51 protein-coding genes, 1 pseudogene and 1 other annotated feature (2 of these 53 running past the window's edge) are annotated in these 56,030 nt (G+C 64.5%); of the genes and pseudogenes, 22 read left to right on the top strand and 30 right to left on the bottom strand.

The window, feature by feature from the left end; genetic code table 11:
- The 3 genes from A3Q7_RS0103970 to A3Q7_RS0103955 all read left to right on the top strand — a co-directional run.
- A protein-coding gene (locus A3Q7_RS0103970; RefSeq protein ID WP_018410559.1) for an ATP-dependent DNA ligase crosses the window boundary here: on the top strand, window positions 1–1,197 show its 3' portion. Its footprint begins 435 nt before the window's first position; only the last 1,197 of its 1,632 coding nucleotides appear in the window; its start codon lies off the left edge, out of view; it ends in the stop codon at window positions 1,195–1,197.
- Window positions 1,198–1,303: 106 nt separating this feature from the next.
- Complete coding sequence (locus tag A3Q7_RS0103965; RefSeq protein WP_018410558.1) at window positions 1,304–1,966, top strand: transposase; 663 nt, start codon at window positions 1,304–1,306, stop codon at window positions 1,964–1,966.
- A protein-coding gene (locus tag A3Q7_RS0103955) for an IS3 family transposase (protein WP_088178479.1) occupies window positions 1,938–3,169 on the top strand; the annotation gives its coding sequence in 2 pieces (ribosomal slippage) (window positions 1,938–2,226 and window positions 2,226–3,169; 1,233 coding nt in all). The genes A3Q7_RS0103965 and A3Q7_RS0103955 overlap by 29 nt, the downstream gene beginning before the upstream one ends.
- Window positions 2,216–2,332 (top strand) — a sequence feature (AL1L pseudoknot). Its footprint overlaps the gene before it by 117 nt.
- Before the next feature lie 1,108 nt (window positions 3,170–4,277).
- Here A3Q7_RS0103955 and A3Q7_RS0103950 read toward each other — a convergent pair.
- The gene (locus A3Q7_RS0103950; RefSeq protein WP_018410554.1) at window positions 4,278–4,913 is read right to left on the bottom strand and encodes a PEP-CTERM sorting domain-containing protein; all 636 of its coding nucleotides are present in this window, start codon (window positions 4,911–4,913) and stop codon (window positions 4,278–4,280) included.
- Window positions 4,914–5,542: 629 nt separating this feature from the next.
- Here A3Q7_RS0103950 and A3Q7_RS0103940 point away from each other — a divergent pair.
- Complete coding sequence (locus A3Q7_RS0103940) at window positions 5,543–6,124, top strand: PEP-CTERM sorting domain-containing protein (RefSeq protein WP_018410553.1); 582 nt, start codon at window positions 5,543–5,545, stop codon at window positions 6,122–6,124.
- Between the two features lie 33 nt (window positions 6,125–6,157).
- Window positions 6,158–7,006, top strand: a complete 849-nt coding sequence (locus A3Q7_RS0103935) for a DUF429 domain-containing protein (protein ID WP_018410552.1) — start codon at window positions 6,158–6,160, stop codon at window positions 7,004–7,006.
- 24 nt (window positions 7,007–7,030) lie between these two features.
- Here A3Q7_RS0103935 and A3Q7_RS0103930 read toward each other — a convergent pair whose 3' ends face one another.
- Window positions 7,031–7,903, bottom strand: coding sequence for a LysR family transcriptional regulator (locus tag A3Q7_RS0103930; RefSeq protein ID WP_018410551.1), 873 nt, complete (start codon window positions 7,901–7,903; stop codon window positions 7,031–7,033).
- A gap of 103 nt (window positions 7,904–8,006) precedes the next feature.
- Between A3Q7_RS0103930 and A3Q7_RS0103925 the strand changes: the two genes are divergently transcribed.
- The 3 genes from A3Q7_RS0103925 to A3Q7_RS0103915 all read left to right on the top strand — a co-directional run bounded on the left by A3Q7_RS0103925 (window position 8,007) and on the right by A3Q7_RS0103915 (window position 10,410).
- Window positions 8,007–8,336 carry a hypothetical protein gene (locus A3Q7_RS0103925; RefSeq protein ID WP_018410550.1) on the top strand — a complete coding sequence of 110 codons (330 nt, stop codon included), beginning with the start codon at window positions 8,007–8,009 and terminating at the stop codon, window positions 8,334–8,336.
- 33 nt (window positions 8,337–8,369) lie between these two features.
- Window positions 8,370–9,074: a Bax inhibitor-1/YccA family protein gene (locus A3Q7_RS0103920; RefSeq protein ID WP_018410549.1), complete on the top strand. Its 705-nt coding sequence runs from the start codon at window positions 8,370–8,372 to the stop codon at window positions 9,072–9,074.
- Window positions 9,075–9,240: 166 nt separating this feature from the next.
- On the top strand, window positions 9,241–10,410 hold the full coding sequence (locus A3Q7_RS0103915; RefSeq protein ID WP_018410548.1) for a methyl-accepting chemotaxis protein: 1,170 nt from the start codon (window positions 9,241–9,243) through the stop codon (window positions 10,408–10,410).
- Between the two features lie 44 nt (window positions 10,411–10,454).
- Here A3Q7_RS0103915 and htpG read toward each other — a convergent pair whose 3' ends face one another.
- A complete protein-coding gene (gene htpG, locus A3Q7_RS0103910) occupies window positions 10,455–12,368 on the bottom strand; it encodes a molecular chaperone HtpG (protein WP_018410547.1) in 1,914 nt (637 codons plus the stop codon).
- A 70-nt stretch (window positions 12,369–12,438) separates the two neighbouring features.
- On the opposite strand from htpG, the gene A3Q7_RS20425 reads away from it, so the two are divergent.
- Window positions 12,439–13,908, top strand: coding sequence for a pseudouridine synthase (locus A3Q7_RS20425; protein WP_018410546.1), 1,470 nt, complete (start codon window positions 12,439–12,441; stop codon window positions 13,906–13,908).
- Window positions 13,909–13,963: 55 nt separating this feature from the next.
- Here A3Q7_RS20425 and A3Q7_RS0103900 read toward each other — a convergent pair whose 3' ends face one another.
- A complete protein-coding gene (locus A3Q7_RS0103900) occupies window positions 13,964–15,787 on the bottom strand; it encodes an EAL domain-containing protein (protein WP_018410545.1) in 1,824 nt (607 codons plus the stop codon).
- 172 nt (window positions 15,788–15,959) lie between these two features.
- Here A3Q7_RS0103900 and A3Q7_RS0103895 point away from each other — a divergent pair, with 172 nt between their 5' ends.
- Window positions 15,960–16,145 (top strand): hypothetical protein, encoded by a 186-nt coding sequence (locus tag A3Q7_RS0103895; protein WP_018410544.1) that lies wholly within the window; start codon window positions 15,960–15,962, stop codon window positions 16,143–16,145.
- 6 nt (window positions 16,146–16,151) lie between these two features.
- On the opposite strand, the gene A3Q7_RS0103890 is transcribed toward A3Q7_RS0103895, so the two are convergent.
- From A3Q7_RS0103890 to A3Q7_RS21075, 3 genes and pseudogenes are all read right to left on the bottom strand, one after another.
- Complete coding sequence (locus tag A3Q7_RS0103890; RefSeq protein WP_018410543.1) at window positions 16,152–17,198, bottom strand: HD-GYP domain-containing protein; 1,047 nt, start codon at window positions 17,196–17,198, stop codon at window positions 16,152–16,154.
- Window positions 17,195–19,309, bottom strand: a complete 2,115-nt coding sequence (locus A3Q7_RS19370) for a PAS domain-containing hybrid sensor histidine kinase/response regulator (RefSeq protein WP_232417817.1) — start codon at window positions 19,307–19,309, stop codon at window positions 17,195–17,197. The genes A3Q7_RS0103890 and A3Q7_RS19370 overlap by 4 nt, the downstream gene beginning before the upstream one ends.
- A 352-nt stretch (window positions 19,310–19,661) precedes the next feature.
- A pseudogene (locus A3Q7_RS21075) lies at window positions 19,662–19,913 on the bottom strand (MHYT domain-containing protein); the annotation flags it as partial.
- A gap of 443 nt (window positions 19,914–20,356) precedes the next feature.
- Here A3Q7_RS21075 and A3Q7_RS0103880 point away from each other — a divergent pair.
- A complete protein-coding gene (locus tag A3Q7_RS0103880; protein WP_232417816.1) occupies window positions 20,357–21,157 on the top strand; it encodes a hypothetical protein in 801 nt (266 codons plus the stop codon).
- A 28-nt stretch (window positions 21,158–21,185) separates the two neighbouring features.
- Here A3Q7_RS0103880 and pqqE read toward each other — a convergent pair whose 3' ends face one another.
- The 17 genes from pqqE to A3Q7_RS0103800 form a co-directional block, all read right to left on the bottom strand.
- On the bottom strand, window positions 21,186–22,343 hold the full coding sequence (gene pqqE, locus A3Q7_RS0103875; protein ID WP_018410541.1) for a pyrroloquinoline quinone biosynthesis protein PqqE: 1,158 nt from the start codon (window positions 22,341–22,343) through the stop codon (window positions 21,186–21,188).
- The gene (gene pqqD / locus A3Q7_RS0103870; protein ID WP_026224463.1) at window positions 22,340–22,612 is read right to left on the bottom strand and encodes a pyrroloquinoline quinone biosynthesis peptide chaperone PqqD; all 273 of its coding nucleotides are present in this window, start codon (window positions 22,610–22,612) and stop codon (window positions 22,340–22,342) included. Before pqqD ends, pqqE begins: the two co-directional genes overlap by 4 nt.
- Before the next feature lie 8 nt (window positions 22,613–22,620).
- Window positions 22,621–23,349 (bottom strand): pyrroloquinoline-quinone synthase PqqC, encoded by a 729-nt coding sequence (pqqC, locus tag A3Q7_RS0103865; RefSeq protein ID WP_018410539.1) that lies wholly within the window; start codon window positions 23,347–23,349, stop codon window positions 22,621–22,623.
- Window positions 23,346–24,263 carry a pyrroloquinoline quinone biosynthesis protein PqqB gene (gene pqqB, locus A3Q7_RS0103860; RefSeq protein ID WP_018410538.1) on the bottom strand — a complete coding sequence of 306 codons (918 nt, stop codon included), beginning with the start codon at window positions 24,261–24,263 and terminating at the stop codon, window positions 23,346–23,348. The genes pqqC and pqqB overlap by 4 nt, the downstream gene beginning before the upstream one ends.
- Before the next feature lie 141 nt (window positions 24,264–24,404).
- A complete protein-coding gene (gene pqqA / locus A3Q7_RS20420) occupies window positions 24,405–24,479 on the bottom strand; it encodes a pyrroloquinoline quinone precursor peptide PqqA (RefSeq protein ID WP_008060153.1) in 75 nt (24 codons plus the stop codon).
- A 157-nt stretch (window positions 24,480–24,636) separates the two neighbouring features.
- Complete coding sequence (locus A3Q7_RS0103855) at window positions 24,637–25,455, bottom strand: hypothetical protein (RefSeq protein WP_018410537.1); 819 nt, start codon at window positions 25,453–25,455, stop codon at window positions 24,637–24,639.
- A gap of 115 nt (window positions 25,456–25,570) precedes the next feature.
- Entirely contained in the window at window positions 25,571–26,719 is a 1,149-nt protein-coding gene (zapE, locus tag A3Q7_RS0103850; RefSeq protein WP_018410536.1) for a cell division protein ZapE, read from the bottom strand.
- Between the two features lie 12 nt (window positions 26,720–26,731).
- The gene (gene lpdA / locus A3Q7_RS0103845; protein WP_026224461.1) at window positions 26,732–28,168 is read right to left on the bottom strand and encodes a dihydrolipoyl dehydrogenase; all 1,437 of its coding nucleotides are present in this window, start codon (window positions 28,166–28,168) and stop codon (window positions 26,732–26,734) included.
- A 95-nt stretch (window positions 28,169–28,263) separates the two neighbouring features.
- A complete protein-coding gene (odhB, locus tag A3Q7_RS0103840; protein ID WP_018410534.1) occupies window positions 28,264–29,508 on the bottom strand; it encodes a 2-oxoglutarate dehydrogenase complex dihydrolipoyllysine-residue succinyltransferase in 1,245 nt (414 codons plus the stop codon).
- Window positions 29,509–29,535: 27 nt separating this feature from the next.
- Window positions 29,536–32,352 carry a 2-oxoglutarate dehydrogenase E1 component gene (locus A3Q7_RS0103835; RefSeq protein WP_026224460.1) on the bottom strand — a complete coding sequence of 939 codons (2,817 nt, stop codon included), beginning with the start codon at window positions 32,350–32,352 and terminating at the stop codon, window positions 29,536–29,538.
- A 197-nt stretch (window positions 32,353–32,549) separates the two neighbouring features.
- Window positions 32,550–33,842, bottom strand: a complete 1,293-nt coding sequence (gene gltA, locus A3Q7_RS0103830) for a citrate synthase (RefSeq protein ID WP_018410532.1) — start codon at window positions 33,840–33,842, stop codon at window positions 32,550–32,552.
- 63 nt (window positions 33,843–33,905) lie between these two features.
- Complete coding sequence (locus A3Q7_RS0103825) at window positions 33,906–34,172, bottom strand: FAD assembly factor SdhE (RefSeq protein WP_018410531.1); 267 nt, start codon at window positions 34,170–34,172, stop codon at window positions 33,906–33,908.
- On the bottom strand, window positions 34,169–34,879 hold the full coding sequence (locus tag A3Q7_RS0103820; RefSeq protein ID WP_018410530.1) for a succinate dehydrogenase iron-sulfur subunit: 711 nt from the start codon (window positions 34,877–34,879) through the stop codon (window positions 34,169–34,171). The genes A3Q7_RS0103825 and A3Q7_RS0103820 overlap by 4 nt, the downstream gene beginning before the upstream one ends.
- 10 nt (window positions 34,880–34,889) lie before the next feature.
- Complete coding sequence (gene sdhA, locus A3Q7_RS0103815) at window positions 34,890–36,677, bottom strand: succinate dehydrogenase flavoprotein subunit (protein WP_018410529.1); 1,788 nt, start codon at window positions 36,675–36,677, stop codon at window positions 34,890–34,892.
- Complete coding sequence (gene sdhD / locus A3Q7_RS0103810; protein WP_018410528.1) at window positions 36,678–37,025, bottom strand: succinate dehydrogenase, hydrophobic membrane anchor protein; 348 nt, start codon at window positions 37,023–37,025, stop codon at window positions 36,678–36,680.
- A complete protein-coding gene (gene sdhC / locus A3Q7_RS0103805) occupies window positions 37,019–37,405 on the bottom strand; it encodes a succinate dehydrogenase, cytochrome b556 subunit (RefSeq protein ID WP_018410527.1) in 387 nt (128 codons plus the stop codon). Before sdhC ends, sdhD begins: the two co-directional genes overlap by 7 nt.
- A 53-nt stretch (window positions 37,406–37,458) precedes the next feature.
- Window positions 37,459–38,187, bottom strand: coding sequence for a GntR family transcriptional regulator (locus A3Q7_RS0103800; RefSeq protein ID WP_018410526.1), 729 nt, complete (start codon window positions 38,185–38,187; stop codon window positions 37,459–37,461).
- Between the two features lie 213 nt (window positions 38,188–38,400).
- Between A3Q7_RS0103800 and A3Q7_RS0103795 the strand changes: the two genes are divergently transcribed.
- The 4 genes from A3Q7_RS0103795 to A3Q7_RS0103780 all read left to right on the top strand — a co-directional run bounded on the left by A3Q7_RS0103795 (window position 38,401) and on the right by A3Q7_RS0103780 (window position 42,145).
- Window positions 38,401–39,393, top strand: a complete 993-nt coding sequence (locus tag A3Q7_RS0103795) for a malate dehydrogenase (protein ID WP_018410525.1) — start codon at window positions 38,401–38,403, stop codon at window positions 39,391–39,393.
- Between the two features lie 125 nt (window positions 39,394–39,518).
- Window positions 39,519–40,511: an HpcH/HpaI aldolase/citrate lyase family protein gene (locus A3Q7_RS0103790; RefSeq protein ID WP_018410524.1), complete on the top strand. Its 993-nt coding sequence runs from the start codon at window positions 39,519–39,521 to the stop codon at window positions 40,509–40,511.
- Between the two features lie 11 nt (window positions 40,512–40,522).
- Complete coding sequence (locus A3Q7_RS0103785) at window positions 40,523–41,416, top strand: adenylate/guanylate cyclase domain-containing protein (protein ID WP_018410523.1); 894 nt, start codon at window positions 40,523–40,525, stop codon at window positions 41,414–41,416.
- A gap of 339 nt (window positions 41,417–41,755) precedes the next feature.
- Complete coding sequence (locus A3Q7_RS0103780) at window positions 41,756–42,145, top strand: hypothetical protein (protein ID WP_018410522.1); 390 nt, start codon at window positions 41,756–41,758, stop codon at window positions 42,143–42,145.
- 176 nt (window positions 42,146–42,321) lie between these two features.
- Here A3Q7_RS0103780 and A3Q7_RS0103770 read toward each other — a convergent pair whose 3' ends face one another.
- The 3 genes from A3Q7_RS0103770 to A3Q7_RS0103760 are packed head-to-tail and all read right to left on the bottom strand — an operon-like array spanning window position 42,322 to window position 45,506.
- Complete coding sequence (locus A3Q7_RS0103770; RefSeq protein ID WP_018410520.1) at window positions 42,322–43,863, bottom strand: FAD-binding domain-containing protein; 1,542 nt, start codon at window positions 43,861–43,863, stop codon at window positions 42,322–42,324.
- A 7-nt stretch (window positions 43,864–43,870) separates the two neighbouring features.
- The gene (locus A3Q7_RS0103765) at window positions 43,871–44,317 is read right to left on the bottom strand and encodes a DUF3429 domain-containing protein (RefSeq protein ID WP_018410519.1); all 447 of its coding nucleotides are present in this window, start codon (window positions 44,315–44,317) and stop codon (window positions 43,871–43,873) included.
- Between the two features lie 13 nt (window positions 44,318–44,330).
- Window positions 44,331–45,506: an FAD-binding domain-containing protein gene (locus A3Q7_RS0103760; RefSeq protein WP_232417813.1), complete on the bottom strand. Its 1,176-nt coding sequence runs from the start codon at window positions 45,504–45,506 to the stop codon at window positions 44,331–44,333.
- 190 nt (window positions 45,507–45,696) lie between these two features.
- On the opposite strand from A3Q7_RS0103760, the gene A3Q7_RS0103755 reads away from it, so the two are divergent.
- Together A3Q7_RS0103755 and A3Q7_RS0103750 are read left to right on the top strand one after the other, a co-directional pair.
- A complete protein-coding gene (locus A3Q7_RS0103755) occupies window positions 45,697–46,704 on the top strand; it encodes a sulfate ABC transporter substrate-binding protein (protein WP_018410517.1) in 1,008 nt (335 codons plus the stop codon).
- Window positions 46,705–46,871: 167 nt separating this feature from the next.
- Window positions 46,872–47,507: a peroxiredoxin gene (locus A3Q7_RS0103750; protein ID WP_026224456.1), complete on the top strand. Its 636-nt coding sequence runs from the start codon at window positions 46,872–46,874 to the stop codon at window positions 47,505–47,507.
- A 59-nt stretch (window positions 47,508–47,566) separates the two neighbouring features.
- On the opposite strand, the gene A3Q7_RS0103745 is transcribed toward A3Q7_RS0103750, so the two are convergent.
- Together A3Q7_RS0103745 and A3Q7_RS19365 are read right to left on the bottom strand one after the other, a co-directional pair.
- Window positions 47,567–49,354 (bottom strand): ABC transporter ATP-binding protein, encoded by a 1,788-nt coding sequence (locus A3Q7_RS0103745; protein WP_018410515.1) that lies wholly within the window; start codon window positions 49,352–49,354, stop codon window positions 47,567–47,569.
- A gap of 18 nt (window positions 49,355–49,372) precedes the next feature.
- Entirely contained in the window at window positions 49,373–49,711 is a 339-nt protein-coding gene (locus A3Q7_RS19365) for a YbbN family protein (RefSeq protein ID WP_018410514.1), read from the bottom strand.
- Window positions 49,712–49,967: 256 nt separating this feature from the next.
- Here A3Q7_RS19365 and A3Q7_RS0103735 point away from each other — a divergent pair, with 256 nt between their 5' ends.
- Both A3Q7_RS0103735 and A3Q7_RS0103730 read left to right on the top strand, forming a co-directional pair.
- On the top strand, window positions 49,968–52,106 hold the full coding sequence (locus tag A3Q7_RS0103735; RefSeq protein ID WP_018410513.1) for a carboxy terminal-processing peptidase: 2,139 nt from the start codon (window positions 49,968–49,970) through the stop codon (window positions 52,104–52,106).
- 9 nt (window positions 52,107–52,115) lie between these two features.
- Window positions 52,116–52,658: an RBBP9/YdeN family alpha/beta hydrolase gene (locus A3Q7_RS0103730; RefSeq protein WP_018410512.1), complete on the top strand. Its 543-nt coding sequence runs from the start codon at window positions 52,116–52,118 to the stop codon at window positions 52,656–52,658.
- A 12-nt stretch (window positions 52,659–52,670) separates the two neighbouring features.
- On the opposite strand, the gene A3Q7_RS21260 is transcribed toward A3Q7_RS0103730, so the two are convergent.
- Window positions 52,671–53,675, bottom strand: coding sequence for a methyl-accepting chemotaxis protein (locus A3Q7_RS21260; protein WP_018410511.1), 1,005 nt, complete (start codon window positions 53,673–53,675; stop codon window positions 52,671–52,673).
- A gap of 296 nt (window positions 53,676–53,971) precedes the next feature.
- On the opposite strand from A3Q7_RS21260, the gene cysT reads away from it, so the two are divergent.
- The 3 genes in view from cysT to A3Q7_RS0103710 are tightly spaced (each overlapping or abutting the next) and all read left to right on the top strand, a layout consistent with a single transcriptional unit that may run on beyond the window.
- Window positions 53,972–54,805 (top strand): sulfate ABC transporter permease subunit CysT, encoded by an 834-nt coding sequence (gene cysT / locus A3Q7_RS0103720; RefSeq protein WP_018410510.1) that lies wholly within the window; start codon window positions 53,972–53,974, stop codon window positions 54,803–54,805.
- A complete protein-coding gene (gene cysW / locus A3Q7_RS0103715; protein ID WP_026224455.1) occupies window positions 54,805–55,692 on the top strand; it encodes a sulfate ABC transporter permease subunit CysW in 888 nt (295 codons plus the stop codon). The genes cysT and cysW overlap by 1 nt, the downstream gene beginning before the upstream one ends.
- Window positions 55,689–56,030, top strand: the 5' end (the start) of a protein-coding gene (locus tag A3Q7_RS0103710; protein WP_018410508.1) for a sulfate/molybdate ABC transporter ATP-binding protein. The gene runs 723 nt beyond the window's last position; 342 of the gene's 1,065 nt are visible here — the first part of the coding sequence; the start codon lies at window positions 55,689–55,691; its stop codon lies beyond the right edge, outside the window. Before cysW ends, A3Q7_RS0103710 begins: the two co-directional genes overlap by 4 nt.

Below are 56,030 nucleotides of genomic sequence, written 5' to 3'. Positions count from 1 at the left end.
CTGCGCGTGGGCGTGTCGCGCCTGCTGGTGACCCGGGCACTTGCCGAGGTGTCCGGCCTGCCCGCCGAAACCATCGCGCAGAGACTGGTCGGCTATCTGGCGGCGGATCCGGTGGCCGCCGGTCTGGATGCCGCACGTTTCCATGCGCTGGTGGCGCCGGGCGGCTGCGGCGAAACCGGTCTGCAGCCCTATCCCTTCTTTCTCGCCCAGCCCTTGCAGGGCGATCCGACCGCACAACTGGGGGACGCCACCGACTGGCTCGCCGAATGGAAGTGGGACGGCATACGCGGGCAACTGGTGCGCCGGGGCGAGCAGGCCGCACTGTGGTCGCGCGGCGAGGAACTGGTGAGCGAGCGCTTTCCCGAACTGATGGATGCCGCATCCTGGCTGCCCGCCGGTTGCGTGCTCGACGGCGAAATCCTCGCCTGGCAGGACGGTGCCGCCCTGCCCTTCGCGCGACTGCAGACCCGCATCACGCGCAAGCAGTTGAGCCGCCGGCTGCTGGAATCGGTACCGGTGGCCTTCATGGCCTACGACCTGCTGGAACAGGACGGCGCGGACATCCGGACCCTGCCGCAGGCGGAACGACGGCGCCGGCTGCAGGCACTGCTCGCGCCGCTCGCCCATCCCCGGCTGCCGCTGTCGCCGGTGCTGCGCGGCGACTGGTCCGCGCTGGCGACCCTGCGCGCCAGCGCACGCGAGCGCGGCGTCGAGGGCCTCATGCTCAAGCGCAACGATGCCCCCTATGGCACCGGTCGCGTCAAGCTCGATGCACGCGGGCAATGGTGGAAATGGAAGGTCGACCCCTACTCGGTCGATGCCGTGCTCATCTATGCGCAACGCGGACACGGGCGGCGCGCCGGCCTGTTCAGCGACTACACCTTTGCCGTCTGGTCGGGCGAAGCCGGCGAACGCAGCCTGGTGCCCTTCGCCAAGGCCTACTCAGGACTTACCGACGCAGAAATGCGCCAGGTTGACGCCTTCATCCGCGCCAACACGCTCGAGCGCTTCGGCCCGGTCTGTGCAGTGCGCCCGGAGCTGGTGTTCGAACTCGGATTCGAAGGCATACAACCCTCACCCCGACACAAATCCGGCATCGCCGTGCGCTTCCCCCGCATGCTGCGCTGGCGGCAGGACAAGCCCGCCGCCGAGGCGGATACGCTGCATGCGCTGCGGCAACTGATCAAGAGGGATTGAACGCAGGGCGTGGGTGCACGACCGCTGTCGCCCGCAGACCGCAGAACCCGGCGCGAGGGGGGGGCGATGATATGCATAATGGGTGATCCGCCGCAACGGAGATCTCATGCCAAGACGTGCCCGCATCAGCCTGGCCGGCGTTCCGCTGCACCTGATCCAGCGCGGCAACAACCGGCAGGCCTGCTTCTACTGCGACGACGACTGCATCCACTATCTCGACTGGCTGGGCGACCACGCGCGCAACACCGGCTGCCGCATCCACGCCTGCGTGCTGATGACGAATCACGTGCATCTGCTCGTGTCGTCAGACGACGCCGAAGCGCCCGGCGTCATGATGAAACGCCTGGGCCAGCGCTATGTGCAGTACATCAACCGGACCTACCGGCGCAGCGGCTCTCTCTGGGAAGGGCGCTACCGCTCCTGCCTCATCCAGCAGGACGCCTGGCTGCTCACCTGCCAGCGCTACATCGAACTCAACCCGGTCCGCGCCGGCATGGTGGAACACCCCGCCGACTACCGCTGGTCCAGTTATCGCACCCACGCGCAGGGCGAGTGGAATCCCCTGCTCACGCCTCACCCCCTCTATCTCGCGCTGGCCGACACCGCAGAAGCCCGCCAGCACGCCTACCGCGAACTGTTCCGCACCTACGTCGAACCCGGCCTGATCGATCAGATACGCCAGGCCACGAATGAACCGCCCCGTGTTTTGCGGAGGCTCCAAGTCTTGAGAAGATGGAGCCATGAAGAAATCATCGAAGTTCTCACCTGAGGTTCGCGAGCGTGCTGTCCGGCTGGTGCAGGAGCACCGCGGGGAGTACCCGTCGTTGTGGGCGGCGGTCGAATCGATCGCACCGAAGATTGGTTGCGTGCCGCAGACGCTGCTGGATTGGGTCAAGCAGGCGGAAGTCGACGCGGGCGCGCGTCCGGGCGTGACGACGGCGGATGCGCAGCGCATCAAGGATCTGGAACGCGAGGTCAAGGAGCTTCGCCGCGCCAACGAGATCCTGAAACTTGCCAGCGCGTTTTTCGCCCAGGCGGAGCTCGACCGCCGTTTGAAGTGATGTACGGGCTGGTCGATGAGCACCGCGACCGCCACGGGGTCGAGCCGATGTGCAAGGTTCTGCAGATCGCCCCGTCAGCCTATCGGCGCCACGCGGCGCGCTGCAGAGATGCTTCTCTGCTCAGTGCCAGAGCGAAAAGGGATGTTGCGTTGCAGCCTGCGATCAAACAGGTGTGGGATGCGAATCTGCAGGCGTACGGCGCGGACAAGGTCTGGAAGCAGATGAACCGCGAGGGCGTAGAGGTTGCTCGCTGCACGGTCGAACGTCTGATGCGCAGGCTCGGCCTGCGAGGTGTCGTGCGTGGCAGGAAGGTGCGTACCACGGTCGCAGACCCCAAAGTGGCGTGCCCGCTGGACAAGGTCAATCGGCAGTTCAGTGCCGAGCGGCCGAATCAGCTCTGGGTCTCGGATTTCACCTACGTCTCAACCTGGCAGGGCTGGTTGTATGTGGCTTTCGTGGTGGATGTGTTTGCCCGACGCATCGTGGGCTGGCGCGTAAGCACTTCGATGAGTACCGACTTCGTGCTCGATGCGCTGGAACAGGCGCTTTACGAGCGGCAACCGGAGCGCGACAGCAGCCTGATTCATCACTCGGACCGTGGGTCGCAATACGTGTCGATCCGCTACAGCGAACGACTGGCCGAAGCCGGCGTTGAGCCCTCCGTCGGCAGCAAGGGCGACAGCTACGACAACGCGCTGGCCGAGACCATCAACGGGTTGTACAAGACTGAGCTGATCCATCGCCGTGCGCCGTGGAAGACACGGGAGGCGGTGGAACTGGCAACCCTCGAATGGGTGTCCTGGTTCAACCACCATCGCCTGCTCAGTTCCATCGGCTACATTCCGCCTGCCGAGGCAGAGGCGAACTACTATCAGCAACTCACCCGTCAGGCCGACCTCGTGCCGGCCTGACTTAACCCAACGGGCCTCCGCGAAACCCGGGGCGGTTCAATGCCGTTAAGTTAAGCCTAAACCGACGCGAGTACGGGCCAAAAATCGGTGGAATTTCAGATGCCCTTGGATGGGATTGACGGACTCCGGCCACTAACTTAACGGCATTGGGGCACATCCCCAATTTCAATTCGTCCCCACTTGCATACGCCCCGTCCTTCCGAGAAATGACAATGCGCTTCCCGACAGAAGCCTCTGCACATACGGATCGCATGTCGCCATTAAGGGCGCACGGACTTCCTTTTTGCATCATCCGTAAGGATGAGCAGAAGCGGATTGACAGCGCCCACCATCCACCACTTCCCTTTCGTGACGGGGGTTTCGGGCGACCTTGTTCAACACGCCAATCTGCATGAAAGGAATCATTCCCGACCGCGAGGCAGGACGGAACGCGACGCGGTTGATGCGCGCATACGGGTGCGGCCAGGCGTCAGTGACTGGAAGCGGGTTTCGCAGGAGAGAGGCCGGACGGCCGGTGCTCGCCGGGCTGGAACGGCTTTTTCCACGCAGGTCACAGCCCTGCCCGCGAAACCTTCTGCCGGAGCGCGCACTCTCGCCGCACATCTGCGCGGCAACTGGCGAGGTAAGGGATGGAACGCTCCTTCCATCCCTCGACGATGCCGACCGGGCGGCGGCGCGGGGACAGGAACGGGACCGGCAAGGCGGCCACTACAGTCGTGATGCCACGACTCATCGCCGTGTCAGCAGCGGGCTGTACAACATCCGGCGGCAGTGCGCGCCGGCCATGGACATGGACCGAATGGGTGCCGAGCGACAACGCCGCTTGAACACCGGTGCGGATGGACTGGAGCGAGCGATGAACGCCGAGATCATCCCTCAGGCGAAAAGCGCAGAGCTCCGTTGAGTGTTCTCGCGCACGTCGAGCGCCGCAAGGATGTCAAGGATGCATCTTTCCGGCGTGCGGAATTCGAACTTGAGGGAGCATGAATGGCGACGTCGATCACGGAAAGACTGTCGCCATCCGTCGGCCTGACGGCGTCGGGGGCACACCACGATGCCTGCGTCGGATGCTTGAGAACCGCGGTCTGCCCCCGGTGCGCAGCGAAACTCAGCCGCGGCGAACGCGACGGGCTGCGGCGCCGATCACGCCGAGGCCGGCCAGCATCATCGCGATCGCTTCCGGTTCCGGCACGGTGGTCGCCACCAGATTGTCGACGATCACGCTGCCCTGGGCCGAGCCGGACAGGCTGAAGCCGGCAATGCCGCTGGCCGAGGTGACCGAGAAATTTGTGTAGCCCTGCGGCACCCAGTTGGAGGTCACGACCGGCGAGGTCGGCACGACGAAGGACGCAATCGCGTCGCCCTGCATGTTGAAGAAGGTGAGCGTGGGGGCGAGGCCGAGGTCTTCGCGCAGGGCCGAGGCGATGTCCAGGCTGAACGAGGTCAGCGAGGCGCCGAAGGCTTCGTTGAAGCGGATGTGGATTTCACCGTAGTTGCCGCCATCGCGGTAGCTGTCGCCGTCGGACAGAAACATGCCGGTGACGCTTTCGTGGCCGCGATAGGCCACGTTGTCGGCGCCGTACTCGGACACGTAGTAGTTATAGGCATTGGATTCGGTGCCGAACCAGCGGCTTTCCCAGCCGGCAAAGGGTTCGTCGAAGCCTTCGGTCAGCGTGGCGGCCTGTGCGCCAGTCGTGGAAACAAAGGCAAGGGCGGCAACGGCGCAAAGTTTGAAAAGACGCATAGGTAAGTTTCCGGTAGGACGTTGAGAACATCACCCTCAGGGCGATCTGGAGCGATGCGTACGCCGTAAGATGTATACGCGTACGCCTCCTATAGCGTAGTGCGGCCTCATTACAGCCCGGTGTCCGCAAACGCAGCCGGCAAGCGATCAACTTTTTCTTTCTGTGTCCTGATTTGCGCTCGGCATGATGGACCGCGCATGTATCGATCTTCACCCTGTCATCCGACCGGACAGCGGATCATGTCGCGCCCCTGCAGTTCGATGCAGCGCAGGCGACCCTGCAGCCCCCGCGCCGCCGGCTGCAACCGGGAATTTCCCCCGCTCTGCATGCTCACCCCTCCGGATGATGGCGCGCATCACGCCATGTGCGTAGGGTGTTGTCATCAGGATGCTGCAGCGATTCGACGCATGCGCTGTGCCGGCATCCGGGATACCGACCGCTACGGCAAGGTGCGCGGTCGATACGAGTGGGCGGTGAGTGGCCGGTGATATGGGCGTGCGCCCGGGCACCGATCCTCTCGCGCAGTGGACAACAAGGCGTTGACTTGCCATGAGCACACGCCGATAAATGGAACGAGGCAGAATTGAAATTCCCTTCCCTCGCAGTCGCCCTGGCCGCCGCAGCGCTGATGGCATCGCCGGGCGCATCCGCCACGACGATCAATCTGGGTACGATCGCCTGCAGCGGCACCCTGTCCATATCGGGCAGCGAGTACGCCGATCTGAGTTGTGACGGCAATATGACGCTCAGCGACAGCGTCATCATCGATCCGCTCAAGATCGTGATACAGGCGACCGGCTCGCTCTCCTTGAACAAGGTACTTCTCGCCGCTCCCGAGGTCTGGATCGTAGCGGTGGATGACAAGCAACTGGAAAATGTGGTGGTGATACCCACGGTTGATGGTGGGGTGCCGGTGCGCGAACCCGTCGTCCTGGAGCCACCGATAAACCTGATCGTCGGCGAGGCGATCGCCGTCCAGGGCGGCTGGCTGACTACGGGGGCAACCATGCAGATGATGGCCCCCCGACCCGATCCGGTCCGCCTGCCTGAACAGGGCGGCACCCTCACAATGAACGGAGGCGGCAGCCTTACAGTGAGCGAAGGTGGATCCGGCAATGGCCCGGTGACGCTGATTCCGGAGCCTTCCATCGCACTGCTGTTCGCGTCCGGACTCGGCCTGCTTTTGCTGCGCCGCCGCAACCCGGGCTAGCCTCGGCGTGTCGGGCCGGCGTATGCTGCGCCCATGACTACGCTGTACGGGATCGATTTCACGTCCTCTCCGTCGGCGCGCAAGCCGGTCAATGTCGCCCGCGGCGAGGTCGAGGGCGACACGCTGGTGCTGACCGGATTCGAGCGCTTTCCTTCGTGGGCGGGTTTCGAGGCTTTTCTGGCGCGCCCCGGCCCCTGGCTGGGCGGATTCGACTTTCCTTTCGGCCTGCCGCGCGAATCGGTGCTGGAACATGGCTGGCCGCAGGACTGGGCCGGACTGGTGCGCGCCATTTCGGCGCTCGGGCGACAGGATTTCAAGGCGCTGGCGGATGCCGAACGCGCGCTGCGACCGGTCGGCCGGAAGTATCCGCACCGCGCCACCGACCTGCCCGCCTCGTCCCACAGTCCGCTCAAGTTCGTCAATCCGCCGGTCGGCTGGATGTTTCTGGAAGGCTGTTCCCGGCTGCTGGCGGCCAATGTGCATGTCCCGGGCATGCATGGCGGCGACGCCGACCGCATCGCGCTCGAGGCCTATCCGGGCTGGCTGGCGCGTCAGATCACCGGCGGGTCCTACAAGAGCGAAAGCGCGTCCGGACAGACGCGCGAGCGGCTGGCGCGGCGCATGATACTGAGTGAAGCGCTGCTGCGCGGTGCGCACCCGCTGGGCTTGCCGCTGCGGTGCGAATCACAGGAGTTGCTGGACGCGATGAACACCGATGGCACCGGCGACACGCTGGACAGCGTGCTGTGCTTGGTGCAGGCGGCCTGGGCCTGGCAGCGCCGCGACCAGGGCTACGGCCTGCCGCTGCACATCGACCCGGTCGAGGGCTGGATCATCGGCGTGCCGCTGCAGTCCGCACCGGTGGCCCTGACCGCGCACTGACCGACCGGCCCCCTCAGTGCCCGCTCAGTTCCCGGCCAGCACCTTCTGCACCAGCGGATGCTGCACGCGGCGCTCGGCCGATATCGCGTAGAAATGTTCGATCACCTCATTGCAGCGGCCCAGCAATTGCAGTTGACGGTGCTGAACGAATTCGTCGTGTGACCACTCGGTCGCCGGAAAGGCGCCCAGGCCGCTCTCGCCGAAGGTCGCCAGCAAGGCGCTGTCCTCGAATTCGCCGATCACCCTTGGGTGCAGGCCCTTGCGCTCGAACCAGTCGTCGATGCGGGCACGCACCGCGGAATGGCGGGTCGGCAACAGCAGCGGCACGCGATCAAGACAGGCCGGGAACCCCGCATCCAGCGCGTCGGCCAGCGCGGCCGGCGCATACCAGCACAGGGCGGCGTCGCCCACCGGGTGGCTGTAGACCCGCAGATTCGGGTTCATCGGTGCGGGGCGGTCGGCCAGCACCACATCCAGCCGGTGCAGCGCGAGATCGGCCAGCAGATCGTCGAACTTGCCCTCGACACAGATGAGGTGCATGCCGGGCGTATCGCTGGCCGGGTGCAGCATGTGGCGCGCCGCTGCCTTGGGCAGACCGTCGGAAATGCCTACCGACAGCCGCATGCCGTGTTCGGTCGCCGCCTCGCGCACCGCCAGCGGCAGTTGTTCGCCCAGTTCGAATATCTGTTCCGCCAGCCGCATCGCGGCCGCGCCCGCGGGCGTCAATTCGACGCTGCGCCCGGACGGCTTGAACAGGGCATGGCCCAGGAAGCGCTCCAGGTCGCGGATCTGGGTGCTCACGGTCTGCACGGCCATGTCCAGCCGTTCCGCCGCGCGCGCGATGCCGCCTTCTTTCGCCGCGACCCAGAAATAGTAGAGGTGCCGGTAGTTGAGCATGCTTTGACTTCGTAAAAACAGAAGTAACGATACCAATAAAATCTGTTTTTTTGAATTCTTCCCGCGCGTATTCTGGCTGCTCCATCCACACAGGAGGTGAGCCATGGAAGTCATCGTCGAATCACGCAACCCGGAAGGCAATGCGCTGCGCAGCGTGGCCGAAAGCCGTCTGCGCTTCGCGTTGAGACGGCTGGCCTGGCTGGTGCCGCGCGCACGGCTGCGGCTGTCCGACACCAACGGCCCCCGTGGCGGCGTGGACAAGCAGGTGCAGGTCGAACTGCAACTGATCGGTAACCAGCCCGTCGTGGTGAAAGCCACGGCGCGCGAATGGCGGGTCGCGCTCGATGAAGCGCTCGGACGAGCGGTACGCGTGCTCGTGCGCACCATACGCCGGGCACGCGAGCCCGTCGTGCCGCGATTGCCCGCCATCTGACGGCCCATTGAATCTGAGAAAAGGAGCTTTGAAATGAGTACGGATCGATATCCCCGCAACGACAGCCTTGCGCTGCGCGCCCAGGTTGCGGATGCCACCGCGCTGGTGAGCGACAGCGGCCGCAAGGTGCTGCGCAACACCTACATGCTGCTCGGCCTGAACCTGGCCTTCAGCGCCCTGATCGCCTATGTCGCCATGGCCGCGCGCTGGCCCTCGCCTGGCATCCTGCTGACGCTGGCCGGCTATTTCGGCCTGCTGTTCGCGGTGAACAAGTTCCGCGACAGCGGTGCGGGCGTGCTGCTCACCTTCGCGCTCACCGGCTTCATGGGCTACACGCTGGGCCCGCTGCTCAATGCGGTGATGGCGCTGCCCGGTGGCAGCCAGACCATCACGCTGGCGCTGGGCGCGACCGCAGGCGTATTCCTGGCGATGTCCGGCTGGGCCACGGTGACGCGACGCGACCTCTCGGGCATGGGCAGCTTCCTGTTCATCGGCATGATCGTGGCGATGCTGGCCGGCCTGGGAGCCATCTTTTTCGAGATCCCGGCGCTGTCGCTGACCGTATCCGCGGTGGTGGTGCTGTTGATGGCCGGCATGATCGCGTTCGAAACCCAGCGCATCGTGCGCGGTGGCGAAACCAATTACGTGATGGCCACCACCGGGCTCTTCGTATCCATCTTCAACCTCTTCACGTCTCTGCTCCAGCTCTTCGGATTCGCCGGCAGCAGCAACGACTGATCGCTTCACTTCCCGGAGCTCTCCCCCGGATTGCCGCATGCAGCGCCCGCTGCATGCGGCTTTTTTTCGTGGTGACACTGTGTGTCGCGGCAACCCGTCACCTCAAGTCGGCCCCGTTGCGCCCGTTAGAAGTACACGGTCAACAGGATGTCCCCGGAGGAAACCCATGCTCAAGCAACTGAGCGTCAGCAAGGCATTTGCACTGTTCGGCGTGCTGTCGGCTCTGATCTGCTGTACGGCGGCAGGGTTGCTTTCGGTCTTCGTCTCGCCCGGACCGTGGGCCGCGCTCGGACTGTCTCTGGTGCTGGTGATTGCCAGTTCCCTCGCCGGTGTCGCAATCGGGCGTTTCTATGGACGTCGCGCAGAAACCATCGTGCATGGGCTCAACGCCCTGGCCAAGGGACGCCTGGACCACCGCATCGCGCTCGATGGCCGTGACGATTTCGCATGGCTGGCCTATGAATACAACTCGGCGCGCAAGGCGGTCAAGACGCTGGTCGAAAGATTGCAGGTGCTTGCCGGCACGCTGTCGGGCGCGGCCGGGGAACTGTCCGGCTCGTCGGCCACGGCACGTGAGAACGTGGCGCGGCAGCTCGACTCCATCCGCGCCGTGGCCGGTGCAATCGACCAGATGAGCGGCAACGTGGCCGAGGTCGAATCGATTTCCGTTGAAGCCAACAAACTCGCCGAAGCGGCAGGAGAAGCGTCGCGCGCCGGCAAGACCACGCTGCAGGCGTCCTTGAACAGCGTACACGGCGCTTCGGAAAAGATGTCGGCGTCGCTGAAGGTGATCGAACAACTGGTCGAGGATTCGCGGGCCATCAACCGCATCAACGACCTGATCAAGGAACTGTCGGACCAGACCAATCTGCTGGCGCTCAATGCGGCGATCGAAGCCGCCCGCGCCGGCGAACAGGGACGCGGCTTCGCGGTCGTGGCCGACGAAGTGCGCAAGCTGGCGCAGCGCAGTCAGGCGTCCGCCAACGACATCAGCGAACTGGTGGTGCGCATCCGCGACGATGCCGAGCAGACGATAGCCCTGGTGCGCAGCTCGGATGAGGAAGTGGGCGTGGCGAGCAACAACACGGCCACAGCGGTCGCCGAATTCGAGGACATCATGAAGCAGCTCGACGAGTTGCTGAGCAAATCCGCCACCATCTCATCCAGTCTCGGCGCACAGAGCGCCGCAGTCGGTGAAATCGTGCGCAACACCGATCTGCTGTTCTCGCTGTCGGAACAGACCTCGGCCGGCGCCGACGACACGGCACGCCAGGGTGTCGAGGTAGCGGGTTCGGCCAAGTCGCTGGAAGAGGCAGTCCAGGCCTTCCACATCTGAGCGGGCCGGCGTCATCACCGCCCCGCTCTTCCCCACCCGGCAGGTCAGCCCTGTCCGGACATGGCCAGCATGAGCTGGTTCATGCGGCGCACGAAGCTGGCTGGATCTTCCAGCGCGCCTCCTTCGGCCAGCAGCGCCTGGTCGAACAGCACGCCCGCCCAGTCGTCGAAATGTGCATCCTCATTGCGCAGCCGCTGCACCACCGGATGCTGGGGATTGATTTCCAGGATGGGCTTGGAATCCGGCGCATCCTGTCCGGCAGACTTCAGGATGCGCGCCAGATTGCCGCCGATGTCGAACTCGTCGCTCACCAGGCAGGCCGGCGACTCGGTCAGGCGATGCGTGATGCGGACGTCCTTGACCCGCTCGGTCAGACTGGTCTTGAGCTTGTCGACCAGCGGCTTGAACTCGCCTTCGTCGCGCTCCAGCGCCTTCTTCTCTTCCTCGTCCTCGAGCGCGCCCAGATCCAGTCCGCCCTTGGCCACCGATACGAGCTGCTTGCCCTGGAATTCGGTCAGGTTGCCGACCACCCATTCGTCGACACGGTCGGACAGCAGCAGTACCTCTATGCCCTTCTTGCGGAACACTTCCAGATGCGGGCTGTTCTTCGCCGCCTTGAAGGTTTCGGCGGTGACGTAGTAAATCTTGTCCTGACCTTCCTTCATGCGGCCAATGTAGTCGGCCAGCGACACCGACTGTTCTTCGGTGTCCAGGTGGGTGGAGGCGAAACGCAGCAGTCCGGCCACCTTGTCGCGGTTGGCGTGATCCTCGCCCACGCCTTCCTTGAACACGCGGCCGAATTCCTTCCAGAAGGTCGCGAACTTGTCCGTGTCGTTCCCGGCCATGTCCTCCAGCAGCGACAGCACCTTCTTCGCGCAGCCGGAGCGGATGGTGTCGACATCGCGGCTCTCCTGCAGGATTTCGCGCGACACGTTCAACGGCAGATCGGCCGAATCGACCACGCCGCGCACGAAACGCAGATAGGCCGGCAACAGCTTCTCGGCATCGTCCATGATGAACACGCGGCGCACATAGAGCTTGAGGCCGTGGCGGGCGTTGCGGTCCCACATGTCGAAGGGCGCGCGCGACGGAATGTAGAGCAGTTGCGTGTACTCGTGCCGGCCTTCCACGCGGGCGTGACTCCAGGCCAGCGGCGCGGTGTAGTCGTGGCTCACGTGCTTGTAGAACTCGGTGTACTGCTCGTCCGTGATGTCGGACTTGGCGCGCGTCCACAGTGCGCTCGCCTGGTTCACCGTTTCGTCCTCGTCGGTGATGACCTGCTTGTCCTCCTTCCATTCCTCCTTCTTCATCAGCACCGGCTGCAGGATGTGGTCGGAGTATTCGCGGATGATGGAACGCAGCTTCCAGCCGGACAGCAGTTCGTCCTGATCCGCGCGCAGATGCAGCACGATTTCGGTGCCACGCTCCGCCCGGGTGATGGCGTCCACCGAGTACTCGCCAGCGGTATCGCCAGTCATCGAGCAGGACCAGCGCACGCCCTGCTCCGCCGGCAGCCCGGCGCGCCGGGTATTCACGGTGACGGTGTCGGCCACGATGAAGGCCGAGTAGAAGCCCACACCGAACTGGCCGATCAGATTGGCGTCCTTCTTCTGGTCACCGGTCAGGCTGGAAAAGAACTCCTTGGTGCCGCTGCGCGCGATGGTACCGAGGTGGCTGATCGCTTCGTCGCGCGACATGCCGATGCCGTTGTCGGTGATGGTGATGGTGCGCGCGTCCTTGTCGTAGGCGACGCGTATCTTCAGTTCGCTGTCGGATTCGAACAGCGCCGGGTTGGCGATGGCTTCGAAGCGCAGCTTGTCGCAGGCGTCCGACGCATTGCTGATCAGTTCGCGCAGGAAGATGTCGCGGTTGCTGTACAGCGAATGGATCATCAGATGCAGCAGCTGCTTCACCTCGGCCTGGAAATTCATGGTCTGGGCGGTGGCGGTTTCCGACATGACGACTCCGTGAGGTTCAATGACAACCGCGGGATATGGAGACTTCCCCCCGACATTTCAAGACCCCGCTATGCTGTCGGGTCCACAGAATGTTTTCACGCCGATGACCACCCGCCCCAAACTGGGTTTGCCGCGCAAATCCGACGACGCCACGCCGACCGACCGCAATCCGGCACGCAAGCCGGTACGCAACAGCACGGCCAAGTCGCGCACGCTGAGCCGCAACACGAAGCAGGTCGCGCCGGCCGCCAAGCCCCATGCCCAACCCGCCGCGAAGGATGCTCCGGCACGCAAGCCGCGTGCTGCGCGTCCGGATGGAGATCGCCCGCCGCGCCCGGTCGGCGAAAAGCGCGCATGGACACCACGCCCGGAACGCGACGCCCGTGCACCGCGCGCCGAATCGGCCGAACGCAAGCCGTGGGAAAACCGCGAGCGCCCGGTCCGCAGCGAATCGGGCGGACACTCCGGCGATCGTCCGCCGCGCAAGGAGTTCGGTGACCGCCCGCCGCGCCCGGCTGGCGAAAAGCGCGCATGGACACCCCGGCCGGAACGCGACGCCCGTGCACCGCGCGCCGAATCGGCCGAACGCAAGCCGTGGGAAAGCCGCGAGCGCCCGGCCCGCAGCGAATCGGATGACCGCCCGGCCCGCGCTGGCGGCGATTTCACGCCGCGATCGCCCAAGGCCGCGCCGCTACGGCCGGCCAAGGCCTGGGACGAGCGCGATACCGACAGGCTCGGCCGCGTGCAAGCCGAAAAGGGTGAGGACGGCGACGATGCGAAACACGGCATCCGGGTGTCGCGCTGGCTGGCGGACCGGGGTGCCGCATCGCGCCGCGAGGCGGACGACTGGATCGCGCGCGGCTGGGTCACGGTGGATGGTGAAGTGGCCCTGCTCGGCCAGCGCGTGCTGCCGCACCAGAAAGTCGAGGTGCACAAGCAGGCGCGCGCCGACCAGGCGCTGCGCGTGACGGTGCTGATGCACAAGCCGGTCGGCTATGTCAGCGGCCAGGCGGAGGACGGGCACGAACCTGCCAGCGTGCTGTTCCTGCCGGAGAACCAGTGGGCCGGCGACCGCTCCGGCGTCAGGTTCAACCGCAACCATCTGCGCGGTCTGGCTCCGGCAGGCCGCCTGGACATCGATTCGCACGGCCTGCTCGTGCTTACCCAGGACGGGCGCATCGCACGCCAGCTCATCGGCGAGGATTCGACGATAGAGAAGGAATATCTGGTGCGTGTCCGGACGGTAAAGCCGTTCGGCCCCGGCGCATTGTCGGAAAGTTTTCCGGCGGAATCGCTCAAGCTGCTGAACCACGGCCTGTCGCTGGATGGCGAAGCACTGAAACCCGCCAAGGTGAGCTGGCAGAACGAGGAACAGCTCCGTTTCGTGCTGCGCGAGGGCAAGAAGCGACAGATCCGGCGCATGTGCGAAGCGGTCGGGCTGGAAGTGGTCGCGCTCAAGCGCGTGCGCATAGGCCGCATCCCGCTGGCCGATCTGCCGGTCGGCAAATGGCGCTATCTGCGGCGCGACGAACTGTTCTGAACGCGGCCGCGGGCGCCGGCACGGTCCATCGCCCGAGCCACGCTGTCAAGCCCCCTCAGGCCACCTCCTCGCGACGCTCGTCATTGGCACTGCAGTCGGCGGCCTGCACATGCAGGCCGCCTCCATTCGCCTTGGCCTGACGCTTCGCACTGGCGGCGGCCGACGCAACCTCTTCTTCGGTGCGGAAGCCCTGACCCCTGCCCAGCACCACCCCGGCGCACAGCGTAGTGAGCGGGAAGCGCGTGCGATTGCCTTTCCGGTCCTCGCCCTCCATGAAGCCGCGCGCCAGCTCTTCGGCATTGAACAGGCCGAGTGCCTCGCCGTTGAACCGTTCGATGATACGTTCGCACCGCGCGCGCCAGTCCTCGCTCTGGAACAGCACGATGAAATCGTCGCCACCGACGTGGCCGACGAAATCGCGCAGCGGATCAGCTTCCTGCTGGATGCTGCGTGCCGCCAGCTTGATCATTTCGTCGCCGCGGTAATAGCCGTACAGATCGTTGAAGGGCTTGAAATTGTTCAGGTCGAAATAGGACGCCGCGTAGTCGGAATCGCTTGCCATGAGCCGGCGCAGATGTTCGGTGATCGGAATATTGCCCGGCAGGAAGGTGAGCGGATTGGCATGGCGCGCCGCTTCGATGCGCATTTCGGTCACTGCGCGCACCAGGCTCTCGCCGGTGGCCACACCCACGTAGCGGCCGTATTCGGTCACCACGAAACCGTCGTACAGATAGCGCTGGTCCTCGCCCGCCAGTACGCTGCTCATCGCTTCCAGCGGCGTGCTGCGCTCGACGCGCAGCGGGTTGGGATTCATGAACAGCGCGCATGGCCTGCGGCCGTACACCTCCTTGTGATACGGCTGGGTGTACAGATCCATGAAGGCGCGCCGGTTGATCAATCCCACCGGTATGCCCTGGTCGAGCACAGGCAGCGCCAGCAGTTCCGGATGTTCCGTAAACACCTGCACCACCGCCAGATTGGCGGTGTGCGGTTCTACCGCTGGCGCCGACACGGCGAGCCGCGCCACGGTTTCCGCCGCACCGCGATGCGGTGTGTCCGGCAGCACCGCAACCTTGCGCGAACCCAGAATGGCCACGACCTCGTCCGGCACCCGATGCACGGTGGCGCCCTGCGGCCGGCCGAACAGATAGCCCTGACCGCAGTGCACACCCAGATCGCGCAGCACGGCAAGTTCCGCCGGCCGCTCTATGCCCTCCGCCACCAGTTCGGCGCCAAATGCGCGTGCGAGCTGGACAACGGCACGCACGGCCTCGACACGGCGCGCATCCAGATGGATGTCATGGGCAAAGTAACGGTCCAGCTTGACCCGGGGCGGGGCCAGCTCCGACCACAGGCGCAGGCTGGAACGTCCGTCCCCGAAATCGTCGATGGCAAAGCCTATGCCCAGCGCGGCAAGACGCGACACTGCCCCGCGCAGGGCATCGATCTCTGTCACACGCTCGTGCTCGGTCAGTTCGAGCACCAGTCGCGACGGCGACAGCGCATGCCGCGACAGCAGGGCGAGCAGTTCGACGCAACCCTCGGCCGCCAGTCTGCGCAAGGTGCCGGCGCTGCAATTCACGTAGAGCTCGCCCGGCGCCGCCACGTCGAAATGGCGGACGGCCGCTTCGACGCAGGCAAGTTCGAGTTCCGCTTCCAGCCCGATCTCACGCGCGGTGGCGAACAGCAGGGATGGCAGATGCAGAGTGCCGCCCTCGGGTCCGCGCACCAGCGCTTCATGCGCCATCACGCTGCCCTCGTCGAGCCGTACGATAGGCTGGTACACCATGCCGAGCGCCCTTCCATCGAGCAGGGCACGCAGGGCGACGTGGCTGTCGTTTCTTGAGCGCGCATTCATGGTTTGCTGTTTGTTGTCCATATCACCTGCCCGCCTCATCGGCCTTGTGCGCCGATTCTTGCGTGAACTTTCCGTGAACTCGCGGTGACAGCGCCGTAGTCATTGCCCGACACGCCGCATCCGCCGGAGCTGACAGGTGGGATCCGCAAGACGCGTCAGGATGCGTGCATCGCATCGAACAAGGAGAACACACATGAATGCACGCCTGACTACCCTGACGCTCGCCAGTATTCTTGCTCTCGGCCTGATGGCCTGCGAGAAGGAAGGGCCGGCCGAACGCGCGGGAAAGGCGGTTGACGAAGCGGTGGAGGAGGCCGGCGACAAGCTGGACGACGCCCGCGAAAAGGCGCGCGACGCGATCGACGACGCGAGGAAATGACCGCGTTCAGGTCTCCTGCGAGGTGGAGCTCTCGGCCCAGCGTTCCTTGATGGCAAGCACTTCGGGCAGACAGGTCAGGAATAGATCCACCAGCACCGGATCGAAGTGTCTGCCCTTCTGCTCGACCAGCAGCGCGCACGCGTCCTCGACCGTCCATGCCTTCTTGTAAGGTCGTTCAGTCGTCAGCGCGTCGAACACATCGGCGATCGCGACCATGCGTGCCTCGACCGGGATGTCCTCGCCGGACAGGCCCTGCGGATAGCCGCTGCCGTCCCATTTCTCATGATGTCCGGCCACGATGCGCCGGGCCGTCGCGAGCAGGCCCGAGTCGTGATCGCCAATGATGCGCACGCCGATGTCGACATGGGTCTTCATGATCGCCCATTCCTCATCATCGAACTTGCCCGGCTTGCGCAGGATGCGGTCCGGGATGCCGATCTTGCCGATATCGTGCATCGGTGCCGCATGCAGGATGTCGCGCGCCATATCCGCATTCCAGCCCGCTGCCGATGCGAGACGATGCGCGTAGTGGCTCATGCGTATCACGTGCAGGCCGGTTTCGTTGTCCTTGTATTCGGCCGCCAGCCCCAGCCTCTGGATGATCTGCAGGCGGGTATCGACCAGCGTGTCCAGGCTGACCAGGGAGAGGTGGGTGCGCACCCGCGCACGCACGATGGGCGGGCTGACCGGCTTGGCGATGTAATCCACCGCCCCGAGCGCGAAACCTTTTGCCTCGTCCTCCGGATCGCCGAGAGCGGTCACGAAAATGACCGGGGTGCGCGCCAGCGCCGGATCCGCCTTCAGGCGCCGGCACACCTCGTGGCCGGTCATGTCCGGCATCATCACATCCAGCAGGATGAGATCGGGTCGTTCCAGCGGCGTGAGTTCAAGTGCGCGCATGCCATCGCGCGCGAACAGCAGACGGTAATCCGCCTGCAGGATGTGCCGCAGCACCTGCAGGTTGGCGGGCTCGTCATCGACGCACAGCACCGTCCGACGCGCATCGACATGCGGCAGACCGTAAGGCTGGGCAGGGCTTGGCGCGTCGCTCATGCGTCCTGTTCCTCCTTCATGTCGTCCGGAATACCGACGCCGCAGTGTGCCACCAGTTCATCGAGGGTGCGCACGGCGCGCTCGAACTCGAAGCCATCCAGCGCTTCCGACAGGGCCTCGACGAAGCGGCCGGTCGCGGCATCGCCGGCCAGGGTGCCGAGCAGCAGCGTGAGCGCGTCATCGTGCAGCTCTCCGTGCAGCAATGCGCTGCGCAACGCGGACGCATGACGCAGCGCCGCCGCCGGATCGGTCATGCGTCGCACCCGATGCCGATCCGGCCCGACATGCGCGAACGATCGCTCCAGCGTATCCGCCAACCGGCAAAGTGCCGGCTGTACGGCAGCGAGCAGTTCTGCCAGTTCGCCCGGCGGCTGTGTGGCTGCAGCCGTCTCCAGTCTGCCGAGCACGTGCGCGAGATCGCTGGCGCCGATGTTCGCGGCGCTTCCGCGTACGCAGTGCGCGCGCTGACGCAGCGCATCCGGTTTCCCGTCGGCAGCCAGGCCGGACAGTTCCGCGGGCAGGTCACACGCATCTTCCAGCAGCCGGCGCAACGCGCGCGCTATCCTTTCATCGGTCTGCCACAGCGCGCGCGCGCGGGCAAGGTCGATCACCGCACATGCCTCGCTGGTCCCGGTCACTCGCACCTGCGTGCTCACGAGCCCGAGCACACGCGCCATTTCGGCCCTGAGGCTGTCGATGTCCACCGGCTTGCCGGTAAAGCCGTTCATGCCTGCTGCACCGGCGGCCCGTCTGTCCTCGTCCAGAACGCTCGCGGTCAACGCGATCACTGGCACCGGGCAACGTCCTGAAGCCTGCTCGGCGGCGCGCAGTTGCCGCGTCAACGCCAGTCCGCTGATGCACGGCATATGCAGATCCATCAATACGATGTCGAAGGCTTCGCTGTCGAGCAGCTCAAGCACGCGTGTCGCGTCGGTCATGCCGCGCACCCGATGCCCGTCCCGCTCGAGCAATGAAACCAGCAGTTCCACGTTCTGCGCCACATCGTCGATGGCGAGCACCTTCAGGCAGGGCAGACGGACATTCTCCGGACCCGACGCCCGGGGCGCCCGGCCCGGACGCAGCGGCAAGGTGAAGTGGAAGGTGCTGCCGACGCCCGGCGTGCTGTCGACCGCGATCCGTCCACCCATCAATTCCACCAGTTGCTTGCTGATCGATGTACCGAGCCCGGTGCCGCCGAAGCGGCGACTCATGGACGGGTCGGCCTGGGTGAATGGATTGAAGATGGCATCTATCCGGTCCGGCGCGATGCCGATTCCGGTATCCCTGACCTGGAAACAGACACCTTCCGCGCAGCGCTCGACCCGCAGCACGACGCGTCCATTCGCGGTGAACTTGATCGCGTTGCCCAGCAGATTGGTCAGTACCTGACGGATGCGCAGCGAATCGCCGCGATAGAAGCGTGCAAGCTGGGGATCGATATCGACGTCGAGAACCAGGCCCTTGTCCTGCGCCTGTACGCTCAAGGTCATGACGAGCTGGTTCATCAGTTCGGTGATGTCGAAGTCCAGGTCCTCGATGTCGACCGCGCCGCGTTCGAGTTTCGCGCTGTCCAGGATGTCATTGAGCAGCCGCAGAAGTGAACGCGCCGACTGCGAAATCACTTCGATCGAACGTCGCTGCGATGCGGGCAAGGTGTCGCCCAGCAGCACTTCACTGAAGCCGATGATGGCATTCATCGGCGTGCGTATCTCGTGACTCATGTTGGCAAGGAAGGCCGAACGCGCCGCGGCGGCGTGTTCGGCGCGCTCCTTCGCCGCCCGCAGCTCGATTTCCATCGTGTGCCGTTCGGTGATGTCCAGGATGACGCCGTCTATCCACTTCACCTCACCGTCGTCGCCGCGGACCGCCGATCCGTGTTCCCACATCCATCGCCACCCGCCATCGGCATGACGTATCCGGTACTCGACGACGAAGGGCGCGTGCGCGCGGATCGAGGCCTCGACGCGTTGCCAGTTGTGCGCCACATCGTCCGGGTGCGTGATGCCGGCGAATGTCCGTCGTGGCGACGGTCCGAGGAAATCCAGCGCGGAATAGCCGGTCACCGTCTCGGCCGCGTCGCTCATGAACAGCATGGTCCAGTGCTCGTCCATCAGGCAGCGGTAAGCTACGCCCGGCATGTTGGCAATGAGCGAACGCAACTGTGCTGCGCTCGTTCAGGTCGTCCACCCGCTCGCGGTAGCGCAGCAGCGCGAGAACTCCCAGCACGAATACCGACAGACCGATGAAGCCACCGCTGAGCAGCAAGACCGGTGTGAGGACGTCCGTCACGGGTGCGGTTTCAGGCGTGCCGGTAAAGCGTGCGGCCGCCATGCCGGCGTAGTGGGTACCCGCCATGGCCAGCCCCATGATGCTTCCGCTCACCAGCAGCCGGGTCGGGCGATGCCTGAGTGGAACGAAGAAAGTCGCCCAGAGGGCGGCCGTCGCGAGTGAAACGGCGATCAGGATGGACAGCGCGAACACCCACGGATCGAAGCGCAACCGGGCCGACATCTGCATCGCTTCCATGCCCAGATAGTGCATGGCGGCTATGCCCGTTCCGGTCAGCATGCCGCCACAAAGCAGGGCGCCCGGCGTAAGCGCGCGCCGCGTCATCAGTTGCAGGGCGGCGGCCGACGCGATGAAGCCGGGCACGATGGACAGCGCGGTGAGCAACGGGTCGTAACGCACCGATACACAGATGTCGAGCGCCAGCATGCCGATGAAGTGCATGACCCACACGCCCCCTGCCAGGGCCGTCACGCTGGCGAGCTTCATGAACGCGGCACGGCGCGGACTGCGCGCACCCGAAACGAGCGTGACCGCATGGAGCGCCCCCATGGCCGACAGGACGGCGACCAGCAGGGAGAGCGCCACGAGCCCGGGCTCGTGGATCATGGGCAGGCGGGTCAGGGCGTCATCGGCGCTGCTGATGAAATAGCTGGACATCGGGCGGTGGGGACGTCGGTGCGAGGACGTGCCTGACAGATTGCTTGTGTGCTGTTTACGTCCACAATCGACAACCCTTGATGGCCGCTTGGAAAACGGGAACGCCCCACATGAAGCCAAGTCTGTTGCGGATCGTGCGGGTCTTGCTGCTGTCCGGGCCGGTTTGCGTCGCACATGCAGACGAAGGCGTCTCTTTTGCGGCCTGGGGCGACATGCCCTACAGTCGCTTCGAACGGGCGCTGGCGGAGGACATCCTGCAGGCACAGGCGAGGCGGGCGCTGGCGTTCTCGCTTCATGTGGGGGACATCAAGAGCGGCTCGGCGCCCTGTGACGATGCGCTGTTGCTGGATCGCCGTGCCCTGTTCGAACGCTCTCGGCATCCTCTGGTGCTGATGGCCGGGGACAACGACTGGCTGGATTGCGCTCGAGTGCAGGCCGGCGGTCATGATCCGTTCGAGCGGCTGGCAGCGCTGCGCAGCGTACTGTTCGCGCAGGCGCCCGCCCTGCCCGGCCTGCACCGCTCAGCGGCCAGCCCGGAGCAGGCGCGCTGGCGGATAGGCAGCGTGCTGTTCGTGACGCTGAACGTGCCGGGCAGCCCCTTGCCCGACACCGCGGCCGGACGTGGCCAGGCCCGGGATGCCTTGAACTGGCTGGATGAGGCGCTGCAACCCGAGATGCTGCGTGATGTACGCGCGCTGGTTGTCGCCTTTCATGCGCATCCGGATTTCGCGGCCCACGCGGCGGGCCGCGGTTCGCAACGCTACCGCGCACTGCTCGACCGGCTTGCCCGCTTTGCGTCGGCCGACCAACGGCCGCTGCTCGTCATCCACGGCGACACCCACACCTGGCGCGTGGACAAACCGCTGCACGACCCGGATTCAGGTCGTCGGCTCGACAATGTGATCCGGCTGGAAACCCACGGCTCACCATGGCTGGGATGGACCGAGGTGGTGGTCGATCCCGATGCGCCGGCGGTGTTCCGCTTCCGGCCTCACCGTATGAGTAGCGAATGACCCAGGCGCCACCTCGGCGCCTGCCGGATCAGAACGGACGGTCGAGTTGCAGCGATTCCTTCGGGCCGCGGTAGATGAGCGGCTTGACCTGCATGGGGTTGCCGGCGATCTGCGCCCGCTCGACCGCTTCGACGATGCGCCCGTGGAAGGGTGACTTGTCGCACACCGGATCGGCGGCATCCGGGTCGTTCGCCACCATATAGGCCTGACAACGGCAGCCGCCGTAGTCCTTTTCCTTCTCCGGGCAACTGGAACAGGGTTCCTTCATCCAGCCCGTCCCGCGGTAGCGGTTGAAGCCTTCCGATTCGTACCAGATTTCGCGGATGCCGCTCGTGCGCACGTCGGGAAACTCGAGTCCCGGCAGCATGCGCGCCGTGTGACAGGGCAGCGCCTTGCCGTCCGGCGTGATGGTCAGGAAAATATTGCCCCAGCCATTCATGCACTTCTTGGGACGGTTTTCGTAATAGTCCGGCACGACAAAGAACAGCTTCATCCTGTTGCCGTGCTTTTCCCGCCACTCGTTGGTGATGCGTTCGGCGCGCTCGAGCTGTTCGCGCGACGGCAGCAACTGGTCGCGGTTCACCTGGGCCCAGCCGTAGTACTGCGTGTTCGCGAGTTCGACGTATTCGGCGTCGATGTCGGACGCGAGCTGGAGTATCGATTCGATATGATCGATGTTGTGCCGATGTATGGTGCAGTTCATCACCATCGGATAGCCGCGCGACTTGATCAGGTCGGCGACACGGCGCTTCAGGTCGAAGGTGCGGGTGGACGACAGGAAGTCGTTCATTTCACGCGTCGAATCCTGGAAGGAAAGCTGTATGTGGTCCAGCCCCGCTTCCTTCAGCGCGTCGATGCGCTTTTCGTTCAGACCGATGCCCGAGGTGAGCAGATTGGTGTAATACCCCAGCCGGTGAGCTTCGGCGACGATCAGTTCGAGATCATCGCGCAGCATCGGTTCGCCACCGGAAAAGCCGCACTGCACCGAACCGAGCTCGCGTGCCTCGCGCAGCACCTTGAACCACTCGTCGGTGGTGAGTTCGTTCTCGTGTTTCGCGAAATCGACCGGGTTGAAACAATAGACGCAATGCAGCGGACAGCGATAGGTCACCTCGGCCAGCAGCCACAGCGGCGGGCCGATCTGTGCCGATTGCTCGGCAAGTCTGGCTTCGGCGAGATCAGTCATGTCACATCCACCCATTTCTGCTGGCGTGCCAGCTCGACGAAATTGATCACGTCCTGCTGCAGGCCCTGTGCGTTGAAGGTCTTTTCGAGATCGTCGACGATGCCGGCAACGCTGGTTTCACCCGAACACCGCTTCAATATCTCTCCGGCGCTCTGGTTCAGCTTCACCATGCCCTCCGGATACAGCAGCACATAGGCCTGCTGAGCCTCTTCCCACTGGATGCGGAAGTGACGGCCGATCTTCGGAACCGACGCGGTCGTGACGGTCATCGTGGCGCTCACTTGTTCACGCCATAGGCGTTGGCCATGGCATCGTTCATGGCCCACAGCACGTCCAGCTTGAACTGCAGGATGTTGAGCGCGCGTTCCTGCATTTCGCGCGTATCGAAATAGTTCAGCGTCACCGCCAGACCTTGCTCCACGTCGCGGCGCGCCTGTGACACGCGGTTGCGGAAGTACTGCAGCCCTTCCGATTCGATCCACGGGTAGTGCTCCGGCCAGTTGGCGAGGCGCTCCTTGTGGATCTTGGGCGCGAACAGTTCGGTCAGCGACGAACACACGGCTTCCTGCCAGGGGCGCTGGCGCGCGAAATTGATGTAGGCATCGACCGCGAAGCGCACACCCGGTACCACATGGCGCAGATCGACGATTTCCTCGCGCGTCAGGCCGGTGGCGATGCCGAGCTTGATCCATGCCTCGATGCCGCCCTCGTCTCGCACCACGTTGCCATCGGGGCCGGTGATTTCGTAACCGTCGTGGTCGAGTATGCGCTGTATCCACTGGCGCCGGATCTCTCGGTCCGGCGTGTTCGACAGGATGGCCGCGTCCTTCACCGGAATCGCGATCTGGTAATAGAAGCGGTTGGCCACCCAGCCACGTATCTGCTCCGGCGTCGCCTTGCCGGAATTGAGCATCACGTTGAATGGATGGAAGATGTGATAGGCGGCGCCCTTGTCGCGCAGTCTGGCTTCGAACTCTTCGTGATTCCAGGGCTGTTGCGTGCTCATAGCGTGATGTCCATTCCGTCGTACGCAACCTCGATGCCATGCGCGTCCAGTTCGCGACGCTGCGGACTGTCCTCGTTCAGGATCGGGTTGGTGTTGTTGATGTGGATGAGTATCTTGCGGGTGCTTGCCGGCAGCTTGTCCAGCCACTCGATCATGCCGCCCGGGCCGCTCTGGGCCAGATGGCCCATGTCGCGCGAGCGCTTCTTCGACGCGCCGAGCGCGATCATTTCGTCGTCGCTCCAGCAGGTGCCATCGACCAGCACCACGTCGGCCTCGTTCATCGCCTTCCAGACGTGGGGTTCGATATCCACCAGACCCGGGGCGTAATACACGTTGCGGCCACTGCGTTCGTCCTCGATCGTGACGCCCACGTTGTCGCCCGGTACCGGACGGTCGCGTCGCGGCGAATAGGGCGGCGCATTGCTGCGCAGCGCATGCGAGCGGAACTTCAGTCCGGGAGCGCCGGCGATGCGGAACTCGCTTTCGTCGATGGGCAGTTCGTTCCACGCGACACCGCTGTAGTGGCCAAGCAGCTTGAACAGCGGATTGCCTTCGGTGAGATCCTGGCGCACCGGCGGCGTGCACCAGATCTGATGCGGCTGCCGGTGTTCGCGCAGCATGTACAGGCCGGTCGTGTGGTCGATCTGCCCGTCGATCAGCACGATGGCCTGCACCGCCGTGTCGCGCAGCGCGCGCGCCGGCTGCAGCTCCGGAAATTGCTGGAACTGGGTCAGGATGTCGGGTGAGGCGTTGAACAACACCCAGTTCTCGTTGTCGCCACTGACCGTGATCGACGATTGCGTCCGTGCGCGCGCCTTGATGGTGCCGCGACGCAAACCGTCACAGTTGGGGCAGTTGCAGTTCCACTGCGGAAAGCCGCCCCCTGCACCGGAACCCAGGACATGCAGTCGCATGTGTCTCCTCCGCCGGCCTTGCTGGCCGAATTCTCATGCCGGAGCGCAAGCGGGCCCCGGTGTGCTCCAGGCGTCGCCGCTGGCGCCGCCTCGTATCCATGCAGCGCCCGGCGGAAAGTAACCGCCGGGCCATTCGCCACCTTAGCGGTTGGCGACGTACATCGTGATTTCGAAGCCGAAACGCAGATCGGTGGCCTTCGGGGTTTCCCAGTTCATGGTTCTCTCCTGACAGTCATATTGAAGGATGCGTCCGTCGCTATGTCACTGAACGCAGAATCAGTATCCGGTTGCCGGGCAATGACCGCGTCGCCATGCACTTGAAGCGTGGCTAGGGAAATTCATGAAGGTTGCCGCAGCACCCCGTGCGCGCCGGTCAGGGAACGACATCGACCTTCACCCACACGCGCCGCTGCGACTGCGCATCACGCGTCGAATAGCGGGTGACGCCGCGCTGGGTCACCTGTTCGTCGTAACCCGAACCGCCCAGTTCCATCCATTGACCGAGCCGGCCGCGCAAGGTGCTCACCAGGCGTGCCGTCCTGACCTCGCCATACTGGGTGTCGGACATCGACTCCTTCTGCGGCGTGATGTCCAGCGTCACCTGGTCACCATTCACATGCGGGATCGCATAGAAACCGCTGGATACGTCGCGATACTGGGTGCCCTGGGTGATGGCGGCGCCGCCCGGTCCAACCAGCACCTGGGCAAACGGGATGGGCGTCGAAGTACCGACCTGGATGAAGGCCGTGCCGCCCTCGACCACCTGAACCCGCTGCGACAGCCTGTCCTGGGCATCGCCGCGCGTGGACCACACGCGGGTCTGCACCCGGCTGTCACCCTCGCTGCGCACCTGCCCGGACACCGCGGCGCCCTCGCGTCCCAGACTGTCGTCGTTGTCGTGACGCACCGAAATCATCAGGCTGCGCAGCGGTGTATCCAGCGCCGCGATCGCCTGCTTCACGGCAGCACGGGTGGAGGCATCCGCGCGGATGAATATCTGGTTGTTGGCGCCCGACAACGCAGCGTCCTTGCCTACCAGCGGTCCCAGCGCCGGCAGTATCTGATCGGGGGTGCGGTGCTTGAGCGGAATGATGTCCAGCTTCACCTGGGCCTGCAAAGGCGCCACCAGCAGGCAGCCGAGAAGGAGGATGGCAAAGGACGGGACACGGAACAGCGAAACGATGCGACGCATGGCAGGACAGGAATGGATGCGGACAGCGTCCAGTTTAGTCCTCGCCCGGTTTCAGGCGACGACGCAGTTCGCGCTTGCCGGCGAAAAGTCATGCCCGGTCAACATGGCCACGATGTCAGGCGGCGACCGACGGCGCCCCGGCAAAGTCGACGCGGTGGGCGCTGGCGAGATAGTCGCGCGTGCGCATTTCGATCAGACGGCTCACCGTACGCGTGAACTCATTCGCATGTGGCCCTTCGGTGTACAGCGCCTCGGCCTCGACTTCCGCCGACAGGATGAGCTTCACCCTGAAGTCGTACAGCACATCGACCAGCCAGGTGAAACGACGCGCCTCGTTGGCGCGATCACGCCCCATTCTCGGCACATTGGAAACGAGTACCGAGTGGTAGCGGCGGGCAAGCTCGAGATAGTCGTTCTGAGAACGCGGACCGCCACAGATTTCGTCGAAATCGAACCAGGCGGCACCCAGCGAACGGTCACGCGTGTGCAGCGTGCGGCCGAGAATGACCAGCGGTCCAGGCGGACACGGCTCGCCGCAGATCTGCCGGAAATCCTCGGCCAGCTTGCGGTCGGCCTGGGCACCGCCCGGCACCATGTAGATGTCCATGCGCTCGAGCGAGCGCAGACGGTAATCGATGCCGGCATCGAGTTCGAACACCTCGAGCCGCTTCTTCAGCAATTCGATGGTGGGCAGGAAGTTCTGCCGCTGCAACCCGTTCGGATACAGGCCGTCGGGCGGGTAGTTGGACGTGGCGACGAACACCACACCGCGCTCGAACAGGGCATCGACCAGGCGCCCGAGTATCATCGCATCGGCGATGTCCGACACGTGGAACTCGTCGAAGCACAGCAACCGGGTGGACCGCGCGATATCGTCGGCGACACGGGCGAGCGGATCCGCCTCGTTCTTGTGCTGTTTCAACGCCTCGTGGATCTGCTGCATGAAGGCATGGAAATGCACCCGCTTCTTGCGGCGATAGGGTACCGATTCATAGAAGCAATCCATCAGGAAGCTCTTGCCGCGCCCGACACCGCCCCAGAACCACACCCCGCGCGGCGGCTGCACGCGCGACAGCAGCTTGCGCAACTGCGTGCGGCGCGCCGCCTTGAAACCCAGCAACTCCGTATACAGCTTCTGCAGCCGTTCGGCCGCCGCGCGCTGCGACACATCGGCGGTATAGCCGCGCGCCGTGAGCTGCGCCTCGAAGGTGTCCAGCATGCCCCGTGCCGGGACTTTCAGGATTTCGTGCGAGGCGGCGCCCATGATCCTGGTTCCTCAGAAGTGCAGCGGGCGTTTGTCGCAGGCCAGCGCCGCTTCATGCATCACTTCCGACAAGGTCGGATGCGCATGGCAGATGCGTGCGATGTCTTCCGAGCAGGCGCCGAATTCCATCGCCACCACCGCCTCGGCAATCAGTTCCGACGCGTTGTTGCCGATCACGTGCACGCCCAGTATGCGGTCGGTGCTTGCGCAGGCATACATGCGCACGAAACCGGTGGTATCGCCCTGGCCCAGCGCGCGTCCGTTGGCGGCGAATGGAATCTGGCCGGTCTTGTACGCGACGCCATCGGCCTTGAGCTGGCTTTCGGTGCGCCCCACCCAGGCGATTTCCGGATGCGTGTAGATGACCCAGGGAACCGTATCGTGATTGACGTGACCGTGCTGACCGGCGATGCATTCGGCCACCATGACGCCCTCTTCCATGCCCTTGTGTGCCAGCATGGGTCCGGGTACCACGTCGCCCACCGCCCACACCTTGGGCAGATTGGTCCGCCCCTGCGCGTCGACCTCGATGAAACCGCGCTCGCCTATCTTCAACCCCACATGTTCCGCATTCAGGCCCTCGGTGTTCGGCACGCGCCCGACCGACACGATGAGGCGGTCGCATTCCAGCACCTGCGGCTCGTCCTTGAGCTCGTACTCGATGCGCACACCGTCACCGACCCGTTCGACCTTGCCTATCTTCGCGCCCAGCCGGATATCCAGCTTCTGCTTGGCGGTAAAGGTCTTCCACGCCTCCTTGGTGACGGCGGGGTCGGCTGCGGCAAGGAACTCCGGCGCCGCCTCCAGTATCGTCACCTCGGCACCGAGCCGCTTCCAGACACTGCCCAGCTCGAGACCGATCACGCCGGCACCGATCACACCCAGTCTTTTCGGCACCGCGTCGAAGGACAATGCACCCTCGTTGTCGCAGATGACGCTGTTGTCGACCGGCATGTCCGGCAGATGCCGGGCGCGCGATCCGGTCGCGACGATCACGTGTTCGGCCAGCACATGTTCCGTTTCGCCATTGCGCGCGATCGCGATCTTCCAGCGTTCGTTCTCACGGCCGGCGAAACTGCCCAGGCCGGACAGCAAGGTCACCTTGTTCTTCTTGAACAGGCCGCGTATGCCGGTGGTGAGCTGGGCAACGATATTGTTCTTGCGCTTCATCATGACGCCCACGTCCATGCGCGGCGCGTCCACCGAAATGCCGTGCATGACGAAGCTGTGCTGCGCCTGATCGAACAGTTCGGACGATTGCAGCAGCGCCTTGGACGGGATGCAGCCCACATTGAGGCAGGTGCCGCCGAGGCGCACCTCGCCCTTGGGGTCGGCATAGGCGTTGTACTCGATGCAGGCCACGCTCTTGCCGAGCTGGGCTGCACGGATGGCTGCGACATAGCCGCCGGGACCGGCACCGATCACGACGACATCGAATTCCTGTGACATCTGAATTGGCTCCGCAAAAAACAGCTTCAAGATTCAAGCACCAGGATGCGAGGGCGGATCTCCCCCGCATCCTGCGTCGTTCGACCTGAATCCGATCACACGTCGAACAGCAGGCGTGCAGGATCTTCCAGCGCCTCCTTCATCGTCACCAGGCCCAGCACCGCCTCGCGCCCATCGATGATGCGGTGGTCATAGGACATCGCCAGATAGTTGATCGGGCGTATCACCACCTGGCCGTTCTCGGCAACCGGCCGGTCCTTGGTCGCATGGATGCCCAGAATGGCGGATTGCGGCGGATTGATGATGGGCGTCGACAGCATGGAGCCGAATACGCCACCGTTGGAGATCGAGAATGTGCCACCCGTCAGCTCCTCGATCGACAGCTTGCCGTCCTTCGCCTTCTGGCCGAATTCCGCGATCTTCAGTTCGATGTCGGCGAAGCTCATCTGGTCGGCATCGCGCAGGATGGGAACGACCAGTCCGCGCGGACTGCCGACCGCGATACCGATGTCGAAGAAGCCGTGGTAGACGATGTCGTTGCCATCGACCGAAGCATTGAGCACCGGAAACTTGCGCAGAGCCTGCAGCGCGGCCTTCACGAAGAAGGACATGAAGCCCAGCTTGACGCCATGCGTCTTCTCGAACTTTTCCGCGTACTTCTTGCGCAGCTCCATGACCGGGGCCATGTTCACTTCATTGAACGTGGTCAGGATGGCGTTCTGCGCCTGCGACTGCAGCAGGCGCTCGGCCACCCGTGCACGCAGGCGCGACATCGGAACCCGCTGCTGCGGGCGGTCGGCCAGCAACTCCTCGATCTTCACCGGTGCGGGTGGCTGCGGCAGCGTCGGCGCCGCGGCGGCGGACGCAGGCCGCGTGACCGCAGCGGATGGCACGGCCGCTTGCGCGGCCAGTGCGTCCGGCTTGGTGATGCGACCGCCGCGGCCACTGCCCTGTACATCGGCACTGTTCAGGCCGCGCTCTTCCATGATCTTGCGCGCCGCCGGACTTGCGGCTGTCGCCCCCGCCGAACCGGCCGCGACGGCCGCCGGTGGCGTGGCAGGCGTGGCCGCAGCGACCGCGGCGGGTGCCGCGGCTGCCTTGGCATCGGTATCGATCTGTGCGATCAGTTCGCCGCTGGTGACCGATGCGCCGTCCTGCTTCACGATGGCCACCAGCACACCGGCGTCGGGCGCCGGCGTTTCCAGCACCACCTTGTCGGTTTCGATGTCGATCAGGTTTTCGTCGCGGGCGACTGCTTCGCCCACCTTCTTGTGCCAGCGGACCAGCGTGGCTTCAGCCACCGATTCGGACAGTTGGGGAACCTTTACTTCGATGAGCATTTGATTCTTTCTCCCTTGCCGGGCGCCTCAGCGCCCCACACCTTCGAACGCCTGTTCGATCACGGACTTCTGTTGCGCCAGATGCTTGGCGCTGTAGCCGACGGCCGGCGACGCCGAAGCCGGCCGGCTCACCAGATCCAGCTTCAGTTCCCCCACTGCCTTGCCCAGATGCTGGCGCGACACCAGCCAGTACCACATGCCCTGGTTGCGCGGCTCCTCCTGACACCACACCACGTTCTTCACACGCGGGTAACGCGCCACCTGGGCGCTCACCTCGGCCTTCGGGAAGGGATAGGGTTGCTCCAGGCGCACGATGGCCACGTTGTCTATGCCCTGCGCGCGCCGGTGAGCCAGCAATTCGTAATAGATCTTGCCGCTGCACATGACGACCCGCTCGACCTTCTGGTCATCCAGCGCATCGACCTCGGGAATCACCGGCTGGAAACGCCCGCTGGACAGCTCGTCCAGCGATGAGATGGCGTCCTTGTGCCGCAGCAGCGACTTGGGCGTGATGATGACGAGCGGCTTGCGCACACGGCGGATCATCTGCCTGCGCAACAGGTGGAAGATCTGAGCCGGCGTGGACGGTATGGTCACCTGCCAGTTGTTCTCGGCGGACAACTGCATGTAGCGCTCGATGCGGGCCGACGAGTGTTCCGGCCCCTGCCCCTCGTAGCCGTGGGGCAGCATCATGGCCAGGCCGCACAGACGCCCCCACTTGGTTTCGCCGGAACTGATGAACTGGTCGAACACCACCTGGGCGCCATTGGCGAAATCGCCGAACTGCGCCTCCCACACCACCAGCTCGTTCGGCTCGGTCGTGGCGTAGCCGTATTCGAACGCCAGTACCGCCTCTTCCGACAGCACCGAGTCGATCACCACGCAGGGCGCCTGGTTCTCCTGCAGATGCTGCAGCGGCATGTAATTGCCGCTGTCCCACTTCTCGCGCCTCTGGTCGTGCAGCACCGCGTGGCGGTGGAAGAAGGTGCCCCGGCCGCAGTCCTCCCCCGACACGCGCACCCCGTACCCTTCGACCAGCAAGGTTGCATAGGCGAGGTTCTCCGCCATGCCCCAGTCCACCGGCAAGGTGCCGTTGGCCATCGCTCGCCGGTCGTCGATGATTTTCTGCACGCGCGAATGCAGCGAGAACTCTTCCGGCACCGTGGTCAGGCGTTCGCCCAGGCGCGTCAATTCCTCGCGCGGCACGCGGGTGTCGCAATCGTCGGTGTAGGCCTGCTTCAGGAAGGGCGTCCAGTCCACCGCGAAACGACGCTGGTGGTTGGTGAGTACCGGGTCCTGCGCGAGCCGGCCTTCGTCAAGCGCCGCACGATAGTCGCTGATCATGCGCTCGGGCGCGGATTCATCGATCACGCCCTGGGAAATCAGACGGTCGGCATACAGCTTGCGCGTACCGGGGTGCGCCGAAATCTTCTTGTACATCAGCGGCTGCGTCACCATGGGCTCGTCCTGTTCGTTGTGGCCGAGCTTGCGGTAGCAGATGATGTCGATCACCACGTCCTTCTTGAATTCGGCGCGGAATTCCATGGCCAGCCGGGTCACGAAGGCCACCGCCTCCGGATCGTCGCCATTGACGTGGAAGATCGGTGCCTCGACCATCTTGAAAATGTCGGTGCAGTACAGCGAAGAGCGGTAATCACGCGGATCGGACGTGGTGAAGCCGATCTGGTTGTTGATGATGATGTGTACCGTGCCGCCGACCCCGTAGCCGCGGGTCTGCGAGAAATTCAGCATTTCCTGGTTCACGCCCTGCCCGGCCACCGCGGCATCACCGTGAATGAGTACCGGCACGACCTGGGTGCCGGTCTTGTCGCCGCGACGACGCTGGCGCGCATAGACCGAACCTTCGACCACCGGGTTGACGATTTCGAGGTGTGACGGATTGAACGCCAGGGTCAGATGCACCGGGCCGGCGGCGGTACTGACATCGGACGAGAAACCCATGTGGTATTTCACGTCGCCCGACGACAGATCGGATGCCGCCTTGCCCTCGAATTCCGAGAACAGCATGGACGGCTGCTTGCCGAGCGTGTTCACCAGCACATTGAGGCGACCGCGGTGAGCCATGCCGATCACGATTTCCTGCGTGCCCAGGCCGGCCGCCACGCGCACCAGTTCGTCCATCGCGACGATGGTCGATTCGCCCCCCTCGAGCGAGAAGCGCTTCTGGCCTACGTAGCGGGTATGCAGATAGCGCTCCAGCGTTTCCGCCGCCGTCACCCGCTCGAGGAAGCGCTTGCGGTCTTCCGCGCTGTAGCCGAAGTTGCCGCGCAAGGGCTCGAGCCTCGCCTGTATCCAGCGCTTGTGCTGGATGTCGGCCATGTACATGTATTCGGCGCCTATGCTGCCACAATACACCTGACGCACCGCCTCGAGGATTTCGCGCAGGCTGGCGCGGTCCTCCGGCGGGAACTTGAACGAGCCGGTGCTGAAGCTGTCGTTCAGATCGGCTTCGGTGAAGCCGTAGTGCGACGGTTCCAGTTCGGAAATGTCCGGGCGTTCCGCGCGCTTGAGCGGGTCGAGTTGCGCCCAGCGATTTCCCAGGAAACGGTAGGCGTTGATGAGTTGCAGCACGCCGACCTGACGCCGGTCCTCGCCCGAGGACACGCTGCGGACTGCGCCGCGCTTGGCCATTTCCGCGAACGAAGCGACGACCGGTGCGTGAGCCACGTCACTGGCCGCACCGGGCATGTGCTGAAGGGATTCGAAATAGCTGCGCCAGGAATCGGGCACCGAACCCGGATTGACGAGATAGGACTCGTAAAGCTCCTCGACGAAGGGTGCATTGCCCCCGAAGAGGTATGAATGGCTCATCATTTGCATCATGGTTCGCTCCTCCGCCCCGGGGTGGCCCGGGTATGTTGTCGCGTCTTGCCGCGCGGTCGGAGCACATGGCGCCAGTCGTGCCATGCCCCCTTCCGTCTCGCGGTAAGCCGAGAAGGCCTGCTGCATGCGGTTTGTATCGGTCGTCAGACCTTTACGCCCCGCGGCATCCGCCGGCCGCGGGGTCGGATGCTACGCGATCAGCGCTGTGCGATGGGTTTCACGTCGCGACGTTCCGGACCGACGTAGAGCTGGCGCGGACGGCCGATCTTGTATTCCGGATCGGTGATCATTTCGTTCCACTGGGTGATCCAGCCTATCGTGCGGGCCAGCGCGAAGATGCACGTGAACATCGAGGTCGGAATGCCGAGCGCCTTCTGCACGATGCCGGAGTAGAAGTCGACGTTGGGATAGAGCTTCTTCTCGATGAAGTACTCGTCCTCCAGCGCGATCTTTTCCAGTTCCATCGCCAGCTTGAACAGACGGTCGTTCTCGAGCCCCAGTTCGGTCAGCACTTCATGGCAGGTCTGACGCATCAGCTTGGCGCGCGGATCGAAATTCTTGTAGACGCGATGGCCGAAACCCATGAGCTTGAAGCTGTCGCTCTTGTCCTTGGCACGCTTGATGTAGTCGCCGACGCGCGATACGTCGCCGATCTCTTCCAGCATCTGCAGGCAGGCCTCGTTCGCACCGCCGTGAGCCGGGCCCCACAGGCAGGCGATGCCGGCGGCGATCACCGCGTAGGGGTTGGCACCGGACGAGCCGGCCAGGCGTACGGTCGATGTCGACGCGTTCTGCTCGTGATCCGCGTGCAGGATGAAGATGCGGTCGAGCGCCTTGACGAGCACCGGATTCGGCTTGTATTCCTCGCACGGTGTGCCGAACATCATGTGCATGAAGTTGCCGGTGTAGCACAGGTCGTTGCGCGGATACATGAAGGGCTGGCCAACCGAGTACTTGTAGGCCATCGCCGCTATGGTCGGCATCTTGGCGATCAGGCGATTGATCGAGATGTCGCGGTGCGCCTGGTCGGAAATATCCATGCCGTCGTGATAGAACGCCGACAGGGCGCCGACCACGCCGGCCATGATGGCCATCGGATGCGCGTCGCGGCGGAAGCCGGCATAGAAGCGGGCGAGCTGTTCATGCACCAGCGTATGGCGCTTGATCTGGCCCACGTAATCCGCCTTCTGCGCGGCATCCGGCAGTTCGCTGTTCTTCAGCAGGTAGCAGACATCGAGGAAGTCGCAGTGCTCGGCGAGCTGCTCGATCGGGTAACCGCGGTACCACAGTTCGCCCTTGTCACCGTCGATGTAGGTGATGGACGACTTGCAGCTGGCGGTGGAGAGGTAACCGGTGTCGTAAGTGAACATGCCGGTCTTGCCATACATCGAACGGATATCAACCACGTCGGGGCCGACCGTACCGCTCATGATCGGGAACTCGGTGGTCTGCCCATCAATGGTCAGCGTGGCGGTGCGTTGATTTGTCATGTCTAACCTCTTCACTTCCTCAAAAATGCCCGGGCCAAAGCCGCAGCGTATCGGTCCGACGGATCAGACCCCGCGCAACAGCTCGACCATCCCCTTCAGGCGCGGCTCCTCACATTCTTCGCGCCCGCTGACAATCGCCAACAAGGTGATGTCGTCGTAATGGAGCAGTTCGAACAGCTCTGCCCTCTGTTGTTCACTCAACTCCTCCAGCAACCCCCTGTCGATGACGCGCTGAAGGACCAGGTCGAGTTCGAGCAAACCGCGCCGGCAGTGCCAGCGCAGCCGCCCCATGTTCACCGTCTGGTCGTTCGCCGCGTCGTCCATGCTCATACCGCCCGGCGGACCATCATGTCCTTGATCTTGCCGATGGCACGCGTCGGGTTCAGGCCCTTGGGGCACACATCGACGCAGTTCATGATGGTGTGGCAGCGGAACAGGCGATACGGATCTTCCAGATTGTCCAGCCGTTCGCTGGTGGCCTGGTCACGCGTATCGGCGATGAAACGGTAGGCCGCGAGCAGGCCGGCCGGGCCGACGAACTTGTCCGGATTCCACCAGAACGACGGGCAGGAGGTCGAGCAGCAGGCACAGAGGATGCACTCGTACAGGCCGTTCAGCTCCTCGCGGTCCTCGGGCGATTGCAGGCGCTCGCGCTCGGGCGGATGTTCGTTGTTGATCAGGTAGGGCTTGATCGAGTGGTACTGCTTGAAGAACTGGGTCATGTCCACGATCAGGTCGCGCACGACCGGCAGACCGGGCAGCGGACGCAGCACGATGGGCGATGGCAGGTCCTTCATGTCGGTCAGACAGGCCAGGCCGTTCTTGCCATTGATGTTCATCGCATCCGAGCCGCACACGCCCTCGCGGCATGAGCGACGGAAGGACAGCGAGTCGTCCTTGTCCTTCAACTTGACCAGCGCATCGAGCAGCTTGCGTTCGGTGCCATCGAGCTCGAGCGAGATCGACTGCATGTAGGGCTTCTCGTCACGATCGGGATCGAAGCGGTAGATACTGAATTCGACAGTACGGGCAGTCATGCTGTGTTCCTCAGTAGGCGCGCTTCTTCAGCGCGATGGTGTCGACCGTGAGCGGCTTGAGATTCACCGGCTTGTACTCGAGCCTGTTGCCCTCGCGATGCCACAGCGTGTGCTTGAGCCAGTTCCTGTCGTCACGGCCGTCCGGGCATTCCGGCGTGTCGGTCGCATCGTCTCGCACATGCGCGCCTCGGGATTCGGTGCGGGCGTTGGCCGACACGATGGTGGCCTTGGCAACCTCGATCAGGTTGTCCAGTTCCAGGGCCTCCAGACGTGCGGTGTTGAATACCTTGGACTTGTCCTTGATCTCGGTCGACGCGGCCTGCTTCTCGATGTCCAGTATCCGGGTCACGCCTTCGGCCAGCATGTCCTTGAACCGGAACACGCCGCAGTGCGCCTGCATCGTGCGCTGCATCGCCAGACGCGTGGCGCCGACTGCGGCGCCGTCCTTCTGGCTGTCCAGACGGTTGATGCGCGACAGCGAATAGTCGGCGGCATTGGCGGGCAGCGGCTTGTGCGCCGCCGGTTGCGCCTTGATGTACTCGACCATGGATTCGCCGGACGATTTGCCGAACACCAGCAGATCGAGCAGCGAATTGGTGCCCAGACGGTTGGCACCGTGCACCGAAGCACAGGCGCACTCGCCGGCGGCATAGAAGCCCTTGACCGGCACGCTCGGGTTGCCGTCCTTCGGCACCACCACCTCGCCGTAGTAGTTGGTCGGAATGCCGCCCATCTGGTAATGGCAGGTCGGCACCACGGGCAGCGGTTCCTTGATCGCGTCGACGCCGGCGAACTGGATGCCGATTTCGCGGATGCCGGGCAGACGCTTCATGATAGTTGCCGGGTCGAGGTGGGTAATGTCCAGCATCACGTGGTCCTTGTTCGGACCACAGCCGCGACCTTCGTTGATTTCCGTCACCATGGCGCGCGACACCACGTCGCGCGACGCCAGATCCTTGGCGTTCGGCGCGTAGCGCTCCATGAAACGCTCGCCGGAGGCATTGCGCAGGATGCCACCCTCGCCGCGCACACCTTCGGTGATGAGCACGCCCGCGCCCGCCACGCCGGTCGGGTGGAACTGCCAGAACTCCATGTCCTCCAGCGGAATGCCGGCGCGCGCCGCCATGCCCACGCCGTCGCCGGTATTGATGAAGGCATTGGTCGAGCTGTAGTAGATGCGACCGGCACCGCCGGTGGCGAACAGCACCGCCTTGGCGTGGAACACGAACACGTCACCGGTTTCCATTTCCATCGCGGTCACGCCGACAACGTCGCCTTCCTCGTCGCGGATGAGATCGAGTGCCATCCATTCGATGAAGAACTGCGTGTTGGCCTTCACGTTGCGCTGGTACATCGCGTGCAGCATGGCGTGGCCGGTACGGTCGGCCGCGGCACAGGAACGGCGCACCGGCTTCTCGCCGAAATTCGACATGTGACCGCCGAACGGGCGCTGGTAGATCTTGCCGCTGTCCAGCCGGTCGAACGGCATGCCGTAGTGCTCGAGTTCGATCACGACCTCGTTGGCCTTGCGGCACATGAATTCGATGGCGTCCTGATCGCCGAGCCAGTCGGAACCTTTCACCGTGTCGTACATATGCCAGTGCCAGTGGTCCTCCTCGGAATTGCCGAGCGAGGCGGCAACGCCCCCTTGCGCCGCCACCGTGTGGGAACGGGTCGGGAATACCTTGGACAGCACGGCGGTGCGCAGGCCGGCTTCCGACAACTGGATGGCTGCGCGCAAGCCGGCGCCACCGGCGCCGACGATCACTGCATCAAACTTGCGGACGGGTACGCTCACTTACAGTCTCCACAGAACCTGCGCCGCCCAGCCCAGATAGCCGATCAGCGCGAGAACGGTCACCGCGTGCAGCAGTACGCGCACGCCGGTGGGCTTGATGTAATCCATATAGATGTCGCGCACACCCACCCACGCGTGGTAGGTCAGCGAGGCAAAGAACAGGAAGGTCGCGAAACGCATGAACCCTCCGGCGAACAGACCGCGCCAGTTCTCATAGTTCATTTCACCCATGGTGAGCGCGCCCGCCGCGAAAATCACCGTATAGACCGCCATCACCACGGCCGTCACACGCTGACCCAGCCAGTCCTTCAACCCGTAGTGGGCACCGACGACGACACGATTCACCACAGCTTCACCCCCAGGATCACGGTCAGCGTGAGGCTCACGACCAGCACGGCCATCGAGCTCTTGCGCGCCACCGACAGTTCAAGCCCCTTGTGCATGTCCAGCAGCAGGAAGCGGATACCGGCACAGAAGTGATGCAGGTAGGCCCACATCAGACCGAGCAGAAGCAACTTGGCCAGCGGATGGCCCACCACGGCACTGAACTCCTCGAAGCTCTCCGCCGAGCCGAGGCTGGCGTCGAACAGCCAGAGCAGCAGCGGCAGACAGAGGAAGAGGCCGGCACCGCTGATGCGGTGGAGGATGGACACAATGCCCGGCAGGGGCAGGCGTATTGACGTCAGCTGAAGGAACTTCGGTCTCGTCTTGCTGGCTGTATTGGCCATCTGGCTCGCTCTCCTAAGTGAATCGTTCCATGCACCGGTCGCCGCCGGCTCAGTCAGTTCAGGGTGTTGAGGTAATAGTGATCGGCCGTCGAACACAGGCCGCGCCGCCATTCCACCGGCTTGTCGTCGTAGGTGTAGGCCACCCGTTCGACCGACAGCAGCGGACTGCCCTCCGGCACATCCAGGTATTCCGCGCTCTGACGGTCGGCCGCGACCGCGCGCAGGCGCTCCTCGGCACGCACCATGCGCACGCCGAAACGGGTTTCGAAAAATGAGTAGAGCGACCCCTGCTGTTCCTTCAGCACATCGAGGTTGAGCCCCGGGAACATGTCGCCGCGCAGATAGATTTCGTCGATCACCACCGGCTTGCCGGCGAACTTGAGCAGACGGCGCACGATGATGATCTGCGAGCCGACATCCACCTCCAGTGTGCGCGCCACCTCCTGGCCGGCCCGGGCGCGCCAGCATTCCAGCGGCACGCTCTGCGACTGTTCGATGCCGCCATCGATCGGCGCCAGCCGCAGGAAGCGGAAGAAGGCGCGCGGATCGTGATGCGTCGCGACAAAAGTGCCCTTGCCCTGCTTGCGCACCAGAAGGTTGTCGGCCGCCATTTCGTCTATGGCCTTGCGCACCGTGCCCTGACTCACGTTGAAACGCTGTGCCAGTTCGGTTTCGCTCGGTATCGCTTCGCCCGGCCGCCACTCGCCACTCTGCAGCGCCTGAGTGAGCAGACCGCGGATCTGACGGTAAAGCGGGCTGAAAGTCGGGGAGTCCTGTGCCATGCGGGAAATTTCAGCACATAAATCCTGTCACGTCTACAACGCGTCTAATGTCTTATATATGATATAAATTGATGCTGTGCAAAAAGCCTCGTGTCGGCCACCCCTGCACCGCGAAAGTGCGTTCTTTGTGCTGTGTGTCAAAAACGCCGCGTGTCGACCATAATTCGTGCCGCGCACAACGCACCCGTCCCATCTCAGACAGGAGAGATCAATATGTCCAAGACGCCACTCCGCGTCGCAGTCACCGGCGCTGCCGGCCAGATCGGTTACGCCCTGCTCTTCCGCATCGCCAGTGGCGAAATGCTGGGCAAGGACCAGCCGGTCATCCTTCAATTGCTCGATCTGCCGCAGGCCCAGAAGGCGCTGACCGGCGTGATGATGGAACTGGACGACTGCGCCTTTCCGCTGCTCGCCGGCATGATCGCGACCGATGATCCGAACGTCGCATTCAAGGACGCCGACTTCGCGCTGCTGGTCGGCGCGCGTCCGCGCGGGCCTGGCATGGAGCGCAAGGATCTGCTGACCGAGAACGCCAAGATTTTCACCGTGCAGGGCGCGGCCATCGGCCAGAACGCGAGCCCGAACTGCAAGGTGCTGGTGGTCGGCAATCCCTGCAACACCAACGCCTACATCGCGATGAAGACTGCCGCCAAGGCCGGCGGCCGCGTACCGGCGAAGAACTTCACCGCCATGCTGCGTCTGGACCACAACCGTGCGCTGTCGCAGCTCTCCGCGAAGATCGGCCGCCCGGTGTCCTCCTTCCGCAAGATGACCGTATGGGGCAACCACAGCCCGACGATGTACGCCGACTACCGCTTCGCCACCGCCAATGGCGACAGCGTCGCCAATCTGGTGAACGACCAGGAATGGAACGCCAAGACCTTCCTGCCGACCGTGGGCAAGCGCGGCGCCGCCATCATCGAGGCGCGTGGCCTGTCATCCGCCGCTTCGGCCGCCAATGCCGCAATCGACCACATGCGCGACTGGCACCTCGGCTCCAATGGTGACTGGGTCACCATGGGCGTGCCATCCGACGGTTCCTACGGCATTCCCGAAGGCCTGGTGTTCGGCTTCCCCTGCGTCTGCGAGAACGGTGAGTACACCATCGTGAAGGGACTGGAGATCGACGAGTTCTCCAAACCATATGTCGCCAAGACCCTGGCCGAACTGGAAGAGGAGCGCGCCGGCGTCGCCGACCTGCTGTGAATCCGCTGAGACGCGCGCCGTCGACGTGTCACCCTGTTGCCCCGGGGACGGACATGCGGCGGTGCAGCGTTGAATCGACCGAAGCGGCCCGGTAACGTGGCCGCTTTTTTTATGCCGGAGTTTTCATGAACGCCGCCGTGCATCCGAAGGACGTGCTGTACAAGGGCGAAAAGCCCTTCCCCATCCTGCCCGCCGTCGATCACTACGCCGGCTCGGAAAAGCTCATGCGCAAGGCGCTCGCGCTGCAGGCCGAGTTGGGCCCGATCTTCGACGTGACCTGCGACTGCGAGGACGGCGCGGCAGCCGGCAACGAGATCGAGCACCGCAAGCTGTGCGCCAGCGTGATCGCCAGCGAGGACAACCGTTTCGGGCGCGTTGGCGTGCGCATCCATGATGTGACCCATGCGCACTGGAAAGCCGACATGGAACTCATCGTCGGCGAGGCAGGCAACAAACTGGCCTTCATCACGCTGCCCAAGGCGCGTTCGGCCGACGATGTGAAAACGCAGCTCGACTGGCTGCGCAACTGCGAAACGCTGGCCGGCGTCGAGCGCAGGATCCCGGTTCACGTACTGATCGAAAGTCACGGCGCATTGCGGCAGGTGTGGGACATCGCGGCGCTCGACCGGGTCGAATCCATAGACCTGGGCCTGATGGATTTCGTCAGTGCCCATCACGGTGCCCTGCCCGGCGACGCGATGAAAAGCCCGAAGCAGTTCGAACATCCGCTCATCGTGCGCACCAAGTGCGAAATCGCCGCGGCGGCCCACGGCTGTGGCGTGGTGCCGACCCACAACGTGACCACCGAAATCCGTGACATCGACTTCATCCGCAACGATGCGCGTCAGGCGCGACGCCAGTTTGGCTTCATGCGGATGTGGAGCATCCATCCCAACCAGATCCTGCCCATCGTCGAGGAAATGCGGCCGGATTTCAGCGAGGTCGAAGACGCCATCGCCATCCTCTGCGGCGCCCAGGACGCGAGCTGGGGTCCGACGCGCCATCACGATACGCTGCACGATCGCGCGTCCTACCGTTACTATTGGGAACTGCTCGCACGCGCGCACGCTACCGGCGTGCCGCTCCCGGACGATGTGCGCGGCAGGTTCTTTGGCTGATCCGACCCCTGATGCAGAAAGCTCCGCCGGTTTCGAAAGAGTGCGCCGTCCTGTTTGCCGACCTGGTCGGCAGCACCCAACTATACGAGCGCATGGGCGATACGGCGGCTTTCGCGCTGATAGACCGCTGCCTGCGCGGCATGCGCGATGCCGTGCTGTCCTGCTCCGGCCGCGTGATCAAGATGACCGGTGACGGTCTGCTCGCCACCTTCCGCGCCTGCGACCAGGCCGCCGACACCTCTCTCGCCATCCATGCGGCGATCAGCGAGCTGCCTCTGGCCAGCCACTTTTCGCTCGGTGTGCGCACCGGTTTCCATTTCGGTCCGGTGATCGAAACCGGCGACGACATCTATGGCGAATCGGTCAATATTGCCGCGCGGCTGTCGGAACTGGGCAGCCACGGCCGAGCCATCGTGTCGACCGAAGCCGCGGTGCGCCTGAGCGAGCACTTCCAGGCCATGGTGCGGCCGATGCCACCGCGTGTGGTGAAGGGAGTGGCGCGCTCGGTGGAAATGTGCGAGCTGCGCTGCGAACATTCCGACATGGTGACCCATATCGGCGGCCTGAATGCCGACCTGGGCAAGAAGGAAATGCGTGTCTATCACGGCGGCCGCGTGTGGCTGGTCGGCGCCGAACATCCCCGGTTGCGCCTGGGACGCGACGCCGGTGTCGACATTCTCGTGCGCGACGCGCGCGCCTCGCGCCAGCATTGCGAAATCGAGTTCCGGCGCGACCGTTTCGTGCTGATCGACCGCTCCAGCAACGGCACCTTCGTGACGCTGGAAGGCCGGCACGAATTCGCGCTGACCCGCGAAGAGGTCGTCATCGACGGCCACGGCTGGCTGGCCTTCGGCTCGCCGCGCAGCAATGCCAGCGACGTCGTGGAGTTCTTCTGCCTGGGCTGACGCGTCGACTTCATTCCACGTCTGCGCTCGACCCCAACGTGCGCCGCCCTCTCCCCGGCACCGCGACACCCGGCCCAACACGCCCGACCGGACCACTTCTGCCTGTACAGCCATCGCCCCGCCACTCGGCCGGAATGTAAATTTCGGTGGCTCACTCCTCCCTGAAATGTTGCTTCATGTAAAGTCCGCGCTCGCGAACGCCATGTCGTACGCATATATCAAAAGTTATACGCCGCCCATCAAAACGATCAGAAAAGGACGCCAGTGAAGATCTCTTTTCCCCTTGCATGCCTCGCCGCCTCGCTTCTCGGCGGTTGCGCCACCATCACATCCAGCGAAATGCAGACCGTCACGCTGCAGACCCGCTCGAGCAGTGGAGACCCCGTTGACGACACTGCGTGCACACTGAAGAACGACAAGGGCAGCTGGACAGCCAAGGCTCCCGGCAACGTGTCGGTGCGGCGGTCGGCCGAGGATCTGCTGGTCGAATGCAAGAAGAACGGCATGAGCGACGGCTTCCTGCGCGCGATCTCGCGTTCGGCCGGAGGCATGTGGGGCAACATCATCTTCGGGGGCGGCATCGGCGCGATCATCGATCACAACAAGGGCACCGGCTATAACTATCCAGACAGTCTTCCAGTCCGCATGGGTGAGTCGGTCGTGATCGATCGTCGTGACGAACAGGCGCCGAAGGAAGACAAGGTGGCGCGTACGTCCGGCACTTACTGAACGAGGCGCCAGAGCGATTCTGCGAATGAACGTAGTATCTGGCAGGAGGTGAAAATGGGCGTGCTCTATGCTCGCACCCGCCTGCACCTCGTTCCGGAAGAGGAAGGTCGCAAGGGCGTGCTCGAGTCCAGATTCGCGAACACGTTACAGCTTGAGTTCTGAGTTCAGCGCGCGATTCAGAATCCGAAGTCCATCTGCCCCGCTCCGCCCTCGCGCCTGCGGGCGCGGGCGGGCAGGCCTTCCCGCGCCGGATTGCGGCTGCCGTGCAGGGCGAACACACGGCGCGCCTCGGCGGCTGCTTCAGGTAGCCGTCGCAGCTCGCCCAGGCGGGCTCGCGCAGCGCGGGCTGCCGCCAGGTGATCGACGATGGGCGGCGGATAGTCGCGGCCGATCACGCAGCCGGACTCGCGCTGCTGCACGGCATCCATGCGCCATGGTTCGGCCAGCAGCGCACGCGGTACGCGCGCCAGCTCGGGCAGCCAGCGCCGCACGAATACACCGTCCGGGTCCTGGTCGAGTTGCTGTTTGACCGGGTTGTAGATGCGCAGCGCATTGATGCCGGTCACCCCGGACTGCATCTGCACTTGCGGCCAGTGTATGCCGGGTTCGTAATCGGTGAACAGACGCGCCAGATGCAGCCCCGGCTCCCGCCAGTGATTCCACAGGTGGTAGGACGAGAAGGCGACCAGCATGGCCCGCATACGGAAGTTGATCCAGCCGGTGGCGATCAGCGCGCGCATGCACGCATCGATGAACGGGAATCCGGTCTGGCCGGCGCACCACGCACGATGCAGCGCCGGGGAGAAATCCGGTTCGCGCAGCCCGTCGTACAAGCGGTTGACCGCGCGTTGTTCGAGCGCCGGTTCGGTTTCCAGTTTCTGCACGAAATGACAGTGCCAGTGCAGACGGCTTTCGAATGACTTCAAGCCGGCCAGCGCCACGTCGGCATGACGCCTGGATGGCTCGGCCTGCCAGCGGGCGCGGGCGTGCCATACCGCATGCACGACCTCGCGCAGCGACAGGGTGCCCAGCGCCAGATGCGGGGACAGCCGCGAGCAATCATGTCCGCCGCTGAGCGGGCTGGACATGCCGCGCCGGTAGCGGATCACACGGCGGACCAGGAAATCATCGAGCAGCGTCTGCGCGTTGCGCAGGCCGGCGCGCTGCCGGTCGCGGACATCGGCCCCGCTCACCAACGGAAGCGCGGCCGGCACAGCCGGCCAGCCGGTCGTATCCACCCCGGTTGCGCGGTCCGGCGGCGGCAGCGGGGCCGGCGTCATCCGGGCCAGCCAGATCGCCGACCAGTCATCGCGGTCGCGCAGCGCACGTACCACACCTCCCGATGGAAATTGTCGCCACGGTACGGCATGCGCCCTGCACCACGCCGCCACAGCCCGGTCGCGCGCGAAGCTGGCAAGGTTCCCCGTTTCCTCGTGGCTCCACAGCCCGCTCACCGGTCGCAGCCGGTGCAGTGCATCCAGCACCTGCGGCATGTCACCGACCTTGAGCAACAGGCGCACACCCAGCGCCGCCAGGCGCGATTCCAGGTCATCGAGCGCCTCGACCAGAAAGCCGAGGTGCCGCGCATCGACATCCGCTTGCGCCAGCAGGGCCGGCTCCATCACGTGCAGCGCCAGCACCGGGCCGGCGCTGGCCGCCGCACACAGAGGTGCGTGATCGCTGATGCGCAGGTCGCGCTTGAACCAGACGATATGCATGACCGGTTCAGGTGAGCGCGAACGCGGACAGGGCAAGACACAGCGTCACCAGCACGGTGAGCACGGTGCGCAGTTCGACGAACCAGCTTTCCAGGCCGAGCGCGCGGGCGAGGCGCAGATCCATCCAGCCGCACAGCGGCACCAGGCCGGCCAGCAGATAGAGACCTCTGCGCGCAGGCAGCATGAGCGCGGCCCAGGCGAGGAGCGAGGGCACGACACCCCAGCCCAGCGCACGCCACTGCCTCCTTTCGTCCAGCGCATCGGCACGCATCGCCAGTCCCCAATGCAAGGCGCCGATGAAGCTCACGATGGTGGCCGCATAGGCGATCTGGGCATGCGCTACCCATTCCTTCTGCAGGTGACCGGCATACAGGGCGACGGTCAGGGATACGAAGGGCAAGGCACCGGCCAGTCCAAGAATGCGTGCCGGCTTGCGTGCATGGCGATTGAGCATGAGACCTCCTCGATCAGCGGTGCCAGGGCCGGGACAGCTCGGCCGACGGTGCCACGGTCTGCCAGAACCGGCTGAACGAGGGCTGCAGCCGGTCCGGATCCCCGAACTGGCGTGCCGGCGCGCGTGCCATCATGCCGGCGCGCCGGATTGCGTCTCGGTAGAAGGGGTTCATCGTGTCCAGCACATTCAGCCGGGCGTGCGGAAAACGTGCCCGCAGGGCCGGGCCATCGCCCACCACCAGAGTGGTGCACAGGGCGCGCATGCGCGTCAGCACGAAGCGCCAGCGCGCCTCCGACCACGGAAAACGTCGATGGAAGGCCGGTTCTATCCAGCCCACACGGCAGCGGCCGCTGGGCTCTCCGAGCGACCACGGATGCAGCACCTCGACCTCGTCCGCCTGCGGTCCCGGCCACAGATCCACGTCCGGTACCGCACCCATCCACGGTTCGTCCACCCCGGCCGCGGGCGCGCCCCGCTCCGGGCCGCAATCCGCCGCCTGCACCGCGCGCGCCTCCAGCACCTCGTAAGGGGCGTCGATGCAGGTACCCGGGCTGGCCCAGGCCGGTGCGTAACGCGCCACGTTGTCCGCGTTGAACAGATAGGGCTTGCCGGTCAGCGTGCCGGCCACCCATTGCCAGGACAGGGTATTGGACGCCAGATCGCCGTCCAGCAGATGCCGGTACATCCAGTCGGCGCCGACCCGCCAATGTGTCTTGCGCAGGTGCACCACATAGCTGGCCAGCCACATGCGCGCATGATTGTGCAGATAACCGGTGGCGTACAGCGTGCGCACTGCATGGTCGACCACCGGCACGCCAGTGCGTGCCGCGCGCACATCATCCGGCAGCACCTCGCCGTAGCAGGAGGCGGGCGGTGGCCGACGATCCTCGAACACACCTTCGTCCAGATGTCTCCAGACATGCTGGAAATACTCCCGCCATGCCAGTTCGAACACCAGCTTGTCGTCCGTCGTCAACGCATGTCGCCGGGACAGGCGCGCGATCACGCCCGGTATGTCGATGAAGCCATGGGTGACGTAGGGCGACAGGCGGGTCACCGCGCCGTCGAGTGCGTTGCGCGTGCGCGCATAGCGCCCCGGCTCGATCGCGTCGACGCGCCGCAGTGCCTCGTCGAGGGTGGGTTCGAACAACCGGGACGGATCGCCAGGAAAGGGGTGCAGAGCTGTCACGTCGATTCCGCAGCAAGGGCCTGTCGCGACAGACCGCGACGCAGCCCGAAAAATCCCGGTGCCGCGCCTTATCGCGTACTTCGATAAGCATTCCAGCCAGGCAGTGCAAAGCTGCGCAGGATTAATTGGTTCGCATCTTGACGGCGGCTCCCTACAGTGCGCCCATCCAAACACGGCACGGAGTACGCCCATGAAAACGATCCTGCGTTCGCTCGCCGCCAGCCTGCTGGTCGGCGCTTCCCTGGTCAGTGCTGCGCACGCGGCAGACATCACGCTGCTGAACGTTTCCTATGACCCGACACGCGAGCTCTATCAGGAATACAACGCCGCCTTCGCCAAGCACTGGAAGGCAAAGACAGGCGACAACGTGAGCATCAAGCAGTCGCACGGCGGTTCGGGCAAACAGGCGCGTTCGGTGATCGACGGCCTGGAGGCCGATGTGGTGACGCTTGCCCTCGCCTACGACGTGGACGCGCTGCACGAGAACGGCAAGCTGATTCCGGCTGACTGGCAGAAGCGTCTGCCGCACAACGCCTCACCCTACACATCCACCATCGTATTCCTGGTGCGCAAGGGCAACCCGAAAGGCATCAAGGACTGGAACGATCTGGTCAAGCCGGGCGTCGAGGTGATCACGCCCAATCCCAAGACCTCGGGCGGAGCACGCTGGAACTATCTCGCCGCCTGGGCCTATGCGCTGAAGCAGCCGGGCGGCTCCGACACCACCGCCAAGGAATTCGTGAAGAAGCTGTTCGCCAATGTGAAAGTGCTGGATTCCGGTGCGCGCGGTTCGACCACCACCTTCGTGGAACGCGGCATCGGCGACGTGCTGATCGCCTGGGAGAACGAAGCCTATCTGGCGGTGAAGGAACTGGGGCCGGAAAAGTTCGAGATCGTCACTCCCTCGTTATCCATCCTGGCCGAGCCGCCGGTGAGCGTGGTCGACAAGGTGGTGGACAAGCGCGGCACGCGCGTGGTCGCCACCGCCTACCTCGAGTACCTGTACAGCACCGAAGGCCAGGAGCTGGCAGCCCAGAACTACTACCGGCCCATCGATCCCAAGGTGGCTGCGAAGTACGCCAAGACCTTCGCGCCGGTCAAGCTGTTCACCATCGACGCCGAATTCGGTGGCTGGCAGAAGGCGCAGAAGACGCATTTCGCCGACGGTGGCGTGTTTGACCAGATCAGCGTGCGCTGAAGTGCATGCCGGGTCGTCATTCTTCACGGCACCGCGCATCGCGCCAAAAGCGGCTTAACATGAACAGCCCGTGCCGCAAGAGGCGATAGCGCCAATCCGGGATGCCGAGCCCCCGGCGCGCTCGAACGTTGCCGCGGTACGGACCCACACTGACAGGAGGAATGATCATGAGTCTGAGACTGGGCGACATCGCCCCGGATTTCGAACAGGATTCCACCATCGGCCGAATCCGCTTCCACGACTGGCTGGGATCGAACTGGGGTGTGCTTTTTTCCCACCCGGCCGACTTCACGCCGGTCTGCACCACCGAACTGGGCCTGACCGCGAGGCTCAAGTCCGAATTCGACCGGCGTGGCGTGAAAGCCATCGCGCTGTCTGTCGATCCGGTCGATTCGCACCACGAGTGGATCGCCGACATCAATGACACGCAGAACACGACGGTGAACTTTCCCATCATCGCCGACGCCGACCGCAAGGTGAGCAAGCTGTACGACATGATCCATCCGAACGCGAATGCCACGCTGACCGTGCGCTCGCTGTTCATCATCGACCCCAGCAAGAAGGTGCGGCTCATCATCACCTATCCCGCGAGCACCGGTCGCAACTTCGACGAGGTGCTGCGCGTGATCGACTCGCTTCAACTCACCGACAGGCACTCGGTCGCCACGCCGGGCAACTGGAAGCACGGCGATGACGTGGTGATCGTGCCGTCGCTGCAGGACCCGGACGAGATCGCCCGCCGCTTCCCGGCTGGCTACAAGGCCATTCGTCCTTATCTTCGCCTGACGCCGCAGCCCAAATAGCAGCCCCGGCTTGTCAGGACGAGAAGGCCCCGCCACACAGAAGGCGGGGCCTTCTCGTCTTATCGCGGCGAACTTGCATCCGCCTGCCTGCGATCACCGGTCTGCAAGCGCCACAGGGAGGCATAAATGCCGTCACGCGCCAGCAGTGTGTCGTGCGTGCCGGATTCGACGATGCGGCCGTGCTCGAGCACGTGGATGGCATCGGCGTGCCGGACCGTGGACAGGCGGTGCGCCACGATCAGCGTGGTGCGACCGATCACCAGGCGATCGAGCGAGCGCTGTATGGCCGCTTCGGTTTCGTTGTCGACCGCGGACGTGGCTTCGTCCAGCACCAGTATCGGCGGATCCTTCAGGATGGCCCGGGCGAGCGCGAGGCGCTGCCGCTGCCCGCCGGAAAGTCGCAGGCCGCGCTCGCCGACAGGCGTGTCGTAACCCTGCGGAAGCGTCATGATGAAGTCGTGCGCCTCGGCGGCTTTCGCCGCCGCGATCACTGCTGCGCGATCCGCCCCCGGCAGGCCGTAGGCGATGTTGTCCGCCACCGATGCATCCGCCAGGAAGGTGTCCTGCGCGACATAGCCGATGGCACGGCGCAGGTCCTGCAGATTGACATCGCCAAGTGCGACGCCGTCGAGCATCACCCTGCCCTGCTGAGGTTCGTAGAAGCGCAGCAGCAGCTTGATCAAGGTGCTCTTGCCACCGCCGGTGCTGCCGACGAAGGCGACACTGCGGCCGGCACCGATATGCAGATCGATGCGCTCGAGCGCCGGCCGTGACATCCCTTCGTAGATGAAGCCGACACCCTCGAAAACCAGTTCGCCGCGCACCGTTTCCTTGGGCAGTGCGCGGCCGTCGTAGCGGATGTTCACCGGTGTCTGCAGCAGGTTCATCACCCGCTCGATCGACGACATCGAGCGCTGGTAGAGATCGGTCAGATCGGCCAGGCGGGTGAGCGGCCACAGCAGTCGCTGCGTCAGATACACCAGCACCGAATAGCTGCCGACACCGATGTCGCCGTTCAGCGCCATGAAACCGCCATACAGCAGCGTCACCGTGAAGCCGGCCAGGATGGCCATGCGGATGACCGGCGTGATGGCCGCGGACAGCCGGATTGCCTCGCCATTGCGCGCGCGGTAGGCGTCCGAGCCCTGTTCGATGTGGGCCGCTTCGTAGTCCTCGGCGGCATAGGCCTTCACCGTCGCGATGCCCTGGATGTTGTTGTTCAGCCGCGCAGCCAGTGCGCCGGCCGCCTCGCGCACCGCGCCATAGCGCGGCGCGAGGCGGCGCTGGAACCAGAATGCGCCGTACAGGATGAGCGGCACCGGCACCAGTGCAAGAAAGGCCAGTTCGTGCGTGAGCGCGAAGAACACGCCGCCCACCATCAGCGAGCCGACAAACACCTGGATCAGATCGTTCGCACCGCCGTTGAGGAAGCGCTCCATCTGGTTGATGTCCTCGTTGAGCACGGCCAGCAGATTGCCGCTGCGGTTGCGCTCGAAGTAGGCCATGTCCAGCTTCTGCACATGGCGGTAGGCCTCCATGCGCAGGTCGTGCTGCAGGTTCTGCGCGAGATCGCGCCAGCGCACGTCATACAGGTACTGGAACAGCGATTCGCCAATCCACACGACCACCGTGATCAGCGCCAGCAGCATGAGCTGGTCCTTCGGATCGACGATGCCGACACGCGCGAGGAAGCTGGCTTTCTGGTTCACGACCACATCGACCGCGACGCCGATCAGCACCTCCGGCAGCACGTCGAAGAACTTGTTGAGGACGGAATACAGCGTGGCGATGCGCACGTCGCGGCGGTAGTTGCGCGCGTGCGAGAACAGGCGGGAAAGCGGATGCATGGAAGGGAGGATATGGCGTCAGGGGTGGGTCATCTGCCGCAGCAGTTCATTCCAGCGCCCATCGTCGAGCGCGGCGAGATCCCCATCGCGCGCAGTGCGCGAGAGCCTCTGGACGGTCGCCGCAAAGGGCGTGACCGGACCGGCAAAGCAGACCGGTTCTCCTCTGCGCGCGATCACCAGCGTTGGAAAGTTCTCGATCTCGATGTCCAGGCTGTCGAGCAGTGCATCGTGCTCCTCGATATCCATCCACAGCAGGCGATCGCCGTCGAGGATGGCGGCCCCGCCGTCACAGATCGCACGGAAGTCACGGCAGGTAGCGCACCACTCGGCGCACAAGCAGACGATGTCGAGCGACATGGAAGGACGGAAGCGGCAAAGCACGCGAATTTAACAGGTGACCGGCATCCCCGTCCGTCCTCGCGCCGCCGGGGCGCACGGGCGCGCCTTCCAGAGTGCGCGCGAAAGTGCCTGGCGAGGCACGGAAACGAGGGTGGCAGATGCAATGCGACACACAATTCAGCAACACTTTCACGCAGCGATGCGAACAAAACACCTTCATGACCGGTCGATGGCACATACTTCGCATGTGTCGCGCCCGTAGGAGCCCTGTTGCATGAAACTGAAGAATCTGTCCGCCGTCATCGTCCTCGCTCTGGCCTGCGCCTCCCCCATGCAGACGGCGATTTCGGCCGCCGCGACCTCACCGGTGCTGCAGCCGGTCGAATCGCACGCGCTTGCCGCGCAGGCCAGCGCCGAACTGCTGTCGCGCTTCCACTACCAGAACGTCCCGCTGGACGATGCGCTGTCCTCCAGGATACTCGACCGCTACATCAAGACGCTGGATCCGGAGCGGGTGTATTTCCTGCAGTCCGACATCGACGCTTTCAATTCCGTCCGTACCCGGCTGGATGACGCGATCCGCCAGCAGAATCTGATCGCGCCGTTCGCGATCTATGCGCGCTATTCGCAACGCCTGACCGACCGGCTCAACGAGGCGCGCGCGATGCTGGACAAGGGCTTCGAATTCGACCGCAAGGAAAGTTATCGCTATGTGCGCACGGACGCCCCGTGGGCGAGCAGCGAGAGCGAGCTGCGCGACATCTGGCGCAAGCGGGTCAAGAACGACTGGCTGCGACTGAAGCTCGCCGGAAAGGATGATGCGGCGATCCGTGACACGCTGACCAAACGCTATGACCTCGCCCTCGCACGGGCGGCGCGGGCGAAATCGGATGACGTATTCCAGATCTTCATGAACGCCTACGCGGAATCGATCGAGCCGCACACCAATTATCTCGGCCCGCGCGCGGCCGAGGATTTTTCGATCAACATGAAGCTGTCGCTGGTCGGCATCGGCGCCGTGCTGCAGGAGCGCGACGAGTACGTGACCATACGCGAGCTGGTGGCCGGCGGTCCGGCCGCGCGCTCCGACGCGATCAAGATCGGCGACCGCATCGTCGGCGTGGCCAAGGATGACAAGACGCCGATGGCCGACGTGGTGGGCTGGCGGGTCGATGATGTGGTGGCGTTGATACGTGGTGCGAAGGACACCGTGGTGCAGCTCGACATCCTGGCGGCCGACGCCGGCCCGGATGCCAAACCGAAGCGCATCAAGCTGGTGCGCGACACGATACGGCTGGAAAAGCAGGCGGCCTCCAAATCGGTCATCGAAGCCGGCCCCGACAAGTCTCAGCGTGTCGGCGTGATCACGCTGCCGAGCTTCTACCAGGACAGCGAGGCGAAATCGCGCAAGGACGCCGACTTCCGCAGCGCCAGCCGCGACGTGGCGCGCCTGATCCAGGAACTGAAGGCGGACAAGGTGTCGGCCATCCTGATCGACCTGCGCAACAACGGCGGCGGCTCGCTGGATGAGGCGGTACGGCTGACCGGCCTGTTCATCGATCGCGGACCGGTCGTGCAGCAGCGCAATTCCAAGGGCCAGATCCGCATCGAGCAGGACACCGAGGCCGGTGTGGCATGGGAGGGGCCGCTCGGTGTGCTGATCAACCGGGCGTCGGCATCGGCATCGGAAATCTTCGCCGCCGCCATCCAGGATTACGGCCGCGGCATCGTGATCGGCGAAACCAGCTTCGGCAAGGGCACGGTACAGACCCTGCTCGACATGGATGAAATGGCGAAGAGCAAGAAGCCCACTTATGGCGAGCTCAAGCTCACCATCGCCCAGTTCTTCCGCATCAACGGCGGCACGACACAGTTGCGCGGGGTCACGCCCGACCTGCATCTGGTCGACACCATGGATCACGAGAAGGTGGGCGAGTCGAGTTACGACAATCCGCTGCCCTGGACCCAGATCATGCCAGCCGACTACAAGCCTGTGGGCCGTCCGCAGGAGGTGCTGCCGCTGCTGGCGCAACGGCACGCTTCGCGCATCGCGAACGATGCCGGCTACCGCAGCCTGCTCGACGATGTGGCCGATATGGACAAGCTGCGCAAGCGCACCGAAATTTCTCTGAATGTGGATGAGCGGCGCAAGGAGCGCGAGGAGCAGGAACAGAAGCTCAAGGCGCGTGCGGCCATCCGTGACGATGACGAGGAAGCGGTGGTGCGCGACGACGGACTGCAAGCCGGCGAACGCAGCCTGAGCGCCGAACTCGAGGCAGAGAAGAAGCGCAAGGCGGCGCGTGACGTCCTGCTGGACGAGGCAGCATCGGTCATGGGCGACATGGTGGACATCCTCCGCTCGAATGCCGAACTGGCCCGCCGCAGCGCCGGACTGGCCGGACCGGTGCGCTGAGGATTGCGGATGTCAGGACCGATACTGGTGGTTCCGGGCCTGAATGGCAGTGGTCCGGATCACTGGCAGACCTGGATGCAGACGCTGCTTGGCGCGGATCGCGTCGACCAGCAGGACTGGAGTCAGCCGGACATCGACATCTGGTCGGCGCGCGTGGTCGAAGACGTCCGGGCGCGTCCACAAGCGGTGTGGCTGATCGCGCACAGTTTCGGTTGCCTGGCATCGGTGGTGGCGGCAGCACAGGTCGGCGGACGGGTCGCCGGCGCGCTGCTGGTGGCACCGGCCAGTCCGGACAAGTTCGGCATCACGGACCGCATTCCGTCCGCCCCCCTGCCCTTTCCCGCCGTGCTGGCTGCCAGCCGCAACGATCCGTGGATGAAGTTCCTGTCGGCAGGAAACTGGGCCGAACGATGGGGGGCACGCCTGGTCGATCTCGGCGATGCCGGACATGTGAACGTCGAATCCGGACACGGTCCGTGGCCTCAGGGATTGGCCTTGTTCCGTGCCCTGCAAGAGAGTGGTGCCATGATCGATGGCAGTCTGAACGGCTGAACGTCGAGATTTTCAGCCGGCGGCCGCGTTGCGCTGGCCTTCGGCCATGCGCACGATTTCCGCGGTCGCGTTCGAGGTCTGCAGCGCCAGCTTGGCCACCTCCTCCGCCACCACCGCGAAACCGCGCCCGACCTCGCCCGCGCGCGCCGCTTCGATGCTGGCGTTCAGCGCCAGCAGATTGGTGCGCTTCGATATCTCGTTGATCACACCCGAGATGGACAGGATCTGCTGCATGCTGTCCTCCATCTTGGCGCGCTGTTCGAGCTGCAATGCCTCGGCCTGCTTCTCGTCGCTGATGTCGCGCAACGCCCCGGCCGACTGCAGCGCCCGGCCTGCGGCATCACGCACCGTGGCGGCACGTTCGCGGATCCAGATATAACCGCGTGTGCGGTGCTTCAGACGATACTCGCAGACATAGGGCGTGCGACCCGACACATCGCCCAGATGCGCGTTGAAGGCCTCGGTGACCCGTGTCTTGTCGTCCGGATGCAGGATGTCCAGCCAGCTGTCCCAGTTGTCGGGAAAGTCGGCGCGCGTGGCGCCGAGCAGACCGCGCAATTCATCCGACCAGCGCACGACATTGTCCGGATGGTCGGGATTGCCATCGACGATCAGATAGGTCCAGGTGCCTTCGGTCAACGCCGACTGCGCCAGATCACGCCGTGCCAGATCGGCGCGTTCGGCCTCCAGCGCCGCGCCCAAGCGCCCCGCGTCCTCTTCCATCGCATGCAGCCTTTGTTGTGCATCGACGATCTGCCGCTGCAGCCGTTCGGCTTCCAGCTCGCGCTGACGCAGCATGCCTTCGAGCGCGTCGATGCGTGCCGGCAGTGCGCGCGCAGCGTCGAGCTCGCTGCGCATCTGCTGTTCGCGTGCCGCCACCGCTGTCAGCGCAGCGCGCAGGCCGGCCGGCAGCCCGGGCGGCGGATCGGCCAGCGGCGCGCTGCTCGCCGAACAGCCGGACAACAGCGTGGACAAGGATTCAAGCGTGCGTCGGTGACGGGAAGACATCAGGAACATGGCGGCCTTTCAGAGCGAGACAGGGATTGAACTGCTTCTCGGCAGGGCCGGACCGGTCTTTAGACCGGGTATGAAAAAACTTTGCATGACCGGAAACATTCCCGAAAACGCGGACGGAAGAACGCAGGCCGCTTCGCGGCTTAATTCAGGAATCCGCTAAGCAAATCACTTCTTATTATTTCCAGTAATTTTCATCGCCCCCTATCGTGCGCACCTGTGCCCATCCTCCAACAGGTGTACTGCATGTTCCACCGCATCATCCGCCCTGTGCCTTCCGGCCGCCCGAGATCCGTGTCATGAGCCGCCCCGCCGCACGTGTGCTGCCCGGCTTCAACCTGACACTGGGCTACACGCTGTTCTACCTGTCCATCATCGTGCTCGTTCCGCTGAGCGCGGTATTCATCAAGACCGCCTCGCTCGGACTGTCACAGTTCTGGGATGTGGTGACGACGCCGCGCGTACTTGCGTCCTACCGGCTGTCCTTCGGCGCTTCTCTGCTGGCAGCGGCGATCAACGCGGTATTCGGGCTCATGCTGGCGTGGGTGCTGGTGCGCTACCGCTTCCCGGGCAAGAAGCTGATCGACGCGCTGGTCGATCTGCCCTTCGCGCTGCCCACCGCGGTGGCCGGCATTGCGCTGACCGCACTGTATGCACCGAATGGCTGGCTGGGCTCGCTGCTTGCACCGCTCGACATCAAGATCGCGTTCGGGCCGCCCGGTGTACTGGTCGCGCTCATTTTCATCGGCCTGCCTTTCGTCGTACGGACGGTGCAGCCCATCCTTGAGGATCTGGATACCGAACTGGAAGAAGCGTCCGCCAGCCTTGGCGCGCAGCGCTGGCAGACCTTCCGCCACGTCATCCTGCCCATCCTGCTGCCGGCGCTGCTGACCGGTTTCGCGCTGGCCTTCGCACGTGCCGTGGGCGAGTACGGCTCGGTCATCTTCATCGCCGGCAACATTCCCATGGTGTCGGAAATCACTCCGCTCATGATCATCACCAAGCTTGAACAGTATGACTATGCAGGCGCCACCGCGATCGCCGTCGTGATGCTGGTGTTCTCCTTCCTGTTGCTGCTTGCGATCAACGGACTGCAGGCATGGACCGAAAAAGCGACCGGGAGGAACCGCTGATGGCTGGCGCCACCTCACTGCATGCAGCGGCCGATCCGGCAGTGCGCTTCGAGAGCCGCTCCGCCACCCGCGAGGCCCCCTGGGTCAAGTGGACACTGATCGCGGTGTCGCTCGCCTTCTTCGCGCTGTTCCTGCTGTTGCCGCTGATCGCGGTATTCGTCGAAGCGCTGCGCAAGGGATGGGATGCCTATATCGCCGCGCTGGTGGAACCGGATGCGCTGTCGGCGATCCGCCTCACCCTGCTGGCCGCAGCGATTTCGGTGCCGCTGAATCTGAGCTTCGGCGTCGCAGCGGCGTGGGCGATCGCCAAGTTCGATTTCCGCGGCAAACACCTGCTGATCACGCTGATCGACCTGCCCTTCTCGGTGTCGCCCGTGGTGGCCGGCCTGATCTACGTGCTGGTATTCGGCGCGCAGGGGTGGTTCGGTCCGTGGCTGCAGGCGCATGACCTGAAAGTCATCTTCGCCGTACCCGGCATCGTGCTCGCCACGGTATTCGTCACCTTTCCCTTCATCGCCCGCGAACTGATTCCGCTCATGCAGGCGCAGGGCAAGGAGGAAGAGGAAGCCGCCGTCGTGCTGGGCGCGAACGGCTGGCAGACCTTCCGGTATGTCACCCTGCCCAATATCAAATGGGGTCTGCTGTACGGCGTCATCCTGTGCAATGCGCGCGCGATGGGCGAGTTTGGCGCGGTGTCGGTGGTGTCCGGCCATATCCGTGGCCTGACCAACACCCTGCCGCTGCATGTCGAGATTCTCTACAACGAATACCAGTTCGCCGCCGCCTTCGCCGTGGCATCGCTGCTTGCGCTGCTGGCGCTGGTGACACTGGCGGTCAAGACCTGGATCGAACATCAGGCCACTCAATCAGGGGACGCATCGCAATGAGCATACAGGTCCAGAACATCCACAAGGCCTTCGGGGATTTCGTCGCGCTGGGCGACGTGTCGCTCGATTTTCCGACCGGCGAGCTGGTCGCGCTGCTCGGTCCGTCCGGATGCGGCAAGACCACGCTGCTGCGCATCATCGCGGGCCTGGAATCCGCGGACAGCGGTCGCGTGCTGCTCGATGGCGAGGATGCCTCCGACACCCATGTGCGCGAACGCCATGTCGGCTTCGTGTTCCAGCACTACGCCCTGTTCCGCCACATGAACGTGTTCGACAACGTGGCCTTCGGACTGCGCATGAAACCGCGCCGCGAGCGACCGTCGGAGCAGGACATCGCG

The sequence above is a fragment of the Methyloversatilis thermotolerans genome, from assembly GCF_000372885.1.
Taxonomy (GTDB): domain Bacteria; phylum Pseudomonadota; class Gammaproteobacteria; order Burkholderiales; family Rhodocyclaceae; genus Methyloversatilis; species Methyloversatilis thermotolerans.
The sequence above is the reverse complement of the archived record's forward strand: the minus strand, read 5'-3'. Positions and strand labels throughout refer to the sequence as shown.

Bases quoted from the DNA above. Each gene is read 5' to 3' on its own strand.
- A3Q7_RS0103965 (WP_018410558.1), top strand. From the start codon at position 1,304: ATGCCAAGACGTGCCCGCATCAGCCTGGCCGGCGTTCCGCTGCACCTG.
- A3Q7_RS0103950 (WP_018410554.1), bottom strand. From the start codon at position 4,913: ATGCGTCTTTTCAAACTTTGCGCCGTTGCCGCCCTTGCCTTTGTTTCC.
- A3Q7_RS0103940 (WP_018410553.1), top strand. From the start codon at position 5,543: ATGGCATCGCCGGGCGCATCCGCCACGACGATCAATCTGGGTACGATC.
- A3Q7_RS0103935 (WP_018410552.1), top strand. From the start codon at position 6,158: ATGACTACGCTGTACGGGATCGATTTCACGTCCTCTCCGTCGGCGCGC.
- A3Q7_RS0103930 (WP_018410551.1), bottom strand. From the start codon at position 7,903: ATGCTCAACTACCGGCACCTCTACTATTTCTGGGTCGCGGCGAAAGAA.
- A3Q7_RS0103925 (WP_018410550.1), top strand. From the start codon at position 8,007: ATGGAAGTCATCGTCGAATCACGCAACCCGGAAGGCAATGCGCTGCGC.
- A3Q7_RS0103920 (WP_018410549.1), top strand. From the start codon at position 8,370: ATGAGTACGGATCGATATCCCCGCAACGACAGCCTTGCGCTGCGCGCC.
- A3Q7_RS0103915 (WP_018410548.1), top strand. From the start codon at position 9,241: ATGCTCAAGCAACTGAGCGTCAGCAAGGCATTTGCACTGTTCGGCGTG.
- htpG (WP_018410547.1), bottom strand. From the start codon at position 12,368: ATGTCGGAAACCGCCACCGCCCAGACCATGAATTTCCAGGCCGAGGTG.
- A3Q7_RS20425 (WP_018410546.1), top strand. From the start codon at position 12,439: ATGCTGTCGGGTCCACAGAATGTTTTCACGCCGATGACCACCCGCCCC.
- A3Q7_RS0103900 (WP_018410545.1), bottom strand. From the start codon at position 15,787: ATGGACAACAAACAGCAAACCATGAATGCGCGCTCAAGAAACGACAGC.
- A3Q7_RS0103895 (WP_018410544.1), top strand. From the start codon at position 15,960: ATGAATGCACGCCTGACTACCCTGACGCTCGCCAGTATTCTTGCTCTC.
- A3Q7_RS0103890 (WP_018410543.1), bottom strand. From the start codon at position 17,198: ATGAGCGACGCGCCAAGCCCTGCCCAGCCTTACGGTCTGCCGCATGTC.
- A3Q7_RS19370 (WP_232417817.1), bottom strand. From the start codon at position 19,309: ATGGACGAGCACTGGACCATGCTGTTCATGAGCGACGCGGCCGAGACG.
- A3Q7_RS0103880 (WP_232417816.1), top strand. From the start codon at position 20,357: ATGCCCTACAGTCGCTTCGAACGGGCGCTGGCGGAGGACATCCTGCAG.
- pqqE (WP_018410541.1), bottom strand. From the start codon at position 22,343: ATGACTGATCTCGCCGAAGCCAGACTTGCCGAGCAATCGGCACAGATC.
- pqqD (WP_026224463.1), bottom strand. From the start codon at position 22,612: ATGACCGTCACGACCGCGTCGGTTCCGAAGATCGGCCGTCACTTCCGC.
- pqqC (WP_018410539.1), bottom strand. From the start codon at position 23,349: ATGAGCACGCAACAGCCCTGGAATCACGAAGAGTTCGAAGCCAGACTG.
- pqqB (WP_018410538.1), bottom strand. From the start codon at position 24,263: ATGCGACTGCATGTCCTGGGTTCCGGTGCAGGGGGCGGCTTTCCGCAG.
- A3Q7_RS0103855 (WP_018410537.1), bottom strand. From the start codon at position 25,455: ATGCGTCGCATCGTTTCGCTGTTCCGTGTCCCGTCCTTTGCCATCCTC.
- zapE (WP_018410536.1), bottom strand. From the start codon at position 26,719: ATGGGCGCCGCCTCGCACGAAATCCTGAAAGTCCCGGCACGGGGCATG.
- lpdA (WP_026224461.1), bottom strand. From the start codon at position 28,168: ATGTCACAGGAATTCGATGTCGTCGTGATCGGTGCCGGTCCCGGCGGC.
- odhB (WP_018410534.1), bottom strand. From the start codon at position 29,508: ATGCTCATCGAAGTAAAGGTTCCCCAACTGTCCGAATCGGTGGCTGAA.
- A3Q7_RS0103835 (WP_026224460.1), bottom strand. From the start codon at position 32,352: ATGATGCAAATGATGAGCCATTCATACCTCTTCGGGGGCAATGCACCC.
- gltA (WP_018410532.1), bottom strand. From the start codon at position 33,842: ATGACAAATCAACGCACCGCCACGCTGACCATTGATGGGCAGACCACC.
- A3Q7_RS0103825 (WP_018410531.1), bottom strand. From the start codon at position 34,172: ATGAGCATGGACGACGCGGCGAACGACCAGACGGTGAACATGGGGCGG.
- A3Q7_RS0103820 (WP_018410530.1), bottom strand. From the start codon at position 34,879: ATGACTGCCCGTACTGTCGAATTCAGTATCTACCGCTTCGATCCCGAT.
- sdhC (WP_018410527.1), bottom strand. From the start codon at position 37,405: ATGGCCAATACAGCCAGCAAGACGAGACCGAAGTTCCTTCAGCTGACG.
- A3Q7_RS0103800 (WP_018410526.1), bottom strand. From the start codon at position 38,187: ATGGCACAGGACTCCCCGACTTTCAGCCCGCTTTACCGTCAGATCCGC.
- A3Q7_RS0103795 (WP_018410525.1), top strand. From the start codon at position 38,401: ATGTCCAAGACGCCACTCCGCGTCGCAGTCACCGGCGCTGCCGGCCAG.
- A3Q7_RS0103790 (WP_018410524.1), top strand. From the start codon at position 39,519: ATGAACGCCGCCGTGCATCCGAAGGACGTGCTGTACAAGGGCGAAAAG.
- A3Q7_RS0103785 (WP_018410523.1), top strand. From the start codon at position 40,523: ATGCAGAAAGCTCCGCCGGTTTCGAAAGAGTGCGCCGTCCTGTTTGCC.
- A3Q7_RS0103780 (WP_018410522.1), top strand. From the start codon at position 41,756: ATGCAGACCGTCACGCTGCAGACCCGCTCGAGCAGTGGAGACCCCGTT.
- A3Q7_RS0103770 (WP_018410520.1), bottom strand. From the start codon at position 43,863: ATGCATATCGTCTGGTTCAAGCGCGACCTGCGCATCAGCGATCACGCA.
- A3Q7_RS0103765 (WP_018410519.1), bottom strand. From the start codon at position 44,317: ATGCTCAATCGCCATGCACGCAAGCCGGCACGCATTCTTGGACTGGCC.
- A3Q7_RS0103755 (WP_018410517.1), top strand. From the start codon at position 45,697: ATGAAAACGATCCTGCGTTCGCTCGCCGCCAGCCTGCTGGTCGGCGCT.
- A3Q7_RS0103750 (WP_026224456.1), top strand. From the start codon at position 46,872: ATGAGTCTGAGACTGGGCGACATCGCCCCGGATTTCGAACAGGATTCC.
- A3Q7_RS0103745 (WP_018410515.1), bottom strand. From the start codon at position 49,354: ATGCATCCGCTTTCCCGCCTGTTCTCGCACGCGCGCAACTACCGCCGC.
- A3Q7_RS19365 (WP_018410514.1), bottom strand. From the start codon at position 49,711: ATGTCGCTCGACATCGTCTGCTTGTGCGCCGAGTGGTGCGCTACCTGC.
- A3Q7_RS0103735 (WP_018410513.1), top strand. From the start codon at position 49,968: ATGAAACTGAAGAATCTGTCCGCCGTCATCGTCCTCGCTCTGGCCTGC.
- A3Q7_RS0103730 (WP_018410512.1), top strand. From the start codon at position 52,116: ATGTCAGGACCGATACTGGTGGTTCCGGGCCTGAATGGCAGTGGTCCG.
- A3Q7_RS21260 (WP_018410511.1), bottom strand. From the start codon at position 53,675: ATGTTCCTGATGTCTTCCCGTCACCGACGCACGCTTGAATCCTTGTCC.
- cysT (WP_018410510.1), top strand. From the start codon at position 53,972: ATGAGCCGCCCCGCCGCACGTGTGCTGCCCGGCTTCAACCTGACACTG.
- cysW (WP_026224455.1), top strand. From the start codon at position 54,805: ATGGCTGGCGCCACCTCACTGCATGCAGCGGCCGATCCGGCAGTGCGC.